At 67.6% G+C, this 55,695-nt stretch carries 56 protein-coding genes and 2 tRNA genes (2 of these 58 running past the window's edge); 23 read left to right on the top strand and 35 right to left on the bottom strand.

Translation table 11 applies throughout. The annotated features are described in order from the left end of the window. Together ACFVBH_RS08315 and ACFVBH_RS08310 are read left to right on the top strand one after the other, a co-directional pair. On the top strand, positions 1 to 308 hold the 3' portion of the coding sequence (locus tag ACFVBH_RS08315; protein ID WP_354987096.1) for a hypothetical protein. The gene continues 226 nt to the left of window position 1, outside the view; 308 of the gene's 534 nt are visible here — the last part of the coding sequence; its start codon lies beyond the left edge, outside the window; it ends in the stop codon at positions 306 to 308. Positions 309 to 442: 134 nt separating this feature from the next. Further along, positions 443 to 1,447, top strand: a complete 1,005-nt coding sequence (locus tag ACFVBH_RS08310) for an AraC family transcriptional regulator ligand-binding domain-containing protein (protein WP_354987097.1) — start codon at positions 443 to 445, stop codon at positions 1,445 to 1,447. Here the strand turns inward: ACFVBH_RS08310 and ACFVBH_RS08305 are convergent. Next, on the bottom strand, positions 1,444 to 1,635 hold the full coding sequence (locus ACFVBH_RS08305) for a hypothetical protein (protein ID WP_354987098.1): 192 nt from the start codon (positions 1,633 to 1,635) through the stop codon (positions 1,444 to 1,446). The two genes, ACFVBH_RS08310 and ACFVBH_RS08305, sit on opposite strands and share 4 nt — an antisense overlap. Before the next feature lie 287 nt (positions 1,636 to 1,922). On the opposite strand from ACFVBH_RS08305, the gene ACFVBH_RS08300 reads away from it, so the two are divergent. The 3 genes from ACFVBH_RS08300 (at position 1,923) to ACFVBH_RS08290 (ending at position 4,170) form a co-directional block, all read left to right on the top strand. Beyond that, complete coding sequence (locus ACFVBH_RS08300; RefSeq protein ID WP_379000874.1) at positions 1,923 to 2,498, top strand: hypothetical protein; 576 nt, start codon at positions 1,923 to 1,925, stop codon at positions 2,496 to 2,498. Between the two features lie 344 nt (positions 2,499 to 2,842). Further along, positions 2,843 to 3,751, top strand: coding sequence for an SGNH/GDSL hydrolase family protein (locus ACFVBH_RS08295; protein ID WP_379000873.1), 909 nt, complete (start codon positions 2,843 to 2,845; stop codon positions 3,749 to 3,751). 56 nt (positions 3,752 to 3,807) lie between these two features. Further along, the gene (locus tag ACFVBH_RS08290) at positions 3,808 to 4,170 is read left to right on the top strand and encodes a DUF397 domain-containing protein (protein WP_354987101.1); all 363 of its coding nucleotides are present in this window, start codon (positions 3,808 to 3,810) and stop codon (positions 4,168 to 4,170) included. Between the two features lie 86 nt (positions 4,171 to 4,256). On the opposite strand, the gene ACFVBH_RS08285 is transcribed toward ACFVBH_RS08290, so the two are convergent. The 5 genes from ACFVBH_RS08285 to ACFVBH_RS08265 form a co-directional block, all read right to left on the bottom strand. Then, positions 4,257 to 5,174 (bottom strand): helix-turn-helix domain-containing protein, encoded by a 918-nt coding sequence (locus tag ACFVBH_RS08285; protein WP_379000872.1) that lies wholly within the window; start codon positions 5,172 to 5,174, stop codon positions 4,257 to 4,259. Between the two features lie 218 nt (positions 5,175 to 5,392). Next, positions 5,393 to 6,118, bottom strand: a complete 726-nt coding sequence (locus ACFVBH_RS08280) for a cupin domain-containing protein (protein ID WP_379000871.1) — start codon at positions 6,116 to 6,118, stop codon at positions 5,393 to 5,395. 23 nt (positions 6,119 to 6,141) lie between these two features. After that, positions 6,142 to 6,212: transfer RNA gene (locus ACFVBH_RS08275), tRNA-Gln, on the bottom strand. Between the two features lie 11 nt (positions 6,213 to 6,223). Then, a tRNA-Arg gene (locus tag ACFVBH_RS08270) sits at positions 6,224 to 6,297 on the bottom strand. Positions 6,298 to 6,652: 355 nt separating this feature from the next. After that, positions 6,653 to 7,705 (bottom strand): LLM class flavin-dependent oxidoreductase, encoded by a 1,053-nt coding sequence (locus tag ACFVBH_RS08265; RefSeq protein ID WP_379000870.1) that lies wholly within the window; start codon positions 7,703 to 7,705, stop codon positions 6,653 to 6,655. Positions 7,706 to 7,760: 55 nt separating this feature from the next. On the opposite strand from ACFVBH_RS08265, the gene ACFVBH_RS08260 reads away from it, so the two are divergent. The 4 genes from ACFVBH_RS08260 to ACFVBH_RS08245 all read left to right on the top strand — a co-directional run bounded on the left by ACFVBH_RS08260 (position 7,761) and on the right by ACFVBH_RS08245 (position 10,463). Further along, the gene (locus tag ACFVBH_RS08260) at positions 7,761 to 8,258 is read left to right on the top strand and encodes an SRPBCC family protein (protein WP_379000869.1); all 498 of its coding nucleotides are present in this window, start codon (positions 7,761 to 7,763) and stop codon (positions 8,256 to 8,258) included. 2 nt (positions 8,259 to 8,260) lie between these two features. After that, positions 8,261 to 8,845: a TetR/AcrR family transcriptional regulator gene (locus tag ACFVBH_RS08255; protein ID WP_354987106.1), complete on the top strand. Its 585-nt coding sequence runs from the start codon at positions 8,261 to 8,263 to the stop codon at positions 8,843 to 8,845. A 228-nt stretch (positions 8,846 to 9,073) separates the two neighbouring features. After that, positions 9,074 to 9,535, top strand: a complete 462-nt coding sequence (locus ACFVBH_RS08250; protein WP_354987107.1) for a hypothetical protein — start codon at positions 9,074 to 9,076, stop codon at positions 9,533 to 9,535. A 199-nt stretch (positions 9,536 to 9,734) separates the two neighbouring features. After that, positions 9,735 to 10,463: a hypothetical protein gene (locus ACFVBH_RS08245; protein ID WP_354987108.1), complete on the top strand. Its 729-nt coding sequence runs from the start codon at positions 9,735 to 9,737 to the stop codon at positions 10,461 to 10,463. A gap of 24 nt (positions 10,464 to 10,487) precedes the next feature. Here the strand turns inward: ACFVBH_RS08245 and ACFVBH_RS08240 are convergent, their stop codons facing one another. Then, the gene (locus ACFVBH_RS08240; RefSeq protein ID WP_354987109.1) at positions 10,488 to 12,734 is read right to left on the bottom strand and encodes an MMPL family transporter; all 2,247 of its coding nucleotides are present in this window, start codon (positions 12,732 to 12,734) and stop codon (positions 10,488 to 10,490) included. Positions 12,735 to 12,908: 174 nt separating this feature from the next. On the opposite strand from ACFVBH_RS08240, the gene ACFVBH_RS08235 reads away from it, so the two are divergent. Further along, a complete protein-coding gene (locus tag ACFVBH_RS08235; RefSeq protein ID WP_379000867.1) occupies positions 12,909 to 13,406 on the top strand; it encodes a hypothetical protein in 498 nt (165 codons plus the stop codon). Between the two features lie 31 nt (positions 13,407 to 13,437). Here the strand turns inward: ACFVBH_RS08235 and ACFVBH_RS08230 are convergent, their stop codons facing one another. Continuing rightward, entirely contained in the window at positions 13,438 to 14,022 is a 585-nt protein-coding gene (locus ACFVBH_RS08230) for an MspA family porin (protein WP_379000866.1), read from the bottom strand. 744 nt (positions 14,023 to 14,766) lie between these two features. Between ACFVBH_RS08230 and ACFVBH_RS08225 the strand changes: the two genes are divergently transcribed. Then, a complete protein-coding gene (locus ACFVBH_RS08225) occupies positions 14,767 to 15,426 on the top strand; it encodes a TetR/AcrR family transcriptional regulator (protein ID WP_379000865.1) in 660 nt (219 codons plus the stop codon). A gap of 325 nt (positions 15,427 to 15,751) precedes the next feature. After that, positions 15,752 to 15,967, top strand: coding sequence for a hypothetical protein (locus ACFVBH_RS08220; RefSeq protein WP_379000864.1), 216 nt, complete (start codon positions 15,752 to 15,754; stop codon positions 15,965 to 15,967). Positions 15,968 to 16,078: 111 nt separating this feature from the next. Here ACFVBH_RS08220 and ACFVBH_RS08215 read toward each other — a convergent pair whose 3' ends face one another. From ACFVBH_RS08215 to ACFVBH_RS08175, 9 genes are all read right to left on the bottom strand, one after another. Further along, positions 16,079 to 16,678, bottom strand: coding sequence for an alkaline shock response membrane anchor protein AmaP (locus ACFVBH_RS08215; protein ID WP_379000863.1), 600 nt, complete (start codon positions 16,676 to 16,678; stop codon positions 16,079 to 16,081). A gap of 14 nt (positions 16,679 to 16,692) precedes the next feature. Next, complete coding sequence (locus ACFVBH_RS08210; RefSeq protein WP_379000862.1) at positions 16,693 to 17,145, bottom strand: DUF6286 domain-containing protein; 453 nt, start codon at positions 17,143 to 17,145, stop codon at positions 16,693 to 16,695. A gap of 65 nt (positions 17,146 to 17,210) precedes the next feature. Next, complete coding sequence (locus tag ACFVBH_RS08205) at positions 17,211 to 17,339, bottom strand: hypothetical protein (protein WP_379000860.1); 129 nt, start codon at positions 17,337 to 17,339, stop codon at positions 17,211 to 17,213. 194 nt (positions 17,340 to 17,533) lie between these two features. Then, positions 17,534 to 17,722, bottom strand: coding sequence for a hypothetical protein (locus ACFVBH_RS08200; RefSeq protein ID WP_379000858.1), 189 nt, complete (start codon positions 17,720 to 17,722; stop codon positions 17,534 to 17,536). A gap of 1 nt (position 17,723) precedes the next feature. Further along, positions 17,724 to 18,224 carry an Asp23/Gls24 family envelope stress response protein gene (locus tag ACFVBH_RS08195; protein WP_379001652.1) on the bottom strand — a complete coding sequence of 167 codons (501 nt, stop codon included), beginning with the start codon at positions 18,222 to 18,224 and terminating at the stop codon, positions 17,724 to 17,726. Positions 18,225 to 18,324: 100 nt separating this feature from the next. After that, the gene (locus ACFVBH_RS08190) at positions 18,325 to 18,642 is read right to left on the bottom strand and encodes a hypothetical protein (protein ID WP_379000856.1); all 318 of its coding nucleotides are present in this window, start codon (positions 18,640 to 18,642) and stop codon (positions 18,325 to 18,327) included. Then, positions 18,639 to 18,983, bottom strand: a complete 345-nt coding sequence (locus ACFVBH_RS08185) for an Asp23/Gls24 family envelope stress response protein (protein ID WP_379000854.1) — start codon at positions 18,981 to 18,983, stop codon at positions 18,639 to 18,641. Before ACFVBH_RS08185 ends, ACFVBH_RS08190 begins: the two co-directional genes overlap by 4 nt. A gap of 23 nt (positions 18,984 to 19,006) precedes the next feature. Then, positions 19,007 to 19,606: an Asp23/Gls24 family envelope stress response protein gene (locus tag ACFVBH_RS08180; RefSeq protein ID WP_379000852.1), complete on the bottom strand. Its 600-nt coding sequence runs from the start codon at positions 19,604 to 19,606 to the stop codon at positions 19,007 to 19,009. Continuing rightward, positions 19,597 to 20,160, bottom strand: coding sequence for an RNA polymerase sigma factor (locus ACFVBH_RS08175; protein ID WP_379000850.1), 564 nt, complete (start codon positions 20,158 to 20,160; stop codon positions 19,597 to 19,599). Before ACFVBH_RS08175 ends, ACFVBH_RS08180 begins: the two co-directional genes overlap by 10 nt. 678 nt (positions 20,161 to 20,838) lie before the next feature. On the opposite strand from ACFVBH_RS08175, the gene ACFVBH_RS08170 reads away from it, so the two are divergent. Together ACFVBH_RS08170 and ACFVBH_RS08165 are read left to right on the top strand one after the other, a co-directional pair. Continuing rightward, complete coding sequence (locus ACFVBH_RS08170; RefSeq protein ID WP_379000848.1) at positions 20,839 to 21,654, top strand: alpha/beta hydrolase; 816 nt, start codon at positions 20,839 to 20,841, stop codon at positions 21,652 to 21,654. Then, positions 21,651 to 23,081 carry a serine hydrolase domain-containing protein gene (locus tag ACFVBH_RS08165; protein WP_379000846.1) on the top strand — a complete coding sequence of 477 codons (1,431 nt, stop codon included), beginning with the start codon at positions 21,651 to 21,653 and terminating at the stop codon, positions 23,079 to 23,081. Before ACFVBH_RS08170 ends, ACFVBH_RS08165 begins: the two co-directional genes overlap by 4 nt. Before the next feature lie 150 nt (positions 23,082 to 23,231). On the opposite strand, the gene ACFVBH_RS08160 is transcribed toward ACFVBH_RS08165, so the two are convergent. After that, entirely contained in the window at positions 23,232 to 24,800 is a 1,569-nt protein-coding gene (locus ACFVBH_RS08160; protein WP_379000844.1) for a glucose-6-phosphate dehydrogenase, read from the bottom strand. A gap of 251 nt (positions 24,801 to 25,051) precedes the next feature. Next, positions 25,052 to 26,413 (bottom strand): DUF1254 domain-containing protein, encoded by a 1,362-nt coding sequence (locus tag ACFVBH_RS08155; RefSeq protein ID WP_379000842.1) that lies wholly within the window; start codon positions 26,411 to 26,413, stop codon positions 25,052 to 25,054. Positions 26,414 to 26,833: 420 nt separating this feature from the next. Here ACFVBH_RS08155 and ACFVBH_RS08150 point away from each other — a divergent pair, with 420 nt between their 5' ends. Then, the gene (locus ACFVBH_RS08150) at positions 26,834 to 28,237 is read left to right on the top strand and encodes a lipase family protein (protein WP_379000839.1); all 1,404 of its coding nucleotides are present in this window, start codon (positions 26,834 to 26,836) and stop codon (positions 28,235 to 28,237) included. Positions 28,238 to 28,261: 24 nt separating this feature from the next. Here ACFVBH_RS08150 and ACFVBH_RS08145 read toward each other — a convergent pair whose 3' ends face one another. Continuing rightward, the gene (locus ACFVBH_RS08145; RefSeq protein ID WP_379000837.1) at positions 28,262 to 29,539 is read right to left on the bottom strand and encodes a hypothetical protein; all 1,278 of its coding nucleotides are present in this window, start codon (positions 29,537 to 29,539) and stop codon (positions 28,262 to 28,264) included. A gap of 312 nt (positions 29,540 to 29,851) precedes the next feature. On the opposite strand from ACFVBH_RS08145, the gene ACFVBH_RS08140 reads away from it, so the two are divergent. From ACFVBH_RS08140 to ACFVBH_RS08125, 4 genes are all read left to right on the top strand, one after another. After that, positions 29,852 to 29,983 carry a hypothetical protein gene (locus ACFVBH_RS08140; RefSeq protein ID WP_379000835.1) on the top strand — a complete coding sequence of 44 codons (132 nt, stop codon included), beginning with the start codon at positions 29,852 to 29,854 and terminating at the stop codon, positions 29,981 to 29,983. Positions 29,984 to 30,265: 282 nt separating this feature from the next. Further along, positions 30,266 to 30,790 (top strand): hypothetical protein, encoded by a 525-nt coding sequence (locus ACFVBH_RS08135; protein WP_379000833.1) that lies wholly within the window; start codon positions 30,266 to 30,268, stop codon positions 30,788 to 30,790. Between the two features lie 61 nt (positions 30,791 to 30,851). Continuing rightward, on the top strand, positions 30,852 to 31,400 hold the full coding sequence (locus ACFVBH_RS08130) for a MerR family transcriptional regulator (protein ID WP_379000830.1): 549 nt from the start codon (positions 30,852 to 30,854) through the stop codon (positions 31,398 to 31,400). Next, positions 31,397 to 33,853 carry a VIT domain-containing protein gene (locus ACFVBH_RS08125; RefSeq protein WP_379000828.1) on the top strand — a complete coding sequence of 819 codons (2,457 nt, stop codon included), beginning with the start codon at positions 31,397 to 31,399 and terminating at the stop codon, positions 33,851 to 33,853. The genes ACFVBH_RS08130 and ACFVBH_RS08125 overlap by 4 nt, the downstream gene beginning before the upstream one ends. Before the next feature lie 173 nt (positions 33,854 to 34,026). On the opposite strand, the gene ACFVBH_RS08120 is transcribed toward ACFVBH_RS08125, so the two are convergent. The 5 genes from ACFVBH_RS08120 to ACFVBH_RS08100 form a co-directional block, all read right to left on the bottom strand. Continuing rightward, positions 34,027 to 34,758, bottom strand: coding sequence for an alpha/beta hydrolase (locus ACFVBH_RS08120; protein WP_379000826.1), 732 nt, complete (start codon positions 34,756 to 34,758; stop codon positions 34,027 to 34,029). An 86-nt stretch (positions 34,759 to 34,844) separates the two neighbouring features. Beyond that, entirely contained in the window at positions 34,845 to 35,486 is a 642-nt protein-coding gene (locus ACFVBH_RS08115) for a TetR/AcrR family transcriptional regulator (protein ID WP_354987116.1), read from the bottom strand. Continuing rightward, positions 35,476 to 36,339: an alpha/beta hydrolase gene (locus tag ACFVBH_RS08110; RefSeq protein ID WP_354987117.1), complete on the bottom strand. Its 864-nt coding sequence runs from the start codon at positions 36,337 to 36,339 to the stop codon at positions 35,476 to 35,478. Before ACFVBH_RS08110 ends, ACFVBH_RS08115 begins: the two co-directional genes overlap by 11 nt. Positions 36,340 to 36,367: 28 nt before the next feature. Further along, complete coding sequence (locus ACFVBH_RS08105) at positions 36,368 to 37,639, bottom strand: acyltransferase family protein (protein WP_379000823.1); 1,272 nt, start codon at positions 37,637 to 37,639, stop codon at positions 36,368 to 36,370. Positions 37,640 to 37,641: 2 nt separating this feature from the next. Continuing rightward, positions 37,642 to 38,574, bottom strand: coding sequence for an SGNH/GDSL hydrolase family protein (locus tag ACFVBH_RS08100; protein ID WP_354987119.1), 933 nt, complete (start codon positions 38,572 to 38,574; stop codon positions 37,642 to 37,644). A 229-nt stretch (positions 38,575 to 38,803) separates the two neighbouring features. Here ACFVBH_RS08100 and ACFVBH_RS08095 point away from each other — a divergent pair, with 229 nt between their 5' ends. After that, complete coding sequence (locus tag ACFVBH_RS08095) at positions 38,804 to 38,983, top strand: hypothetical protein (RefSeq protein ID WP_379000821.1); 180 nt, start codon at positions 38,804 to 38,806, stop codon at positions 38,981 to 38,983. A 43-nt stretch (positions 38,984 to 39,026) separates the two neighbouring features. Here ACFVBH_RS08095 and ACFVBH_RS08090 read toward each other — a convergent pair whose 3' ends face one another. From ACFVBH_RS08090 to ACFVBH_RS08050, 9 genes are read right to left on the bottom strand one after another with little or no spacing between them, the layout of a single operon-like run. Further along, positions 39,027 to 39,596 (bottom strand): cupin domain-containing protein, encoded by a 570-nt coding sequence (locus ACFVBH_RS08090; RefSeq protein ID WP_354987121.1) that lies wholly within the window; start codon positions 39,594 to 39,596, stop codon positions 39,027 to 39,029. Continuing rightward, a complete protein-coding gene (gene mtnA / locus ACFVBH_RS08085) occupies positions 39,593 to 41,173 on the bottom strand; it encodes an S-methyl-5-thioribose-1-phosphate isomerase (RefSeq protein WP_379000817.1) in 1,581 nt (526 codons plus the stop codon). Before mtnA ends, ACFVBH_RS08090 begins: the two co-directional genes overlap by 4 nt. A 10-nt stretch (positions 41,174 to 41,183) precedes the next feature. Next, entirely contained in the window at positions 41,184 to 42,290 is a 1,107-nt protein-coding gene (locus ACFVBH_RS08080; RefSeq protein WP_379000815.1) for a DUF3419 family protein, read from the bottom strand. 31 nt (positions 42,291 to 42,321) lie between these two features. Then, positions 42,322 to 43,887 (bottom strand): MFS transporter, encoded by a 1,566-nt coding sequence (locus ACFVBH_RS08075; protein ID WP_379000813.1) that lies wholly within the window; start codon positions 43,885 to 43,887, stop codon positions 42,322 to 42,324. Next, the gene (locus tag ACFVBH_RS08070; protein WP_379000811.1) at positions 43,884 to 45,362 is read right to left on the bottom strand and encodes an FAD/NAD(P)-binding protein; all 1,479 of its coding nucleotides are present in this window, start codon (positions 45,360 to 45,362) and stop codon (positions 43,884 to 43,886) included. The genes ACFVBH_RS08075 and ACFVBH_RS08070 overlap by 4 nt, the downstream gene beginning before the upstream one ends. Positions 45,363 to 45,401: 39 nt before the next feature. Continuing rightward, positions 45,402 to 46,514 (bottom strand): acyl-CoA dehydrogenase family protein, encoded by a 1,113-nt coding sequence (locus ACFVBH_RS08065; RefSeq protein ID WP_354987126.1) that lies wholly within the window; start codon positions 46,512 to 46,514, stop codon positions 45,402 to 45,404. A gap of 43 nt (positions 46,515 to 46,557) precedes the next feature. After that, positions 46,558 to 49,176: an aminotransferase class III-fold pyridoxal phosphate-dependent enzyme gene (locus tag ACFVBH_RS08060; protein WP_379000809.1), complete on the bottom strand. Its 2,619-nt coding sequence runs from the start codon at positions 49,174 to 49,176 to the stop codon at positions 46,558 to 46,560. 26 nt (positions 49,177 to 49,202) lie between these two features. Beyond that, positions 49,203 to 50,243, bottom strand: a complete 1,041-nt coding sequence (locus ACFVBH_RS08055; protein ID WP_379000807.1) for a 3-oxoacyl-[acyl-carrier-protein] synthase III C-terminal domain-containing protein — start codon at positions 50,241 to 50,243, stop codon at positions 49,203 to 49,205. A gap of 1 nt (position 50,244) precedes the next feature. Further along, the gene (locus ACFVBH_RS08050; RefSeq protein WP_379000805.1) at positions 50,245 to 52,311 is read right to left on the bottom strand and encodes an AMP-binding protein; all 2,067 of its coding nucleotides are present in this window, start codon (positions 52,309 to 52,311) and stop codon (positions 50,245 to 50,247) included. A 301-nt stretch (positions 52,312 to 52,612) separates the two neighbouring features. On the opposite strand from ACFVBH_RS08050, the gene ACFVBH_RS08045 reads away from it, so the two are divergent. Beyond that, positions 52,613 to 54,148: an amidase gene (locus ACFVBH_RS08045; protein WP_379000803.1), complete on the top strand. Its 1,536-nt coding sequence runs from the start codon at positions 52,613 to 52,615 to the stop codon at positions 54,146 to 54,148. A 363-nt stretch (positions 54,149 to 54,511) separates the two neighbouring features. Here the strand turns inward: ACFVBH_RS08045 and ACFVBH_RS08040 are convergent, their stop codons facing one another. Further along, entirely contained in the window at positions 54,512 to 54,793 is a 282-nt protein-coding gene (locus ACFVBH_RS08040) for a hypothetical protein (protein WP_379000801.1), read from the bottom strand. A 25-nt stretch (positions 54,794 to 54,818) separates the two neighbouring features. Here ACFVBH_RS08040 and ACFVBH_RS08035 point away from each other — a divergent pair, with 25 nt between their 5' ends. Next, on the top strand, positions 54,819 to 55,316 hold the full coding sequence (locus ACFVBH_RS08035) for a CGNR zinc finger domain-containing protein (protein WP_379000799.1): 498 nt from the start codon (positions 54,819 to 54,821) through the stop codon (positions 55,314 to 55,316). Between the two features lie 114 nt (positions 55,317 to 55,430). Next, positions 55,431 to 55,695, top strand: the 5' end (the start) of a protein-coding gene (locus tag ACFVBH_RS08030; protein ID WP_379000797.1) for an NAD-dependent epimerase/dehydratase family protein. 632 nt of this gene lie beyond the right edge of the window; the window shows 265 of its 897 coding nt (coding positions 1-265); it begins with the start codon at positions 55,431 to 55,433; its stop codon lies off the right edge, out of view.

Raw genomic sequence — 55,695 nt, 5'->3', positions numbered from 1 at the left:
CGGCTACGCCCGTGGCGGATACCTTCGGAAAGGTGACGGCCACGCTCCCGTGGAATCCGTCCGCGTCCGGCCTGTATCAGGTGGAAGTCCGCCAGAACGGCACCGACACCTCCATGTCGTACTACGTGAGCCCGGGCGAGAACGGCTGCTGGGCCGTGCCCGGTTCGAGCGGCACCGGGTCCGCCGGCTCGGGTTCGGGCGGCAGCGGTTCCTTCGGATCCGGTTCGGCCGGTTCGGGTTCGGCCGGTAGCGGTTCGGCGGGTTCGGGCTCCGGGGGGAGCGGATCGAGCACCGGATCGCTCTGCTGATCGGATGCCGGTGAGCCGGGCGCACCCGTGGGCCCGGCTCTTCCCCCGCACTGTGCGATCAACCTCACTTGCGACCCCGACGCACCGGGCGGTATAGCCTTTGGCTATCCGAGTGATGATGCGCAGGAGGGGCGTTGGGTACAGATCAGACATTGCTGCATCGGTTCGTGATCTCCCAGATGACGGCGATGGGCTTGGATCGCGCTCGGCTGATTCGCGAATGCCGGGTGCCGGACTGGACTTTGACCGGCAACGGCGTTCACGTCGCGAGTGAGACCTTCTGGCGGCTGTGGGAGATCGGGGCGCGCTGGCTCGACGACCCGGATGTCGCGCTGCACGTGGCCAGTCGTTACGAGCTCAAGGCGACCGGACTGTACGACTACCTGTTCACCAGCGCGCCCACGCTCGGCGCGGGCCTGGCCACCTGCGGCCCGTACGTCAGCGCGGTGACCACCAACCATCGATTCGATCTGGTCGACGGCGGTGGGGGACCGATGCTGCGGCTCGACATGGTCGACGGGGGTGACGCGACGCGCGACTACACCCAGCTGTGGGGGCTCATCGCCGTGCTGACCCGCGCGCGGCACGTCGTCTCCGCGCCGCTGAACCCGGTGCGGGTCGCGCTGCGCCGTCCCGCACCGCGCCGGCTCGACACCTATCGGGAGGTGTTCGGCACCACCGCAATCGAATTCGGCGCCGACATCGACGCGATGACCTTCCGCCCCGCCGATATGGAGCGCCCGCTCACCACCGCCGATCCGGTGCTGGCGGCCGTGCTGCGCCCCCTGGCCGAGGCGCTGCCGCCGCCCCCGCCGCTGGAATCCGCGTGGCCCGAGCGCGTGGCCGTGGCGGTCGCACAGGCTTTGGACGAGGGCGAGGTCTCGCTGGACGTGGTGGCGCGCAGACTGGCGACCAGCCCGCGCACGCTGCAGCGCCGGCTGGCCGACGCGGGCACGACCTGGCGACAGGAGCTGGATCGGGCGCGTTCGGCCCGGCTGGTGGCGGCCTCCACCGCGGGCCCGGTGAGCCGGGGCAGACAGGCGCAGCTGCTCGGCTACGCCGACGCGGCGTCCATGCGCCGGGCCTCGCTGCGCTGGGCCGTGGTGGCCCATGCGCACGCTCCCGCGCCGCCGCGCTAGGTCCGCAGGTGGCTGGCGGCGATGCGCCAGAAGGTGGCGTGTTCCATCGTCGCGAAATCCCAATCCTCGATGAGCGCGTGTGAGGTGGCGACGATTCCGTGCACGTCGAAGTCTTCCCGGGTCGCCGTGCCCTTGGCTTCCAACGCCGCCACCACATAGGCAAGAGCACGTTCTCGGGAGTGTTGCACGGGGGATCTCCTCGCAAGCGGTTCGACTCGGGTGTGCGTCCTGGACCGGCGGGCGGAAACATGCGGTGGCGGATGCCGATTCGCACCGCGTGGCGCGCCGTGGACATTCAGTGTTGCCCCGCAGTCGCTGCACGACCAGTCCAGAACGCGTCAGCATCGGGGCAAACGCGTCACGGTCCGCCGAGACCGCCCGCGGGATGCGCCGGCGGCACGGTCGCCGCGCGCGAAATGCCGGTCCGCGCGGGAGCGCGCGGGCGGATCCGCCCCGGGGCAGTAGTGTGCCCTGCGTGGAAATCGAAAGCCGTTATTACGCATACGAAACCGATCTGTGGGAACGGCTGGCGGCCCTGCTGCCCACGGACCAGGACGCGGCGCGCTTTCGCGACTGCCGCGCGGCCGGTGAACAGGAAGCCGGTCTGACGCTGCTGACCAAGCGCCTGCTCGAAGATCAGGTGCCGGTCGCCGATATGGTGCGCGCCGAACTGGAGGTGCTCGCCGAGGAATGGGGTGAGCGCACGGCGCTGCATGCCGAGATCGCCTCGTGCGTCCGCGATTCCGGTGAGGCGGGCGCGGTGCGCCTGGTGGCGGACGAGTGCGCGGCCCCGATCGATGCCGCCGCGCTCGGCCTCGGCGCGACGCCGCTGGCCGGCCTGCTGGTGATTCCGTGGATCCAGTGCAACCGCTGCGCCAGCCTGCTGTGCCGCGTCCACGACCGCGATCCCCGAGGCGGCCTGCGCCAGCTGGCCTCGCACTACATCATCGGCCATCGCCGCCAGGTGCCCACCGACGAGACGGAGATCTACGCGGAGAACGACCTCTACAGCGCGTTCGAGTCGCTGCGGAACTGCACCCACCCCCGCTAGCGCGGCCCGCCGAAATTCGGTCGCGCCCGGTTCCCGGGCTCACCTAACGTCCCGGTATGAACGAAATGGACCGGGCGCACGGCGTCTCCCGGGTGGCGGTGCTGACCGGCGCCGGGATCTCGACCGGCCCTACGACGCCCTCGCCACCGCGGTGATCCGGGAGCCGATCGGGACCGCACTGCCGCGGATCTGCCGGGAGGTGGCGGCGCGCCGCACGGCGGCGGAGACGGCCGGCGCCTGAGGGTGGACGGTGTGGAACACCGAGTTTTCGATCTTGGCTCGGCGTGTGCCGTGCGCGGCTACAGTTTGGCGGTTCGCTACGGATCGACAAGAGGTGCACGGCAGTGAAGAGTTCGGCTCGGGTGCGGGTGCTCACGGCGGCGTGCGGCGCGGCCGCGGTGCTCACCGCGGTGACGCCGCCGGCAACGGCGCAGGCTCCGGACGGCAAGACCCTGGTGGTGATCGGCGATTCCTTCGCGGCCAATGGGGAGATCCTCGACCTGGTGAACACCGGGGCGGACACCGGCTGTGCGCACGTGCCGACCTCGTGGCCGACCCAGCTCACCCGGCGGCTGGAGCTGGCCCCGGACGACGTCCAGGACACCTCGTGTCAGGGCGGCACCATCGACACCTCGGGCTGGACGCTGGCGCATCAGGTGAAGCGGGCCATGGCCGACAACGCGTTCGGGGCGCGCACCCGCACGGTGGCGATTCAACTCGGCATGAACGACGCCTGGGGCGCGGAGAAACCGGTCGCGCTGTCGATGGCCTGCCTGAGTGATGTGCTCGCCGGTTGCGGTCGCGAGGCCGCCGCGCAGGGCCGCGCCCCGGACCTCGACGCGGTCACCGGCCGGGCCTACGCCGACCGGGTCCGCCAGGCGGTGACCTACATTCGCTACTACGCGCCGAACGCGCGGGTGGTTTTCGTGGGCTACCCCGAAATACATTCCCCCGGGCAAGAATCCGCTTGCGCGAGTGTGCTGGGTGTCGATGTGGTGCAGCCCCGAGCCGGGGCGGTCACCGGTTTTCTGGATCGGATCGACGCCGCCCAGCGCGAAGCGGCGGCGCTGCTGCAGGCGGATTTTCTCGATAGCCGATCGGTAACCACCGGTCACGGAGCGTGCACCCCCGAGCCCTGGGTGGACGGCATCTTCGACCCGGGGACCGAACTGTTCGGATTCCCCTGGCACCCGACCGCGCAGGGCGATTCCGCGGTGGCCGGAGCCATGCAGGAGTTGATCTCCGAGGGCTGACCCGGGGCCCGCGCGGACGCCCGGAATTGTCGGTGGGTCGCCGTAGAGTTGCGGTTATGAGCAATTCGATGTGGCGGCGCGCCGAGAGCGATGAATTCAGTTGCGCGGCCGGTGGTTCGGATAGCACTGTGTTCGTCGTAAGAGATTCGCGCGCAGGGTCATGGGGAGTGACCCTCCGGGGGGAAGGAAGTAATGTCATGAACTGCAAAACGATTCGCGGAGACCATCGTGGGCCGAGGTTCGCCAAGGCCAGTTTCAGCTACGGTGGCGGCGACTGCGTCGAGGTCGCCTACCACGAAGGACAGATCGCGGTTCGCGATTCCAAGGACAGGCACAGCCCGACGCTGTGGTTCACGAAATCCGAATGGCGGGCGTTCACCTCGGGTGTCCGCGCCGGCGAATTCGATTTCGGCGACTGATGTGTGTTGGTGGTGTCGCAGCGAAATTCGCTGCGACACCACCACCCCCACATGCGGCCGACCCCTCGACGGCCGCTGGAAAATGGTCATTGGGTTGCGATGCGGTGGATTTCGTCCCGGAGTCCGGTGAGAAATTCGCGGGCATCATTGTCGAACAAAGCCATTCCCGTCAGCGCCGTCCAGCGGCGGCGATGGGCGTCGACCAGTTCGGGGCCACGGGTCACCAGGTTGCCCGCGATCGGCTCCGCGGAGGCGATCGCGTGGTCCTCGTTCTCGTAGATGACGAAACCGTGCGGGATCGTGGTGCTCGCCTCGATATCCTGCGGAATCACCCCGATCTCGACGGTATCGAGGGTTTCGATCGAGATGGTCCGGTCCAGCTGGGCGAGCAGCATGCGGTACGGTCCGGGCCTAAAACGCAGGGCCGCTTCGGTGATCAGGAATTCGAAGCGCTTGGCGGGGTCGTACAGCACCTGCTGGCGCTCGAGACGCGCGGCCAGCGCGGACGCCAGGGCGTCGGGCGCGTAGGGCGGATCGAAGGTGGCGAACACCCGGCGGGCGTAGTCGGCGGTCTGCAGCAGACCCGGCATGAGCGCGGGCTGAAAGTTGCGCACCACCCGCGCGTCCTGTTCGAAGGCCCGCACGTCGTCCTGCAGGTGCGGGCGGTTCGCGAGCGACGCCGCCCAATCCTGCATCTCGGGCGTATGCGCGGCTTCGGTGAGCGCGCGTAGCGAATGCCGGCAATCATCCTGCGCGCCAACCGCTTCGGCCCAGTCGAGTACCTGGGGTAGCGGCGGCACCACCTGTCCCGCCTCGATCCGGGACAGTGTCGACTGGCTGATGCCGACGCGCTTGGCCAGCTCCCGCCCGGAAATCCCGGCCATGTCCCGCAGCCGCCGCAGCTCCGCCGCCAATTGCTGGCGCGGGCGCGACTGGTACGCAACCGAGTTCGCGGCGGATGCCGCGTCGGTCGCGCCCGGTGGCGGCTGATTCTCTGGGTTCATGATGATTCAGATCGAATCATCTCGATTCAGCCGCGTCAAGCCGGGGTGGGCAAATCGTGAATCATAGCGGAATCGCATGTCCACCAAGGGGATTGCTGGTCCTTCCGAAAAATCCCCGGACCAGCTGAAATGTGACAATCTGCGCAATTGCACCGGTGATTCGGGTCATCGCCGACTTCGCCCGGGTCAGCGTGCATCACGTCGCCCGGGGCGTCGCGCTAGCCCGCCGATTCCGGTGATTCGAAGTCCGCGAAGTCGAATCCCGGCGACACGACGCAACTGACCAGAACCTCGTCCGCCGTTCCCGGCAGTGGTTCCGCGCTCTGCCACCACCCGGCCGGAACCAGCACCTGCGGTCGCTGCCCCGCCAGTACGTCACCTCCGAGCACGTGGTCCCGGAAGTCGTCCGGCCGGGAACCGTTGCCGCCGAGGGTGAGACGCAGCGGCAGGCCGGTGTGCCACAGCCACAGCTCGTCCGAGCGCACCCGATGCCACACCGATCGCTCGCCGGGGCCGAGCACGTAGTAGATGCCGGTGCCGGCGGCACGCGCACCCGGATAGCCGGACGGGGTGAACGAGTGTGCGCTGCGCCAGGTTTCCCGGAACCAGCCGCCCTCGGGGTGCGGCAGCAGATCCAGGGCATCGACCAGGGGCGAACGGCGGTCCAGGCCGACATACGCGCCGGTGACATCGCGCCGGGCATAGCGAATTTCGGTGATCGCGGCACGTTCGACGGATCCGTCGGCGCGGACGAGCGCCGGATCGAGGACGGCGGCCACCATGGGTTCGCTCGCGTCCCGATGGGAGCCGTTCGCGATAGCCAGCAGGGTGGCTTCGTCCGGGGCGGTCCGCGGCCGGCCCGCGGATTCCCGCACGGTGATCGGTCCGTCGGACGCCCGCAGTTCCGGCAGGCTCAGCAGCAGGAAGATCTGATCGCTCGGCATTGCCGCCAATTTACGCCGCGGAGCTGAAGCGCCAGGATTCGAACCTGGACCGGCGAGGTCAGAGCTCGCCATGCTGCCGTTACACCACGCTTCATCGACAATCGGTATGCCCGGGAGGATTCGAACCTCCAACATCTTGCTTCGTAGACAAGCGCTCTATCCGTTTGAGCTACGGGCATGGGACCCCGGGCGAATGTCGTCGTTGACATCTACTCGGCACTGAGGTGCTCGGGGTGGGGGTGGGATGATTCCCGCTCGGCCGGGGCGGGTCTCGGAAAACGCAAGGGCCGCTTCGAGAATCCTCGAAGCGGCCCTGAGATGAGTCCGTGCACGGACCTCAGGTGCCACTCCGGATTCGGCGGCAGCCGGCTACGAAGAGCGTGCGCCCACGGACGCCGTCGAGCCGGATGTGCTGATTCCGCTGCTGTCGTGCCATTGCCTCACCCTCCTCGGAGGTCTCGTCGGTGCGTTGCCATCACGGTAGCAAGCGCGTATTCGGTTGGTAAACCGATTAATTGGGAGCTGCCGCTCCGGTCAGGCGCGGGCCAGCTCGAGCAGGCGCCGCAGCGTGGTCAGCTGTTCCTCGAACGGGGTCTCCATCTTGGCCAGCAGGGTCGAGATCCCGGCCGCGCGATACCGCTCGATCCGCTCTGCGATCGCCTCGGGCGTCCCGACCAGATTGGTGTGACTGCCCAGCTCCAGCGGTACCGCCCGCCGGGCCTCGTCGCGATTGCCCGAGGCCCAGAGCTCGGCGACCCGCTGCACGGCGGGACCGAAACCCATGCGGCCGAACGCCTCGTTGTAGAAGTTCCGCCCGCCCGCGCCCATCGCCCCGATGGTGAACGCGTAGCCCTGGGCGTGACGTCGAATCCGTTGCGCGGCATCGGCGTCGGAGTCGGCGAACTCGACGGCGACCGGCGCGACGAGATCCAGATCGGCCAGGGTGCGCCCGGCGGATTCCGCGCCGGCGCGCAGCGGATCCAGGAACACCTCGCCCGCTTCGGGAATGAACGCGTTGCCCAGCCAGCCGTCCGCGGCCGCGCCGGTGAGATGCAGGTTCGCCGGGCCCATGGCCGCCACGTAGATCGGCACCTCGCGCGGTGCGATCATCGGCCGCAGGGCGCGACCTGCGCTGTCGGGCAGCGGCAGGGTGTAGATCTCGCCGTCGTAGGCGAGCGGTTCGCCGCGGCTGATCAGGCGCACGATCTCGATGGTTTCGCGGGTGGTGCGCACCGGTTTGCGGAAGCGCACCCCGTGCCAGCCCTCCATGACCCGCGGCCCGGAGACGCCGATGCCGAGCCGGAACCGGCCCCCCGACAGCTCCTGCAGGCTCAGCGCCGAGGTGGCCAGCAGTGCGGGGGAGCGGGATCCGAGCTGAACCACGAAGGTGCCCAGCTCGATCGAATCGGTCTTGGCGGCGAGATAGGCCAGCCCGGTGAGCGCGTCGTAGCCCCAGACCTCCGGCACCCACAGCGAGGTGACGCCGAGCCGTTCGGCGTCCCGTGCGAAGTCCGCGGCGCCGGGCAGGCGGGGCTCGATGACGACGCCGACCCGAAGTGATTTCCGTATGGGATCCGATTCGACCATGGACTATGTTATAGATCATAGAAACTGTTGTTGGGAACCCCCGAGAGGCCGCAGCGTGCGCTACCGCGATCAACCGACCGTCGAAGTCTCCGAACGCGTCGCCTGTACGCCCGCCCGGGCCTGGGAGCTGCTCACCGACATCACGCTGTCGTCCCGGGTGTCCGAGGAACTGGCCACCGTGGAATGGCTCGGCGATGCGGACGCGGTGGCGCTGGGCGCGCGTTTTCGCGGTACGAACCGGCACGATGCCCTGGGCGCGTGGAGCACCGAGTGCGAGGTGATCGAGCTGGAGCCCGAACGGCGCTGGGTGTGGGCGGTGCACGGCCCCGAAGGCGTCAGCGCCACCTGGGGTTTCGAGGTGGACCCGGCCAATTCCGGTGTGATCGTGCGGCAGTGGGGCCGCATGGGCCCGGGTCCGTCCGGTCTGAACGTGGCCATCACCGCCATGCCGGACAAGGAGGCCCGGATCGTCGCCAATCGCCTGACCGAGTGGGAGCGCAACATGCGCGCCAACCTGGCGGCCGTGAAGGCGGCGGCGGAGGCGCGGGGGTAGTCATGGCCGAACGCGGCGCCACCAAACGCAGAATGCTGATCGGCGGTGTGGAACTGCTGCGCGAACGCGGCTCCGCCGGAGTCACGATCGACGCCGTCCTGTCCCGCACCGGCGCGCCCCGCGGGTCGGTCTACCACCACTTCCCGGGCGGCCGCCGCCAGCTCCTGAGCGAGAGTCTGGGCCTGTCGGGTGACGCGATCACCGCCCTGATCGAGTCGTCCGCGGCTGCCGGTCCCGGCGAGGCGTTGCGGGTGCTCCTGGAGTTCTGGCGAAAACTGCTCCGGGACAGCGACTTCCAAGCGGTCTGTCCCGCGGTGGCGGTGGCGGTCGGCGGCACCGAGGACGACCGCGCCCTGCACCCCGAGGTGGCCGCGATCCTGACCCGCTGGCGCACCGCCCTGGCCGCCTCGCTCCTGGCCGCCGGCGTCCCCGCCGCGCGAGCCGAAACCCTTGCGACCCTGACCCTCTCCGCTGTGGAGGGTGCGATAGTCCTGTCCCGGGTGGATCGCTCCCTGCGGCCCCTCGAACAGGTGGCCGCCGAACTGGAACCCCTGCTGCTCGCCGCGGTCCCGCACTCGGACCGGTGACGGCCACCCGAACTCGCCACGCTTTCCGGGTGTTAGATCGGGATTCGAATGCCCATGAATGTGATGTCTGTCCGATCGAAAGCCATTTTGGTAGAGCATGATTCGACATTCGTGCTTGTTGGCGCGCTTTCCCGAGTCTCGCTAGGCTGGTGTCGGTTGCCGGTCGGTATTTCGCAGCGAGGCAACACTCTTCATCCAGTACATCTCGATATTCGATGGGACGGTTCGATGAATTCAAGCACGCGCTCGGCCCTGTCACTGATAGCCGCTGTCGCCGGCGTCGCACTTACCGCCGCGGGTGCGCCCGCGGCGTCCGCCGCCCCGAACGACCCGGGGGCCGCGGTATGCACGATGAGTTACCCCGTTCCGGTGGAACCCTTCCAGACCCCGGCGTCCAGCGAGGTTTTCGCGACTTCCGGCAATGGTTCCGTCGACCTGAAGCTGCACACCGATGCGGGGACCGATTTCGCCTACGACCAGCAGTTCTCCGTCAACTGGGCGAACCTCGACACCGGCAGGAGCGGGGTGGCGAACACCTCCGCCCAGGTGAAAGGCCCCGACAACACGCTGACCATCTCCGGCGTGGAGACCAAGCCCGGCCGAATTCTGCTGAACCTGAACGTCTTCAATCACGGTGAGGGGCAGAACTACACCAACGGCGAATGCAGCGCCGAATACCAGGTGAGCTGAATCCTCGCCGGTCGCCGTTTCGGTCGTAGCGATCCGCGATATTCCATTCGACCCGATGCGCCCGCGCACGATCCCGCGATTCGATCGGCCGCGCCGAGAATCGAGGGTGTGCGCGGCGCGCGGGGCGGGGGCCGGAGTCGTATGCTTCGGCTCTGCCCGCGGGGCGAAGAATTGCGGTGCGATGGAAGGAGTTCGGCCGGTGTCCGGAGGTTTGAGCACACTGACCGAGGATGCGAACGCGCGCTCGGCTCGGCTCGCCGCTGAAGCGGTATTCCGTCCCGTCTCGATCACCCCGCGGTCCCTGCCGGTGCGGCTGGTCGCGCGGGCGGATCCGCGCGACGCGGCTACCTCGACGCTGTCCACGGTGCGTCGGTGGCGGACCCCGCTCCTGCGAAGCCAGTGGGTAACCGTTGTGCCGGAATACGTTTCGGTCGATCCGGAGGTCTACGCCGACCTCGGCGCACCGGGGCGCGACGCACTGCTGGCGGTGGAGCTGTCCCGCGCGGAGCTGGGTTCCCGGTACCTCGAGGACTATCCGTCGCGGACCGCGACGTGGGATCGCTGGTTCGAACGCGCCGCCACCGGCCGCCCCGCGCTCGCGTTCTTCGCGGTGCTGGCCGGGGCGGCGCTGTGCATCCTCTTCGCGCCCGCCTCGTTCTCCGTGGTGGGGCTGCCCGGGTTCGTGCTGCTGGTCGCCGGGTACTGGGCGATGTCGGCGAGCGAGTCGCGTCGCGAGTACTTCCAGGCCGACGCGAACGCGGCCCGGTGGGTGGGTGGTGACGCGGTGCGCACGATGCTGCTGGCCCTGCACGCGGGCGAGCGGCCGCGGTCGCGGGCCGCGGCCGTCCATCGCCGGTGGTGGGGATTTCGCCCCACCGCCGCGCACCGGCTCGAATTGCTGGGCAGGAGTGTTCTTTCCGGCCGGTGAGGCCGTGACTCCCGGGTGGTTCGCTCAGCGATTCGATCCCGAGGCCGGTACGGTCCGGTCGGCATCGGCGGGCCGCGCCGCGTCCGGGTCGGAAGCGGCGCGCAGGTTCTCGCCCTCCACATCGATGCGCGGCAGGATCCGTTCGAGCCAGGCCGGCATCCACCACGCCTTGTCGCCGAGCAGCGCCATGGTGGTGGGCATGATGATCATGCGAACCAGGAAGGCGTCGAAGACGATGGCGACGGCCATCGACAGTCCCATCAGCTTCAGGAACGTCTCGGCCGAGAGCGTGAACCCGGCGAACACGGAGATCATGATCAGCGCGGCGGCCGTGATCACGCGTGCGCCGGCGCTGTATCCGGTGCGGATGGCGTCGATCGGGGTCGCGCCGTGGTGGTATTCCTCGCGCATGCGGCTCACCAGGAACACCTGGTAGTCCATGGCGAGCCCGAAGACGATGCCGATGAGGAAGATCGGCATGAACACCAGGATCGGCCCCCGGTCCTCGGGTTTGATCCAGCCCAGCCAGCCGTCCTGGAAGATCCCGACCGTGACGCCGAAGGTCGCCGCGATCGACAGCAGGAATCCGAGCGAGGCGATGAGCGGGATGATCACGGACCGGAAGACGATCATCAACAGGATGAACGCCAGGCCGACGACCACGAGTACGTACAGCGGCAGCTTGTCGGTGAGGGTCGAGGCGAAATCCGCGTTGATCGCGGCGGCGCCGCCGATCCCGACAAAGGTCCCGGTCGACTGCCCCACGTCCTTCGCCGCGGAACGCAGATCTTCCAGCAGCGCTTTGGTTTCCGGCGTCGACGGACCGCTCTGCGGGACGACGATGAACTGGGCCGCGTCCTGCGCGGCGTTCGGAATCGGGCCAACGACGCCGCGATCGGCGATGTGCCCGAGGGTGGGGATGCGCTCACCGATGAGCTGGGTGGCCCGGGTCGCGTCGGCCGGGTTGTCCGCGCTCACCACGACGACCAGGGGTGAGGATTTGCCCGCGCCGAACGCGTCGCGCTCGATCTTGACCGCGGCCTTGTCCGACTGCGGCGTGATGTCCAGGCCGAGTTGGAGGCCGGTGATCGGCACCGCCGCCAGGGCGAGTGCCGCCACAGCGGCGATCAGGTAGGGGAGCGGCCGTTTGGTCAGTTCCACGCCCACGCGGTGCCCGACCGTGTGATCCGTGCTCTTCTCCGGTGTCCACAGCAGCGGGATTCGCGGTTTGAACACCGCCGACTTGAACAGCCCGAGCAGGGCGGGCAGGACGGTGAGCGCGACCAGCACCGCCAGCACCACCGTGATCGCGGCGCCCAGACCCATCTGGGTCAGGAAGGACATGCCCGTCAAGCCCAGCGCGACCAGGGCGATCACGACGGTGGTGCCGGCGAAGACGACGGCCGAGCCCGCGGTGCCGACCGCGACGCCGGCCGCGTGCGCTCGATCGGAGGTCCCGGTCGTCTCCTGGCGGTATCGCGAGATCACGAACAGCGAGTAGTCGATTCCCACGGCGAGCCCGATCATCGTGGCCAGGCCGGTCGTCGATGTGCCGAGCGTCAGGAACGAGGTGCCGATCGAGATGATCGCGGTCGACAGGGCGATGCCGATCATCGCGGAGCCCAGCGGCATGGCCGCGGCGAGCAGGGACGCGAACGTGATGATCATGACCACGATCGCGACGCAGATGCCGATCAACTCGGCGGGCGGCTCGGCGATGGGTTCGTTGGCGGCGCCGGCACTCTCGACGGTCAGGCCCGCGGCGCGGCCGATCTCCTTCGCCGCGGCCACGGTGTCGATCGATTCCTGGGTGACACCGCTGTCCGCGCCGTGCCGGACGGCGTCGAGGTCGAGTTTGATCAATGCCACGGTGCCGTCGGGGCTCAGGCCCGTGGCGGCCGCCTCACCGGTGGTCGGGTCGACGATCGCGGCGCGGGCCTGCGGGGTGAGCTGCGGTACCTCCCGCAGCTTCGCGACCATCTGCTCGATTGCGGCGTGATTGCCGCCGTCGTCCAGGCGCGCACCGTCGCTCGACCGAACGACGACGGTGGCCGGCTGCGCGGTCTCCTTCGCGGCGTCGGGGAACTTCTTCAGCAGCTCTTCCTGCGCGGCGACCGCCCGGCTGTTCGGCAGCTCGAAATTGTCCTCGAACGGCTTCGACACCGCCGAGCTCACGATGCTCAGGGTGATCGCGGCGAGGATCCAGACGGCGAGAACCGCCCACCATCGCCGATAGGAGAACTTTCCCAGCCGATACAGCAGCGACGCCATCCGGTTCCTCCTGAGCACTGTCTCGCATTGCTGCGAGTGGTTAGCGGAAGTCAGTAGAAGAGCCTTCGGGTGACCCTACCCTTGGGTTCGCTGAATGTTCGCTGATGGGTGAGTCGGCTGTAGTCCGCGGCTGACCGTTGACATATGCAGGTAAATGCCTGCATTATTTGGCAGATGTTGGACACCACGGTGTTGCGCACCGCCTATGACCTGCTCCTGGAAGCCGCCTCCACCGCGGCAGAAGCGCCGCACCTCCGCACGCCCCCGCCGGGCGAATGGGATGCCGGCCGGATCCTGGCCCACGTCTGCCTCGTCACCGCGGGCACCATCGCGACGGTGGCGACCGTGGCGTCGGGGGAACACGCCACCTACGACAATCGACATGCCCTCGACGCCTGGAGCATCGACCGCGTGGTCGACAGGGCGGGCGGCCTCTCTGGCCTACGCGATCGTCTGCGCTCCCAGGCCGAAATCCTGTGTGCCTTCGGCGGATCCGCCCTGTCGGCCCCCGAGCTCGACACCCCTGTCCCGTTGCTCGGCCTCTCTGCGGGCGCTCTGCTCGCTGACACGGTCGTGCCGTTGCGCGGTTTGTTCGGAGGCTTGTCCGACGTCGAAATCCCCACGCACACAAGCCAATTGCTGGCTCTGATACCCGACCGAACGGCCGTGTGACGGCGTCGGCGGCGCCCGGCCGCGGGTATCGCTACATCCAGGTGCTGTCGCCGTAGACGACCGCGCTGGCCAGCCGCCCGGTGGTTTTGGAGACAACGGCCGTGTACTGGCGCAAGGTCGCGGGCCCCGCGCAGGCATTGACCACGATGTGGAAGTCGTCGATCTGCATTTCCGCCACCTGCCCCGGCTCCATATCGATCTCGGCGATCTTGATGGTCTCCACCGTGCCCGGAACCAGGGTCAATTCCGCGACGGGACCGAAGTTCGTCGGGTTTGCGTCGCCACCCGGGCTGATCGCGTAGATGTCCGGCTCCGCGCCGAAGGAATCGCCGGTGAACGCGACCGCACACCCCACGTGGTAGCCGATCCGCAGCTTCGCCGGGGAATCGGTGTCGTTGCGGCCGTAGGCGACGCTGCCGACGAACACCTCGCGGGTGGTGCCGACCATGTTCAGCGGTGCGACCCGGGTGATGCGCTCCTCCCGGTTGCCGACCATGAGCGCACCGAGCGTCTTCTCGTGCGGGGCCATGCCGATGGTCTCCGCGCCGGCGGGGGAGACGGTGAGCGCCGCGGCGGCTCCCACTACGAGTACGGCCTTCACGAGAGTCGTTGTCATGCTTGGCAGGTTAATAGCAGGGAGCTATGTTGCCCGGCAGCGACATCGACTCCGAAGCGGGCGGCCGGCTCTCGCGGCGGGATCTGTGGCTACTTCTCGCTGAACCGGCATGAACGACGCCGTCCTCGACCCTGCTGCCCCGATCGTTCCTCGTGTCGGTCCGTATCCGCGTGCGGGCTCGTGCGATTGGCGTCGCGCCGTACCCGGCCGCGGCTGGTCCGGCCCGTTCCGTTCTGTGGGTCGGGACACGAGTTTTCGACCACGAGCACAAATGCCCGGTCAGCAGCGGGCATTTGCGTTGTGGATTTGTACGTTCCCCCGGCGGGATTCGAACAGCATCCAAACGAGATGTGCCCGCGATGGTTTGGTTGTCTCCGCAGACGTTGAAGTCTCGTACCGTTGCCTATCTCGGAGGCCTTAGAATCGAATCCCGTCCGCAATGGTTCTGGTGGGCTGTGGTCGCCACAATCTCGACTGGCGTCAGATCATCTATTTCAGCTATGTCCGAACTGCTCGTCGGGCGTGCGCCCGATGTCCGTTTCGGGCAAGCGCTTGTTTGTCACTCCGGCGATGGGCAACCCTCTGAAGGGTGGTCGATCTGGGCAATATTTCGCGAGATTTCTCCCGTCTTCTGTGAGGCAGTTCCTTGGTGATGGCTCATTTCGCTTCGGGTTCCACTTTGGGAGGAGTTCAGCCGACGTCGAAGAGGTCGTGATCAGTGGGGGTGATCGCTAAGGTTGGGCAATGGACATTGTGTCTCGTGTGTCACCAGGGCCGCTGCCGCCAGGGCCGACCGGTTTGACTCGGGAGCAGGTGCTTGCCTCGCAGTGGGGGAGGTTGGGATGGTCGGCGTTGTATGTGGTCTCTGAGCAGGGTTATCAGGCGACGACGGTCAGCGATATCGTCAAGCGCGCGCAGGTATCTCGCCGCACTTTCTACCAGTTCTTCGCTGACAAGCAGGAGTGCTACGTCGCTGCGTTCGAGCTAACGGTCGAGGTGGTCGAGAATCTGTTGCGCACGGCGCTGGAGCCCTATCGTGGTCTGAATTGGAAAGTGCTGCTTCGTAAGTCGCTCGAGGAGTACCTTGCGATTCTGACTATCGAACCCGCGCTTGCGCGAGCTCTGCATGTGGAGGCGCTTGCGGCCGGACAGGCATTAGCGGTTCACCGAGGCCATATGAAGAAGGTCTTCGTGGACCGAATGACCGCAGTTCACGCCCTGGGGGTGACTCAGGGCGAGCTGGGTGAGCTGCCGATCGAGGGGATGCTTGATCTACTCATCGGTGGAATCGACGATCGGATCCGCGACTGTCTCAATGACGCCGGCCCGAGCGGGCTCGGCGAATTGGCGGCCGTGTTCTACGAGACCTCGGTCGCTGTGCTCGGGTCGAAGGGGCTGAACTGAGGTCGATGCGCGGGAGTGCGTCGAGCGGATCCTGAGCCGTACGGGCAGCGTGGCTGCCGGTCCTGCGGGACTCGGATACTTGCCTGCCCGAGATGGGAACGGTACTGTACCAATCTTGAGGTGTTAGGTACGTCATGTTCTACATCTATGGTCATGTAGGACACGGCGTGCGATCGAATAGCTCGACGGCAACTGGCCGCGAGCCATGAGGGTCGTTATTTGTCCGCATGAATCAGGCGCCCGAGCCGCACTCCAGAGTTGTGCCAATACTGAACCTCGACCCCGGGCCTGCATTGTTTGTAATATCTGATCGGAAGCCGCAGCCATGGCGAAAGAAACCTCATGCCGTGTCGATCCAGATGTGCATATTTCAGTTCAATTCCATGGCATTCAACTGGACTTCGCCGCGCGCCTGTCAGCTGCGCTGGTGCTCATTCAAGAGTCACTGGCACGCCACTACTTCGACCACGTGGTGATCGTGGGCGGTAGCACTGTTGGCCTCCCACGGCTACCGAATGAGCGTCTCTACATCGCTGGATAGTTCTCTGAGATCGACCACGCCGAATTCCTCTCGACGACGTGGCCTCGATCTCGGAGCTCGCCAAACCCGGGTCCGCCGACGCCCTCAAAACCATCCGGCGAACTGGATCGATCAAGACTTGCTCGCTGCGGACACTCGGTCGACTCGAGCGGGCTCTCGATCCTCAGCGAAGTCGACCTCCAGCGATACTGGGATGACCTTCACTTGGAGTGCTTCGCGCAATCGGGCTATTGCATGACCAAGTATTCGGCGGCGCACATCGACGATGTCGGCATGCGTCTCGATGGTCACGACCAGATACAGCTCCGGGGCGCTGTGGGCTCCTGTCAACCACGCCGAGGCGGACCGCACTCCGCCGTAACTCTCGATGTCCCGGACCACCGGTGCCGCAGCGACCGAAGACTCGAGTGCGGTCTTACCCGCAGACTCCACACCGTCGATGCGCCACGTGCACGACCTCGGTGTTCGGAAGAGCTGAGCCAGCAACCACCACACGCACAGCGTCGTGATCAACACGCAGCCCGCTACCGCAGTCCACATCACCCACAAGGGTGGCGGCTCGACACCCGGGACGATGGTCGCATCCGGGCGCAACCAGCCCAGTCTCCCGTAATGCGCGGCCACAGCGAGTGCTCCTGCACCGATTCCGAGCACGCCGAGCACGCCCGATGTACTGCGATTCAGTATCGCGGGTCGATTGATTCGACTCATCGCGGCTCTCCTGTCTAGAACCCGCGTACGCCGGCATGCACCGTGCGTACACGTCGTGGACCGATCTCTCGTACGCGGCGGGCCACCGCCTGATTGATCGCCTCCGGAAGGCCCGTGGTGTCGCGTCGAGTGGTCCGGGCGGACACGTAAACCTTTCGTCTTCCCAATCGAATTCGCGCGGAATCGATCCCGTCGACCCGGGTCGCGGTGCTGCGCAGCGCGGTACGAAGGCCGCTGCGGCGCACCCCCGCGACCATGCCGTCCTCGGTATCGAGGGGCATGACCACCGCCCTCCCCGGCCACAGCGCCAGTCCGAACACGATGAGACCGAGCGCCACGGCACTCGAACCGGCGACCAGCACCGACCAGTCGCTCCAGGTTGTCGCATGCAGGCGGCGTGCCAGCGCATCGTAAGAGACCAGCTCGCGCCGACCGAGCAGCCGCTGAATCAGCGATACGGCCGACACGGTGGACAGTGCTCCCAGTAGCAGGGCGAGAACCGTAGCCGACATCGTTCTGCGTGGCCTTCGGATCATCGAATGCTCTTTCCTGCCGCCGTTTCGGCGCGCAGCTCGGTCACCTCGATATCGATCGTGGTGACCGCCTGTCCGGTCAGCGCCGCGGTGCGGTGCGCGAGTAGGGCGCGACAGGCTTCGGTCACCGCACCTACCGGTGCTGGATACAGAATCGTCATCCGTACACGCAGTGTGGTCCGATCGGCGGAAACTACGGCCTCGACCTGAACATTCGGGCCGATATGCTCGACTTCCCTCGCGATTCGGGCGGCGATTCGGCTAATTGCCCGGGGCGCGACCGTCGTACGTCCCCGGGACTTCTCGGTGGTGAGGGCGAGCGTCATCGACGACCCCGCTGCTGCGCAGCCTGGAGCAAGCCTTTCAGGTCAATTTCACCATCGAGCCAGCGACCGACTGCCACGCTGAGCACGGCGAACAACAGAACGATGGCGAATGCGCCGAACCCGCCGAAGGCGGCCGCGAAGCCGAATGCGATGCCGACCGAGAGACAGATCGACGTTGCGCTCATTCTAGTGCACCCGGCTGATCGGGGCGGGTTCGTCGTCACCGGCAATGTAGACGTCGTTGACGTTGATATTCACTTCCACGACGATCAGGCCTGTCATCTGCTCGATTGCACTGATCACGTTGCGGCGCACCGCCCGTGCGACCTCGGCGATGGCGACACCGTATTCGACCACGATCTCGAGATCGACCGCGGCCTGTGTCTCGCCCACCTCGACCGAAACACCTTGGCCGATACTCGCCGACGCACCGGGGATGCGGTCACGAAGAGCACTGAAGGCCCTTGCGGCGCCGCCACCGAGCGCGTGAACTCCCGGAACTTCCCGGGCCGCAAGTCCGGCGACTTTCTGGACCACGATGTCCGCGATAGTGGTCGTGCCCTGTTCGCTGGCGAGCCTGCTGTTGATCTTGTCGACGCTGGCGCCGACCCGTGACACCGGGGGATCGATACGGGCGGGTACTTCGCTGTCGGCGCGCTTTTCGGTTGCGGTCGTTGTCGTGGTCATGATGGGACTCCCGTCTTGTACTGAGCTAGAGCAGATTTCGGGAACTTCTTCTTGGATGGACCCCAACGACGGGCAGACGTCACGCACAGCAGAATGTGAGCTAGGTAACGTCCGAATCGGACAGGGCGACGGCGTCGAGGTCGGTGACCACCAAGCGGATTGCTGCGTCGCTGTACTCCGATTGCGCCAATGCGGTGCGAATCGCGGTGGCCGCGGCAGCCATCGGAGGTCCCAAGGGCAGCCGGGTGGCCACGACTCGGATTTCGATTCTGTCGGCCGCTACATCGATCGCGTAACCGGCTGTGCCCCAAAGCCACCAGCTCGGAGCCTCCACGCCGAGGAGCGCGGCGGGACGCAGGCCCTCGATGGCCGCCACAGCCGCCAGCACAGTCGTTATGACATCGTTGGAGCGGGTCATCGCCAACCCGGTTCGATATCGAGAATGAGGACTGTGATCTCGTCTACTCGCTGACCGGTCTGCTCACGGACGAGCCGCCCGACTCGCTGCTGGACGGCCTGGCCGGTCACGGCGGCAGCGGGTTCGGCCGAGATCGCCACATCCACGTGCACGCTCAGCGCGCCGAGAGAGTTCCGGCGTACGCGAACCCCGTCCGAGCGTGCGAGGGCGGCGTTGGTCGGCCTGCTTGCTCGCAGAACGGACGAGACCAGCCCTCGCGCACCGGGTTCCAGTCGCAGGACGCCGGGGGTTGTACGTGCGGCGTGCGCGGCGACTGCGGCGACGACCGCGAGCTCTACCACTATCTCTGGAAACTCCTCGCCCGTCATCGCCCGCTTTCGTTCTCGTGATATATGTCGGCGACCGTAATGGTCAGGCTCGCCAGCTCCAGGCCGAGCTGCGCGTCTAGTGCCGAGCTCACCCGCGCGCGCACCAGAGGCGTTGCCTCGGCGGTGGTGGTCCGCCCGATACCGATGGCAACGTAGAGCTCGATGGTCAATAGATTCGCGCTGTCGGCCGGATTGCGGGTGGCGCGGATCCGACAGCCTCGAGCACGCACTCCCGGTACAGAATCCGCGACGTAGCGAACAACGGCGGCGACTGCCTGGGTGCTGATTTCGACCCCTCCGGGCTGCGCGGAAGGCAGCGGCAGGGTTCGCGTTCGCCGGGCCTCGGCACGTACCGCGGACATGATGCGTCTCGACAGATCGGGTGGAGCCGGATCCGGCTCTTCGGTCAGGGCTTTCGTCGCCGCCCGCAATTTGAGCAGGCTCTCACCCGCCACAACGCAATGGGGACAACCAGTGTCGTGCTCGTCTCCCGAACCGTTCATGATGAGGTCGAGCCGTTCCCAGACCAGGTCGAGATCGCGCCCGCAGGGCAGTCGATGGCCCTGATCGTGTCCTGTGGTGCTGTTCACTGCCATGGTTTCATCACTTCCGACAAGTAGGCGCGCGCTCGTGCAATCCGACCACGCACCGCTGTCGTGTTCACTTCGACGATGTCGCCGATTTCTTCGTAGGAGAGCCCGTGTACTTCACGAAGCAGCCAGCAGGCGCGTTGCTCGGGTGTGAGTAGTTGCAGCGCGGAATTCAACGCTGCGAGTTGGGTTCTCACCTGCACCGCGTGCTCAGGGTGGGTGCATCGGGGTGATTGGGCGATCTCTGAGTCGATCTCGATAGTGGGCTTGCGTGCTCGGATCGCGTTCAGACAGTGATTGGTCGTCATGCGGTACAGCCATGCGACGAACGCGGAATCGTTGTGTAGCTGCGGCAGTCGCCGCCAGGCGCAGAGGAAGACATCCTGTACTACGTCCTCGGCATCGGCGCGGTTGTTCAGCATCCTGAGGGCCAGCCGATACATTGCCCCTTGGTAGCGCAGGACCAAGGTTTCGAACGAACGTAGATCGCCGTCACGCGCTCTGTACACCAGCGTCACATCGTCGGGTCCGGTTTCGGCGGCCGGTCCTGTCGCGGTCACAACACTCAACCTCCTAGTGGCTTCAACCGCTTCGACACCGCGATCGTTGAAGTCGTCACGATCGCGGCCGAGTGGTGTACGTCTCATCGATACGAATCAGTGCAACGGTTCTGGTTCGCATCCGCAGTCCGGCATTGCCCCCGATGGGGGCTCGGCCCGGGTGGTTGCCAAGTGCGCGAGCTGGCGCTCGGCGCTATGAGTTCGCATCGGAAATCCTGCGTACGCCAGCAACGGAGGAGCGGAAGCGGCTGTCCAACAGTGCATTTCACACTCGTAGATTCCAATTCGCGAGGTTGTGAACCGCGGCGTACAAGCAGGGCCTCGCGCACCTGACACTCGGTCTCGAACTGGTACCCGCTGCAAATTTGCCGGTTGTGTTGGAAGTCACCATCAGGCTATCGTCCCTATCTGAAACCAGATAGTCCCAGTTTTCATCTGCCGGATGCAGCCCGGTCAGAGACACAGGAGACCTCAATGACGAGGCGTAGGACCTTCCGGCCGGGGATCTTTGCAATTGCCCTGGCTGCCACAGCCGTCAGCCTGCCGGCGGCCCCGACTCCAGCGCATGCCGACGAAATAGCTTCTGAGACAACTGCGCAGAGTGCCTTCGACAGCATCGGGCCACATCCGGTGGCGACTCCGACGGTGACCAACCCGTGTCAGGAATCTGTGGCCGGGATGGTCGCACACCTCACCGTTCATCTTTTCGGCAATCGTGACGACGCCCGATGCACTCAGGCGTTTCCCTATGGGCTGCAGTCTCCAATCGGTGTAAACACTTACTACCCGGCCGATATCGAGAACATGGACGACGCACCGGTGATCGTGTTCGTGGGCGGGATCCTGTCGAACCCGGGCAACTACGACACGCTTGCGCGGCAGTGGACCAGCCATGGTTTCGTGGTGGTGGTCGCCTACGACTTCTTCAATTCGACCGCGGATATGCCCGCGCTCGGGTTGGCGGTCGCACTGATCCAGAGCCGCGACCCGAGTTCCCCGCTGTTCGGCAAGATCGACTTTGGGCGGACGGTCCTCGCCGGGCATTCCGGCGGGGGCCAAGCCACCCTGCAGGCCGCGGCGCTCTTCCCACCGCTCGCCGGAATGGTCGATCCCCGGCTGCGGATCATCGGCGCCCTGGCCATCGAGCCCGGTCCGCTGGCGGTCGGGGCGCTGGTCGGCGTGCCCACCCTCTACCTCACCGGCTACAACGACTTCGTCGTCCCCGACTTCGCCTGGGTGCGATGGTGGCAGTACAACATGAGCTTCAACGCTCCCGCCTGGATCGCGAATGCCCGTGGCGTGAGCCACTTCTCGCCGGTCGACGGGCCGGGCGCGTACGCGTCCTCCGGCACCGCCATGGCCTGGCTCGAGTACATCGCCTTCGTCGACGACACCGCGCGGCAGTACTTCGTCGGGCCGGATTGGAAGCTCGAGACTGACAAGACCTACTACAGCGTCGACCGTAACGCGCTCGCCGACGCGCTCACCCGATGATCGTTTTCGCCTCGCTCGCAAGGAGATTCATCATGCCTGACCGTCGAGTTCATTGGTTCACCGGACTCGCAGCAGCGGTGATCACCACGCTCCCGCTCATCGCACCGATCGCTGCGGCCGAACCTGGAGTTCGCAACTGCGCCGAACCAATGCAGGGTCAGCCGCTACCGCGTACGAATCCCGAAGACGTCGAGATGGACTCGGCCGCTTTGACAGCCGCGCTGGACTTCGCCACGCGCGCCGGCGGTGTGGCCGTGCAGATCTACCGCCACGGGTGTCTGGTCGGTGATCGCACACCCACTGGAAACCTGCCGATACCGCTGGCCAGCGCCACGAAGGGGGTCACTTCGACGATCGTGGGCCGGGCGGTGACCATGGGGTACTTCGGTGTGGACGATCCGCTGTCGAAGTTCTTCCCGCAGGCCGATTCCGCCCATGCGAATCTGACCGTTCGGCAAGTACTCACGCAGACCACCGGGCTGCACTTCAGCTGGCCTGCTGACATAGCCGGGCTCTACACCGACTCGGTGAGCCAGACGTTGGCCGCACCCGCCGACTACCCGCCCGATAGCACCTTTCAGTACGCGCAGAACGTCCTCGCCCTGCTGCCCAAGATCATCGAACTCACCACCGGCAGCGATTTTCAAGAGTTCGCGCAACGAGAAGTGTTTCAGCCCTTGGGTATCGCTCGCGGCAACTGGGTCTGGTTGCGCGACCGAAGTGCCAACACCGCCGTCAACGGCGGGCTCGCCATGCGGCCCGATGATCTCGCGCGCCTGGGCAGACTCATGCTGCAACAGGGCCGCTGGGACGACCGGCAGCTCATCGACCCCGAGTATCTTCAGCAAGCCACCACCGGCACCGGCGCGAACCCTGGCTACGGCTTCCTGACCTGGCTCAATGCCGGCGATACCTACAAAGGTGTCGAAGTGCCCACCGCGGTGCAGTTCAACCGGCCACAGTTCCCCGGCTCACCCCGCGATCTCTATTCGTTCGAAGGCGCACTCGGGCAGTTCTTGACCGTTGTCCCCAGTCGCGACCTGGTCATCGTCCGCATGGGCATTCCGTTGCGCATCGACCTGAGCAACCCCGTCGGAATGCTCACCGGGAGCGGTAATCCCGACAACAAGGAGCTCTACCAACGCATCACCGCCGCGGTCACCGACATCCCGGCCGAGCCGTACGTCGATCCGTACACGCTCGAGAATCCTCCGCTACCCATCGACTCTCTCGACGATATAGGCAGACTGATCGATCCGATCACCGCGGCGAGCGTGCTGTTGGGAGTCGGCCCCTACGCATCGACGGCCTGCAACATTCTGTGGTGCAACGGCAAAATCGTTCCCATCGACGTGTTCCGGCTGATTCTCGATGTCGGCGGCCAGGTGGCAGGCGCCCTGCTGGCGCTGGGCAACACGCCACGGTGATTCCGCTCTCGGTGGTTCGGCACGAGCCCCGGGCGCGGCAGCATCCGCAGCGGGACCAGCTGCCGAGCTGAGCCCCTCGATTGGAGCGAACGTGCACCGCCGCAGCGCGCTTCAGCGATGCGGCGGGCACCCGCCGAATGAGCGCACGAGTTACGTCGGGGTTGGGAATGCCCGACCCGAGTAACTTGGGCTCGGCAGCCACGGACGCTGCCAGCTGTGGTGACCGTGCGCTAGTCGCGCTGTCCCAGGTGGCCCCCATGACCCCTTCGGATAGAGCGTCGGGGCCGGGGGAGAATCGAACACCGGCTGGAGGATTCGCCAGCTCTCTTCCACTAGTTCTGCGCGCGGGAACAGCCAGGTCTTGCCGCTCAGCGCATCGCGCAGCATTCGCTCGTCGGGGTCGGCGGGCTCGCCGGGCTCGGCCGCGAACGGCAAGTCCACATGAACAGGTCGCGCGGTCGCGTCAGTTGCGCGTCGCGATGCCAGTTGAAGTCGTAGGCCGGGGTCCGGGTCCAGGCGCATGATCAATTGGTTGGCCTCGACATGCGGTATCGGGCGCAGGAATGCGAGTGGTGGTGGCCGGCGGAAGATGACGCGTACTTCGGTTGTGTGGGCGAACAGTGCCTTACCTGCCCGGACCAACCAGGGCACGCCCGACCAGCGTGGTGTGTCCACCTGCAGGCGCAACGCCGCAAAGGTCTCGGTCGTCGAGTTCTCGCGCACACCGAGCACCTTCCGGTAGCCGAGGTATTGTCCGGCCACCATGTGGGCGGAGTCGACATCTGCGGTCGCCCGCGCGGCTTCGGCCATTGCCGACCAGAGTTCGTGCGGTCCCCGGTCGGCCGGTTCTTCCATTGCCAGGAATGCCAAGACTTGCAGGAGCCGGGTTTGCACCATGTCACGGAGCGCCCCGACCGAGTCGTAGTGCGCGTCACCGCTCTCCACGCGTGAGTTCTCGGCCATGGTGATCTGTACGGCGGCGATGTGATCGCTATTCCAGACCGGTCCGAACATCGCGTGGTCGAAGCGCAGGCAGGCGAGGTCGAGGACCGACTGTCCGTTCAGAAAGCGGTCGACTCGCAGGAGCTGGTCGGGGCCGAGCTCGCGGCGCAGTTCCGCGTCTATGGATCGGGCCGCGGTGGCGTCGCGCCCGAACGATTTCTCGATCAGTACCGAGGCACCCCGAATGAGTTCGGCCTGCCGCAGCCGTGCGATCACCGTAGCGAACAGAGTGGGAGCCGTCGCGAGGTAGAACAATGGGGCACAAGCGTTCCCGAGCAATGTGGCGAGTTCGCGGTAGGTAGCAGGATTGGTGAAATCGCCGCGCAGATAGGTCATTCGCCGCGCGAGCCGATCGAGTACCTCCGGTTCCACGTTGTCCCCGGCGGCGGTGAGTGCGGAGCGAACGGCGGCGATAAGCCGATAGTGTGACCAATCCTCTGGCGCTATGCCGATGACCGGGCACACAAGCCGTCCGGCGCCTTCCAGCTTGTACAAGGCGCGGAAGGTACGCGCTGCCAACAGGTCTCCGGTTACCCCGAAGATCACCAGTGCATCGTGTGCTGCCGCACCGGGGCGGTCTGTGATCTTTCTGGCGGACAGCTCACCCGGGGAAGCTGGTTCCGGGGATGGCGTGTTGTCGGGCAGCCCGAGCTCACCCCAAGCCGGAGTATGGCTTGGGCGTTGGATGTTGCAGGCGGTGGGAATGGGGTCGCCCATCGAGAACCTCACTGTCTTGATAACTGCGGGCGGCAGAGGCCGAACGGCCACTGCTCGAACTCGCCATCCGGCGGAAGGGGTGAATAGCGGCCTCAAACCGCTCTGCTGCCGGTCCGTTGCGCTCGAACTCGCACGGCAGCACATCGAAAACATTTGTGGCACTTGAGATGTAGGGTGTAATTTCCTGCGCACCGCACGTCCGGCTATACAGTCGATCCGCGATGTCGGCGTAGGTCGGTCCTATGGCTCGGTCACACAACCCGGTTCCGGTTGTCGATGCGTTCGGCATCGCGCAATGACCATCGCTTGCTGAGCACATCCGGCCCGACGCCGTAGAACCGGAACATCAACTCGAAGCCCGCGGAATTGCCCGTCTCGATGAAGTTCGCTTCGTGACCGGGCAGCGCCTGCGGACCGAAGTAGACATCGACCGTGCCGTCGTCGTTGATAGTCAGCCCGGGTGTCTGGGACGATACCGAATACTTGGTGTTGCCGCGGATGAATCCATGGGTCTCGGCGTCGTACATCGTGACCGACCAGTACTGCGACACTGGCACGCCGGCCGGTACCGGCATGCGATAGGTTTCGGCCGAGTTGAAGCGCGAGCCGTCCTTGTCCCGCAGGTTGACGAGATAGAACTGTCCTACCCCCAGGTGTTTGAGGCCGATGAAGGCCATGTGGTAAACCACGCCGCGACTGGTGTACGGGTACAGCTGATCGTGCGCGTCGAATCCGTCGCGCTGGGCTTCGATGAAGTCCTGGCTTGCCGGAAAGAACCATTGGCTGTCAGCGAAGAATGGTTCAAAACTCTCCTGGTACGTTGCGCGCACCCATTCGTGCGCCTCCGCGATTGCCTCTTCCAGAACGGCGATACGCTGCGGGGTCGGATCGAAGTCCTTCCCTTTCTCGATGCCGATGCCGGCGAGGATTTCCGCGAAGACGCGATCGCGAGCCAGCCACGGCTCGTCCTGGATGATGCGGTGGAGCAGCCGATAGAACCTGATGTCATACGGAATCGTGGTATCGACGAGTTCGTCGGCGAGGTCCCGTGCTCTGGTTTGTGGCGGATTGGTGGCCTGCGCGAGCGGATATACCCGGATCCGCCGGCACAGTTCCAGTCCCCGGTCCAGAGCCCGTTGGGTTCCTTCGCTGAGTACCGAGCGCAGCAGCGCGTAGCTGCGGTAGGTCTCCGAAGGTAGGGCGATGTAGCCGTCGGGAACCGCGGCATCCCACCCTGGCGGGAGGATTAGGTACTTCGCCCCCTTGCCCTGGTCGACGCCGAAGTGACCCACATCCGCCAGAGGTACCTGCCACAGATTGCAGAGGGTGCCGTTGAGAGCCTGATCCTCGCTCTCGGCGGGGATCTCCACCACGACTGGGCCATCGTGGGTGTCGAAGAATGCCATGTAGTAGATCAGATCGGGATTCGGCGTGAGGGTCTGGTTGCGCCAATCCAGCAAACGGGACCAGTACACGAATGTATTCGATTCGCCGCCCGCAAGCACTTCGCGCATCAATTCGAAGTTGACCGCGGGCATGGCCCACACGGCCGACTCCACCGCTCGTCGATGTACACCGCGGTCGAGCGTGTTCCGAGCTGAATCGGCATTCATCTGTGCTCCTCTATCGGTCCGCGTTGGTCACGTTGTCGATGTCGTTGCCGTGTCGATCCTCTGACGGTTAGTCGCAACGCCGGGCGGTGTCCGGCTTGCCCCGGCACCCGTCTCATTGCCGAGCGTTCGAGATCGGGCTGTGCGCGCAACCCGACGCTATTGGCTATGCGAAGTACTCGCCCTCGCCCGATGTAGGTGAAGTTCGGACTGTCATCGTGCTCGCCGAACATGGGGCGGATCTTTGCGGTGTCTTCAGTGGGTCGGGACTGCGCCTTCCTCTCGGTTGGTCGCGTGTTGTGTGACTGTATGAGTCTTTGTGCCAACTGTCTCGGACACTATTGCTAGACGTGAGTGTACAAGATACCGTCATCGGCAATGTGAACCAAAGTGGTCTCACTTGAATACAATTGGAGTTGATTCATGGCGCTGCGTGCGTCTGTCGTCGGCCGTTCGGCTGTGGCGGCCTTGGCGATCACCGCATCGGTTACGACGTTCTCTACCGCGATCGCGATGGGCGAGCCGGATGGAAGCGCTCCCGTCACCGTTCAGCCCGCGCCCCCGATCGCGGTACCCCCGGAACTAGATCCGGGGTTCTATAGCCCATCCTCCGGGGTGGTCGCGTCCAAGGCTCCGGGCGAGATCATCGCCGCTCGACAGGTCAATGTCGCGAACGCGGGACTGATTCCGCTCAATGTCGATGCCTGGCAGGTGTCGTACCGCTCCAACAACACCCGTGACGAGCCGATCGCCGCTGTGGCAACGGTGTTGAAGCCCCGCGGGTCCGCGCCGGACAAGCTGGTTTCGATGCAGATCGCCGAGGACTCCCTAGCGCGCTATTGCGCGCCGTCCTACGCGGTACAGCAGTGGTCGGCCTCGGCGCTGGTCGGGCAGATCGTGGTGCCACTGGAATTCCTGATCTCACAGGGAGCGCTCCAGCAAGGTTGGGGTGTAGTTATTCCGGACCACGGAGGCCCCGAGAGTGCTTTCGGTGCGGGCCCGCTGGCCGGGCGGATCACCCTCGACGGCATCCGGGCCGCTCGTGACTTCGAACCGATGCGCCTGGCGCCGGAGACTCGTATCGGGTTGTACGGCTATTCCGGTGGTGCCATCGCGACCGGCCATGCCGCAGAACTGAAGTCGAGCTACGCCCCTGAACTCAATATCGTCGGCGCGGCCGAGGGCGGCGTGCCCGCGGACTTCGGTCCGCTGCTCGATAACGGCAATGGTCAGGTCTGGGCCGGCATGATCATGGCCGCGGTCCTCGGATTGGGCCGGGAGTACACCGAATTCGGAGACCTGCTGGACCGCGATCTGGATCCGTTGGGCAGGGGCCTGGCGGCAATCAAGGGCGCACTGTGCGTGCAGTACAACACCGGGCTGTTCCCCTTCGCCAATTTGAAGGGCATGTTGCGGGTGCCCGAAGGTGATCCGATGCGCAATCCGGTTGTGCTCGACGTCCTGGAAAAGACGCGGATGGGCAAGTCCACACCGGATATGCCGATGTTCATCTGGCAGGCCAATCCCGATGAGCTGATACCGGTCGGGCCGGTCAACACCCTGGTCGATACCTATTGCCGCGACCCGAAAGCCCAGGTCCAATACACCCGTGAACACCTCGGCGAACACATCACCACCGAAGTCTCCGGTGTCGCGACCGCGCTGCTCTGGATGCGTGACCGCCTCGACGGCGTCCCAGCGAAGGCGGGATGCTCAACCGCCGACGCCGGCCTGATCGCACTGAACCCCGACGGCCTCGCCCTGCTCGCGAACATCTTCGGTGAAACCATCGCCTCGGCGTTCGGCAAGCAGATTGGGGTCCGGTAGCTCGCGCGGGATGATCGGTCTGGCCTATCTAGCCGGCCGCCCCGAGTCGAGGGCTCTCGGGCCGCGTACGCGCTGAAGCGCCAATGCGATTACTGTGGCGGCGGCGGTAACCAGAACGACGACCCATTCCGGCGCCCATAACCGCCGAGGTGGACTGTGAAACCAGACCCTAGATTCGGCGAGTCCAGCGCAATGCCGGTAGACCATCGCCGCGACGACCGAAGGGGCCACGAAAGCAATCAAGGCAATCGCGAGAGTAGCCGGGTTCTGGGGGATGATCACGGTGATGCAATAGCCGCCAATCGCCGTGACAGCAACCGCTATGGTCGCTGATTGGGCTTGATGTTCGATCTCGATGATTGTCGCCACGAGCACCAGCACAACGATGGCGGTCACTGCGACGCCGAGGCTTGGACGCCATCCACCGACTATTACGCCGAGCGCACCGGCTGTGACCATCAATGCGATCGTCCAGCCGGGCAACGGCGCAGACACGACCAACGCGGTCGTGGCAATGGCGAACGCCGTTGCCACCGCCAGCAAGACCCCATCGCGCCCCGGCAGGAGTAGTGCGGCCGCGCCGGTGGCGAGCATCGTCACTGTGATTCCGACCAGTATCAGGAGCAACCAATTGTCTTGCCTAGAAAGATAATCGGTACGGAACAAGGAGGACGAAACCAGAGTCAGCGCGGCGGCGATCGGACGCAGTGGAACCTCCCTGGTCGGTAATTCCACCACGCGGGGGTGCGTCCACGCGCACCAACCCACCATTCCCAAGGCGAGTGCGATCAACACAATCGGCGGCGGATCCAGCAGCAGCCACTCCGTCAGCGGCGGCTCATGTGCCGACCCGACGACAGAAAAACGGCTGGCGAGCAGGATCCCCGACAGCGCGCCGACCAGCAAGGCTCCCCGCGCCAACCGGAGCTGTCCAGCGAGTGTGGGCAACACGCCCAGCAATGTTCCGGCAATAACGGTGTTGTGAAAGTCGAGTGAATACATCTGCGGACCGATAACGCGCGAGAACAGCTGACCGCCCGCAAGCAGCGCTGTGCTCGCTCCCGCCATCAGCCAGGCCGTGCGCACGCTCATCGACTCGCATATCGCCGCCACCAACACAGCTGCCATCGCCGCGCACGCAGCTGTGCCCGGAACGCTGGCCAGCATCCATTGCCGACTGGGTGTCGATCGGTGTGCGGCCCAGTCTGCATCGATCGAGGTGGTCACCGCCATGCCCGCGACCACAGCGGCGACAAGAACTGCCGAAACCTCGGCCCATGTTTCCGCCGGATGACCCTTCACGGGCGGCCGCCGACTTCTCGAGCCGGTGGTCGCGGTGGGGGCTACACGGCTGTCCAACTGATCACCGCCATGGCTGATTCGCCGATGCTGCACATGATCGTTGGCCTTTCGTTCGCTGTAACCGCTGTTGGCCGGACGCGGGAAATGCGCGTCCGCGAAACCCGATGCTCGCAGCCTTTTAGGAGTGCACGGTTCACCTAGCCGGGGTGAACTATCGGTCGCGGCCTGGGGACAGGGTGTCGGAGTCGGCTGGTGGCGATGACGGCGGGGATTCGATGGGTGCCGTCCAGGACCATGATTTGCGGTCCGTACATGAGTAAGGCGAGCGTGAGCGCCGCGGTGCGAGCCATGGCCGCAGCGGCGTGGTCGGTGGCGGGATTCGAACTCGCGCTGGAACAGGTCCGGCCGGCTTCCTCTTGCCAATTGGGATACGAGGGATCATGAAGGGAGGGCCGTTTCGTTGCGAATTCGCGGGGGCGGCCCGAGGGGTCTATGGGGGTAGACGTCAGGTGCCGCGGCCAGGGAAGCGCGAGTGGAGGGTGCGCAACCGGCCGAGGTCTGCGAGTCGACGAGTCGATAGTTGGTTGATCATGGTTTCCCCTTCCGGAGTTGTTGGTGCGGTTGCTGTTTCGGCGAGTGCGCCGGCACCGGGGCGGAGACCGATTCGGGTGGTGCGAAGTGTTGTTTCTTGTTGCGGGGGAGGGCGGGGATTGCGATGGTGAGGATATGGGTGGAGTGGGGCGGCATTTCGACGAGCGGCGGCATCTGCTGGGGTTCACCGAGCGAATTCTGGTGGTGTGCGCGGGGTGTGGCGGACGGGCGGTGAGCTCGCGGTGGCCGGGGACCGAGGCGGCGGGGACGTGGGCCGCGCATGAACCGCGGCGGCTCGCGTGTGCGCGGTGCGCGGTGATGGGGGAGTGGGACAAGGAGCGGGACGGGACCCGGCATTGGGGGCGGATGTGGGGGAACGCGCCCGTGGATATGCATTTCGGGCGGCCGCTGTGGTTGCAGACGCGGTGCGCGGGGCGGGTGCTCTGGGCGCTCAACCTCGCGCATGTCGAGGAGTTGGGTGCCTTCGTCGGGGCGCGGCTGCGGGAGCACGGGGCCGGGGGTTCCACCACCGCGATGCTCGCGAGCCTGCCGGGGTGGATGAAGGCGGCGGGCAATCGTGACAGTGTCCTGAAGGGGCTCGAGCGGCTGCGGGCGCTGGCGGAGGTCACCGCGCCGGAAGGTCGGCCCAGCGTCGGCTGAGCAGGAAACCTCTCTTCGAATTCTTGTTGACACTGTTTCATCGGTATGTGACAGTGTCATCATGCAGTGGACGATCGCGGAACTGGCCTCCGAAGCTGCGGCGGCGGTGGAACGCCTCGGCATCGAGGCGCCCAACGGCAAGGTGGGGGAGGTGCCGGACGTGCGCATGCTGCGCTACTACGGGTCGCTCGGACTACTCGATCGGCCCGCCGATGTACGGGGAAGGACGGCTTACTACGAGCGGAGGCATCTACTACAGGTAATCGCGGTCAAACGGTTGCAGGCCGACGGGGAGACGCTGGCTCAGGCGCAGCGCCGGCTCCTCGGACGCACCGACGCCGAGCTCGAGACGATCGCTCGTCTCGATGAAGTCAAGCAGCGCAAGCGGTTCTGGGCACAGGCCCCGGACCTGCACAGCGCCCCGGTCAGCGCCCCGGCGCCGGCCGAGATGTCCGTCGGCGTGCACCTGGCACCGGGTTGCACGGTCCTGTTCACTCCCGAACGCACCCTCGATGCGGCCGATCTGGCCGCCATCCGGGCCGCGGGCCGGGAACTTCTCCACACGCTCGAACGCCGCGGAATCGTTGCCGCAGAACGGAACACGCCATGACCGCCATTCCCACCGTCATCGACGAAGAACTGACCCGCATCGCCGGACCGCGCACCGGCGACGAACTCGTGACCGGCGTTCTGCGCGCCGCCGACGGCGTGCACGGCGGGCTGCCGCTGGTGGCCATGGACGTGCACGCGGCCGTCACCGGCCTGGTGGCCACGACGACCGTGCGCCAGGTGTTCCGCAATACGCTCGGCACCGGCATCGAGGCGGTGTACATCTTCCCGCTACCGGACCGCGCCGCGGTCACCTCGTTCACCGCGGATCTGGCCGGCCGTCGCATCGAGGGCGAGCTCCAGGAGCGGCAGGCCGCGCGTGACGCGTACGACGCGGCGGTCGCCGTGGGCCACCGCGCCGCGCTCGCGGAGGAGGAGCGCCCCGGCGTCTTCACCACCACCGTCGGCAATCTGCAGCCGGGCGAGGAAGCCACGCTCACCCTGGTCCTGACCGGTCCGCTGCCGGTGGACGGCGGCGAAGCCACCCTGCGCTTCCCGCTGGTGGTCGCGCCCCGCTACATCCCCGGCACGCCGCTGGACGGCGCTCAGGCCGGTGCCGGCACCGCACTGGACACCGGTGCGGTGCCCGATGCCAGCCGCATCTCGCCACCGGTGCTGCTGCCGGGCCAATCCTCGCCCGTCGCACTGTCTTTGACCGCCACCATCGATCCGGCGGGCCTGGGTCCGGTGACGGTGCGCTCGAGCCTGCACGCCGTGGCCACCGAGTCCGAGGGCGGCACGACCGTCGTCCGCCTGCACCCCGGCGAGCGGCTGAACCGCGACGTGGTGCTGCGGCTGGCCCTCGCCGCCGAATCCGAACTCACCTGCGCGGCGGTGATCGCCGAGGACATCGTTCAGGTCACCCTGGTGCCCGAGCTGACCGCCACCCGCCGCGATCGCGACGTGGTCGTGCTGCTCGACCGCTCCGGCTCCATGGACGGCTGGAAGATGGTCGCCGCGCGCCGGGCCGCGGCCCGCGTGGTCGATACCCTCACCGACCGGGATCGCTTCGCGGTCCTGGCCTTCGACCACTACGTCGAGCGCCCGACCGGCCTGGCAACGGGACTCGTTCCGGCCCTGGACCGCAACCGATTCGCGGCCGTCGGCTGGCTGTCGGGACTCGAGGCCCGCGGCGGCACCGAGCTCGCCGGACCGCTCGAGCAATCGGCCGATCTCCTGCACGCGGACGAAGGCCGCGACCGCGTTCTCGTGCTGGTCACCGACGGCCAGATCGGCGACGAGGACCGCGTCCTGGCCCGAATCACGCCGCGCCTGAACGGAACTCGCGTCTTCACCCTCGGCATCGATCGCGCCGTCAACGCGGGATTCCTGCAGCGCCTGGCCGCCACCGGCGCCGGCCGCTGCGAACTCGTGGAAACCGAGGATCGCCTCGACGAGGTGCTCACCGGGATTCACCGCCGCATCGCCCCGCCCGTCCTGACCGATGTCGTCGTGGAGATCGACGGCCGCCCCGTCACCGATCCGGCCCCCGCGCACAGCGATCTGTTCGAAGGCTCCCCGCTACTGCTCGGCGGCAGCGTCGGCGACGCGACCGGGGATGTCATCGTCCGCGCGAAAACGGCTACGGGCGAGCCCTTCTCGACGAAGATCACCCCCGTCCGCACGGACGACAAGGCCGTCCGCGCGGTCTGGGCCCGAGCCCGCCTGCGCGACCTGGAAGACGCCTACGCGGCCGGAACCGGCGAGGTGACCCCGACGAACATCGTCGAGTTCTCGCTCGCCCACGGCGTATTGAGCCGCTTCACCGCGTTCATCGCCGTCGATCACAGCCGAAAGACGACCGGCGATCACCATACTGTCGTACAGCCGGTCGAGGCCCCAGACGGCTGGGTCGAGTCAGACGCGGACGTATCGGTGCCAAGCTTCATGCTTCGCGGTGGCGCTCCCATGCCCGCCCACGCATACGAGGCGGCTTCCGATTCCGCCTACGGCGGGGCGCCCGCCTTCGCTCCCGGCTCCCCGGCTCCGGCGGGCCCCCCGCCGCCGATCCCCGCCCCCATGTCCGCGCCGCGCCCCATGAACCCGGCCGGTGCTCCGCCGCCCCCGCAGCCCTCCGCCCCGTGGGGGTCCCCGGCCGGAATGCCCCGCCCGGCACCGGGCTCGGCCCCGATGTTCGCCCGCCGCCGCGCCCGCAAGAGCTTCGCCCCGGCGTCCTCGGAAGCCACGCCCCAGCTCGACGTCGTCCTCCCGTTCCTGGATCGCCTGCGCGCCCTCCTGGAAACTCCGGACGCCACGGCCGCGACGAACCTGGCCGATGAGCTGGCCTCCGCCGGTGCCTCCGCCGACCTGGTGAGCGCCCTGCACCGCCTGGCAGCGGCGATCACCGACACCGATGCCAAAGCAGTGACCGCGGCGATCGGCGAAATCCGAACCCTGCGAACGGAACTGGCCGCACCCCCGGTGCCCAAACCCCGCCGGGGCTTCTGGCACTGACCACGTCGCGAGTGCCCGCACCCACGGGGATGCGGGCACTTGCGACGAGTCATGAACGACCTGGCGACCGGACATGCACTCCGCACGAGCCGAAGATCGCGCTGCGCACGCGGTCGCGGTTGGCCTCCGCGGCCGTCGCCCCGCGCGGGCGACGACGAGACCCGCTACCCGGGTCAGCGCGGTTGGCGGCTGCCCGGTGTCGTCAGCGGAACGGTCAACTCGGTGTGGGGCGGCGGGCGGAGGCCCGGGGCGGCCGTCAGCGGCCGGGGTCGCCGTCGCTGGAGGTCGATCAGCCGCTGGTGCACGAACTCGGTTATCAGCGACTGGATCTCGCGATGTACCGGTTCGTGCAGCAGGTCGTGGCCCGCGTCGGGGAACTCGTGGAACCGGGTGCCGTGCGAGCGGGAGGCCCAGCGGCGCACCGGCTCCATGGGGGCGATGCGGTCGTCCGCTCCGTGTAGCAGCAGCGTGGGCACGCGTGGCGCGGGTAGTTCCATGATCACGTCGCGAGACGGTGTGCCGGTGAGTGCGAGGGCGCACAGCTGCCGGGCCGCATCCCCGCCCGCGTGCGTGGCGAGCAGCGCCACCCCCGCCCCGAGGGAGTGCCCGGCCAGCACCAGCGGCGTGTCCGGACGAGCCGTATGCGCCATGCCCAGAAACAGTTCGGCATTGGCGACCAGCACCGGGATCGGCGGCATCGTGTTCGGTTCGCCCTCGCTCAGCCCGTGCCCGGGATGGTCGAGCCCCCAGACCTCGATGCCGCCGCGGTTCATCGCCCGCGCGTATCGGTGGTACAGGGCGCTCGACTGCCCGATGCCGTGCAGGAAGACCATCACCGCGGCGGGATCGCCGTCGCAACGCCAGATTCGGTAGTTCATGCGGCCGCCCGCGCCGTCGAAAAACACTGTGAAACCTCCGCAGCGGAAAACTCATATGCCGGAATGCAGTCGAAATACGTTGGCGGGCGGCGCATTCCGGCATACGCCGGGCGCTACCGCATCGGCTCCGCCGCGCCGTTGGCTCCGCGGGACTCACTCGCCCCGCCGACGACCCCGGACACGATCGCCATCAGCGCGTGCAGCGCGCGGTCGGCGGCCGGGACCGGATCGGGGGCGCTCGCCACGATCAGTCCCGCTTCGGTGATCGCGCTGAGCAGCAGTTGTGCCAGGACGGGGATGTCGATATCGGTCAGGCTCCCCGCCGCCCGTGCGGCTTCCAGTGGCGGAACCACCAGGCCGAGGCCGTGCCGGATCTCGAACTCCCGCCACGCCTGCCTGCCCAGCACCGCCGGCCCGTCCGCGAGCGCGATCCGCACCATCTCCGGCCGCAGGCAGATGGTCAGGAACGTCCGCAGGGCGACCTCGATCAGGACGATCGGATCTTCCGAGTTCGCGGCGGCGGTCGCCGCGCCTATCTCCTCGCTGTTCTCCCGTTCCAACTGTTCGAGTACCACCAGGAACAATCCGCGCTTGTCGCCGTACTGGTATTGCAGCGCGCCGCGGGTGACGCCGGCCAGGGCGACGATCTGATCCGCGGACACGGCGGAGAAGCCGTGTTCCGCGAACAGCTGACGAGCGGCCCGTTCCAATGCGAGTCGTGTAGTGAGCGAACGCTTTTCGTGGCTACTGGTCATGCAGTCGAGTGAACTCCAAGATCATCCGGGTCAGCAACTCGGGCTGATCCTCCGGACTGGCGGTATAGGAGTCGTCGATCAGTTTCAGCGTCGCATTCGGCAGGTCCGCGGCCAGGCGCTCGGCCAGCCGCACCGGGAACAACTTGTCCTCGCGCGCCCACGCCAGCAGCACCGGGATGTCGATCTTGTCGTACCGGGTGGCCGCGTCGAGGGTGTACTTGCGGTCGGCGGTCCGCAGGAATCGCCGCAGGTCGGCCCGGATGGCCGCCGAATTGCGGCTGGGCAGCAGGTAGCTGTCGACGATCTCGTAGGGCACCTGGTGTTTGGCCACCCAGCCCAGCGCCACCGGCAGCGGATGCAGCGCGCGGATGCGCAGCAGCTCGGTCAGCGGCCGGATGGAGCCCGGGATCCGAGCCAGCGGCGGCAGCACGTTGAACGGCGGCGGCAGGAACCGTTCGTAGCAGTCCACCGAGGCGAGCACGACCCGCCCGATCCGCTCGGTGCTGCGGCTGAGCAGCACCTGCGTGATCGCGCCGCCGGTGTCGTTGGCCACCAGCGTGACGTCGTCGAGGTCGAGCCGCTCGAGGAAGGCCGCCATCAGATCGGCCAGTCCGGTCGGGGTCAGGTCGGCCTCGGGGACCGGAATCGAATGCGCGCCGAGCGGCCAATCCGGGGTCAGGCAGCGATATCCGGCCGCCACGATGTCCGGCACCACTTTTCGCCAGAGATTGGCGTTGACCAGCAGCCCGTGGACGAACACCACGGGTGCGCCGGATCCTGCGTCGTAGTAGCGAACGCGGGCGCCGGGCAGGGCGATTTCCTCGGGGCGACCGAGCGATGCACTGAGCGTCATGGTTTCTCCGAACTGTCGGTGGGCGCGTTCATGGAAGTGTCGCTTGGGTTTTCACCGCGGCCGGTGCGCCGCGTGCGCGGGTGCGCCGGCCGGCGAAGGCGCGCATGAGGGGCTCGTCGAGCCAGTGGAAGATCAGGGCCGCCGCGGCCGTCGAGGCAGCCAGACTCAGCGCGGCGAATCCCAGCCACCCCAGGACGCCGAATTGCTTTCCGCCGATGAACCATCGGGTGATCAGCACCATCACCGGGAATTGGATCAGATAGAAGGCGTAGGAGATCTTCCCGAACCACACCATGGTGCGCGTCGAGTTGAGCCCGCCGGCCCCGGCCAGATCCCGGGCGGCCAGCGTCGCCACGACCGCCACCATGGGCCCGATCAGCAGCGCCGACATCTTGTAGTTCACCGGCACCACCCAGGTCGCGAGGTACGCGATCACGAGCGCGACCAGCGGCAGCCGGATGTCGGTCAGCCGCCAGCGCCCTTCGAGCACCAGCCGGCCCGCCAGCACGCCGAGGAAGAACTCCGGCAGCCGCGACAGCGGGAAGTAGTAACTCAGCCAGTATGCCTGCGGCACCGGGATATCCGCCTGCCGGAACCAGGCCTGCGAGGCGTGCAGTTCGTAGTACGGCGAATCCTCGCCCGGCACCAGGCGCGGGGCGAAAGCGTTCTCGATGCCCTTGGGACCGGGCGTCCCGAGGTAGTAGACCGTGTGCAGCACGAGGATGAACGCCAGCAACCCGCCCACCCACCACCACAGCCGCGCGCTGCCGATCCGCAGAATCAGCGGCAGCAGCAGCGGAAAGCACAGGTAGAAAAGAATTTCCGAGCCCAGCGACCACGCCGGGACATTGAGCCCGCCGACGGTGGTCCACTTCGGTACCCAGGTGTGCACCAGCAGCAGGTTCGGCACCCAGACCACCGCGCGGTGCAGCGGCACGGACGCGGCGAGGATGAACACCGCGGCCGCGGCCAGATGCGTCGGATAGATCTTGAGCACGCGCCGCCAGTAGAACCTCGGCACCGAGCTGCCCGGCGTGAACGACCAGTAGATGATGAACCCGGACAGCACGAAGAAGAACGTGACCCCGGCCGCGCCCAGCTGCATCGGAATCACCTGGTGCAGCTGCCGGAACAGCTCGGACTTCTGGAAGGGGTACACCGGCAGGAACACCAGCGCGTGCAGGACGAACACCGCGAACGCCGCCCACCACCGTGCCCCGGTGAGCGACGGCAGCGACGGGCGCGCGCGGCCGGTCTCGGGCGGGGCGTGCGGCCGGGTGGCGGTGCTCTCGCCGCTCATGCTCAGCCCGCGATCATCTTCTGGAGCGCGGTCGCGACCACCGCGTCACCGCGCGTGGACGGATGCACCGGCGTGCCCATGAATTCGCTGGCGGGGTCGAGGATTCCGGCCAGCCAGGGTTCGGCCGTGCACAGGCCGTGGCCCGCGGTGACGGCTCGGGCGTCGAAGAATTCGACACCGAGCTGACGGGCGCCCTCGCGCTGGGCGGTGTCCACCCGATTCCACAGTTCGATCGCCGAACCCGCCCGCTGCTGCACGATCTGGCCGACGCCGAGCACGTTGATGCACCAGGTCTGCGAGCCCGGTGCGTTCATCTCCGGATAGCCGACGAAGATGATCCGGGCGTTGGGCGCGTAGTAGCGGACGTAGTCCACGACGGGCTTGACCCGCTTCACGTACTCGTCCGTGGTGAGTCCGCGGTAGTCGGTCGCGCGGCCTTCGGCGGCGGCTTCGGGCCCGCACCCGCGGATCACGTCGAGCACGCAGTTGAGCAGGGTCTGGCGCAGCTTCACCTGGTTGTCGCCCCAGGAGTCGTTGAGTCCGGTCTGGATCAGCACGGCCTCGGTACGCGGCCCGAACGCGCCCTGCGCGTCGACCGTGCGCGCCTCGTGCACCAGGGTGTAGCCGGGTCCGCTCACCAGCGTCGCGCCGCGGCAGGACGCGTCGATGAAATCGTTTGTGCCCCAAAGCCCCATGCCCTGCGCCAGCTGGGTGGGCCAGGACGTGGGACCGTGCGAGCAGTCGGGCTGCGCGCCGGGCGCGGTGTTCTCCAGCGCGGCGGCGATATCGCCGTTCGCGGTGAACGAATCACCGAGGACCACAACGGATTTCCCGCCGTCAGCGGGCGCCGCCGTGGCGAGCGGCGCGGGTGCGGACAGCAGGGCCAGGGTGAGGGCGGTGGCGGTCAGCACACCGGGGAGGGTCGAATTCGTCATGCTCTTCCTTGTCGAGTGCACCGGAACAGGACCTCCGGTCGATCAGTAGCCGGCCCGCGGTTCGAACCCCGGATCGGGCAGGGCGGGCGGTTCGGCCTTGGGCGGCTGTGGCGCGGGCTTTTCCGGGGTCGCGGGTTGGTTCCGCGGCGCCGGCGCGACGGTCGGAACCTGGGGCGCGACCGTCTGTGGTTCGGGCGCCGGGGGGATCGGCTCGGACTCCGTCGCCGGGATGGAGGACGGCGGCGTCACGGGCGCGGCCGACGATGTGGTCGTGGTCGTCGGCGCGGCCGTGCTGCTGACGGTCGTGGTCGCGGGACTTTCTGTGGTGTCCGACCCGCACCCGGTGATCCCGGCGGCGATTCCGCCGACGACGGCGGCGGCCAGGGTGATCCGCCCCGCCCGTGAATGAATGACGTGCTGTGGCATGGCGACTCCTGCGGTTAGAGTGCGGATTACGCGAGCAGTTCGTCCAAATTCGGCATGCGGCTGCCGATCTCGTCCCCGGTGAAGTCCCCGATCCAGCCGTCTTCGCGCTCGAAGAAGCGAATGGCGCAGAACTCCGGGCTCGCACCCATGTCGAACCAGTGCGTGGTGCCGGCGGGCACGGAGATCAGGTCACCGCGCTCGCAGACGACGGCGTAGACCTTGTCGCCGAGATGGAGGTAGAAACAGCCGCGACCTTCGACGAAGAAGCGCACCTCGTCCTCGGCGTGGCGGTGCTCGTTCAGGAATTTCGCCCGCGCCGCGACCGCCTGCTCGCGCCACTGCGCACTGTCCGGGTCGGGCACCATCCGCACCACGTCGACGAGCCGATAGCCGCCCGCGGCGCAGACCTCGTCGATTTCGGTGCGATAGGCGGCGATGACTTCTTCCTGCCCGGCGTCCGCCGCGAGTTCGCGGGTCTGCCACTGCCGCAGCGTGATTCCGTACGGCGCGAGCAGTCCGGCGATCACCGCCGGGTCGGTGGTCCGTTCGAGCACGGAGTCGCGGTCGTCCTCCGGCATCACCTGCACGATCGTCATGGCCTTCGCTCCCTCGTCCGTAGGTGTAGTTCGCACAGCAATTCCAGGCACTCCATCCGGTTGCGGGCCGTCTCCAGATCCGGACCCCACACGGTCGCGCCGTGCCGCCGGATCAGGAAGGCGGGCGGGGCGTCCGGGTGCAGGGTCCCGGCCAGATCGGCGGCGATGCGCGGCACGTCGTCGTGATTGGTGAGGATGGGGACTTCGAACGGTCCCGGGCGGCGGGGCCCGAAACCCTTGATGATCTCGAAGTTCTCGAAGTCCACCCGCGGCCCGTACGACAGCCCGGCCACCAGGGTCGCGTGCGGCGGATGCGCGTGCACTACCGCGCCGCAGTCGGGCAGCGCCCGGTACAGCGCGGCGTGCAGGGATGCCTCTGCCGAGGGCCGCGGACCCCGATCCGAGACCGCGGCGGCGGTCTCGATATCGATGTGGACCAGGTCCCGGGCGGTGAGCGCGCCCTTGCTCAGTCCGCTGCCGGTGATGACGGCCCGGCCCGCCGCGCCCGGCAGGCGCACCGAGAGATTGCCGGAGGTGCCGTCCATCCACCCGCGCCGGTACAGCTCGCCCGCGGCTCGTGGCAGTCCGAAACCCAGTGCGGGCCACAGTGTTCTGTTCTCGGTCACCACGGCGGTGACCAGATCGCGCGGGGTGACGTCGAAGGCCGGGTTGAAGGCGTCGGTGCCCGCCGGGGCGATCTGGCGGCCCGCCAGGGACGTGACCTCCGCGGCGGCCCGCTCCTCGATCACGATGTCGCCGCCGTCGCTGAGGGTTTCATCGACGGTGGACTCCGGCGCGACCACCAGGAACGGAATCCCGGCGCGTGCGGCGGCCAGGGCGAGCGGGTAGGTGCCGATCTTGTTGGCGACGTCGCCGTGCGCGGTGATCCGATCGGCGCCGACCAGCACACAGTCGATCATGCCCGCGGCGACGGCGGTGGGGCCCGCCGAATCCACGCAGACGCGGTGCGGGATATCGGCTTCGGCGAGCTCCCACGCGGTGAGCCGCGAACCCTGCAGTAGCGGCCGGGTCTCGCCGGCCAGCACCGATTCGAGCCGGCCGCGCTGGGCGAGTTCTATGATCGTGCCGAGCGCGGTTCCGCCCGCCACGGTCGCCAGGCGTCCGGTGTTGCAGTGCGTCAGCACCCGAAGCCGTTGCCCGCGAGTCAGTTTCAGTACTTCATCGGCCGCGCGCACGGCCATGGTCCGGTTCACGCGCTCGTCCTCGTCGAGCAGTGCCAGGGCCTCCTGTAGCACCGCGCCGGGCCCCCGCTCCAGGTGCTCCGCCACCCGCCGCACGGCCCACGCCAGATTCACGGCCGTGGGCCGGGCGGCGGCGATGCGCCGGGCATCGGCGGCCACCGCCGCCACGTCGGAGCCGTGGGCGCGTGCGGACAGCGCCACCGCGAGCGCCCCGGCGGCCCCGATCGCCGGGGCGCCGCGAATGGTGAGCGTGCGGACCGCGGCGATCACCTCGTCGACCGTGCGCAGCTGCACGATCCGGTATTCGCCGGGCAGCGCCCGCTGGTCGACGGCGTGCACGACGCCGTCGATCCAGTCCAGTGACCGCTTCATCATCGTCCCGCCGCTACCGGTGATCCGCGCCGACGGTGAAGATCTCGAACTGGTACACGAAGGCGTAGTCGTCGAAGTACAGCTGCGCGCACAACTCGTCCTCGCGGTGCAGCGACTGGAGCAGATCCGGCGCCGGGGTGTGCCGGGACAGGAAGTTGCGGTAGCAGATTCGTGCACCCGGCCGTGCCACCCGCACCACCTCCTTCATCAGGGTGGCGAACTGCTCGCGGTCGATGCAGCTGGTCACATCCGAGAGCGAGAACTTGTCGATCGACCCGTCCGGCAGTGCGCGCAGCCGGTCCATGAGATCGCCGCGCACGACGTTCACCTTGGTGGTGGCCGTCCGGATGGCCTCGACGTTCTCACGAAGCAGGTAGTGCGGCAGCACATCCCGGCGCGGATAGCGACCGTGGAACATGAACGACACCCAATCGTTCTCGCCGGCGAGATGGTTCTCGAAGGTGTGGTTGAGCCGCTCCAATACATAGTCGCCGCACGACTTCTCGTCGGTGACGACGTTGTAGGAGTCGTCGTTGAGGACCGCCTTGAGCGTGCGCTCGGTGAAGCCGTGGCGAATCATGTTGCGCCACAGCACCCCGTCGACCCGCTTGCGATAGATGCGGCGCTGGGTCTCGAGGTCGGGGGCGGCGAACAGATCCCGCATGGCCCGCCCGTACAGCACCCGCATCGCCGGGGCCACCAGGCGCACGTAGAGCTGTTCGTGCCGGCCCGCCAGCAGCACCCCGCCCACGATGGCCTTGCGGTAGCGCGTGAAGTAGGCGACCGCCTCGGGGGACAGGTCCGGCTCGAGTTCCTTGAAAAGCCGCCACCGGCTGGTGGATTCGTCCACCCCGAGGAATTCCAGCAGGGTGTCGTAGGAGAAGTGCCGGATGGCGGCCAGTTTGAGTTCGAGCAGATAGGTCTGCCCGGGCGAGCTGTCGATGGAGGTGACGGTGTGCGGATTGTTCACCACCAGGCTCAGGGCCCGGCAGCCGCTGCCGGTCACCGCGAGCACATCGTCGTTCGCGGTGATGTCCAGCGCCCGCATCTCGGAGCGGGAGTCCTCGTCACAGGTGCTGTAGAGCAGCCAGCGGTCGTCTGTCTTCTCGGCGGTAGTCACAGTCGTTCACCCTTCGCGGAGTGTGTGCGGCTCATGGCCGGTTGGCATCCGTCAGATCGATTTCGGGGTCGTCGGAGGTCACCGGCGTTGGCGGTGGTGTGGCGGGCAGCAGCGCGGCGGCGATCACCGCGGCCACGGCGCACACCGCGGTCACCACCAGGCAGGTGATCTGGAAGCCGTGCACGAACGCGTCCTGCACGGCGGTGCGCAGTGCCGAGGCTGCTTCGGTCCCGCCCAGCCCGGCGGCCTGTTGCAGGGCCGCGCCGACGGAATCCCGCACGGCCTCCAGCACAGTTGCGGGAACACCGTTCACGCTCCCGTCGGGCAGTTGGCCGGTGTAGAGCGAGTGGTGCACGCTGCCGACCACGGCGATGCCCAGCGCGCCGCCGAGCAGCCGGGTGGCGTCGTTCATGGCGGAACCGACGCCGGCCTTGGCGGCCGGCACCACGCCCATGATCGATTCGGTGGCCGGGATGGCCACCGCGCCGATGCCGAGCCCGATCACCACCATCTGCGCCGCGATGATCGGGTAGCCGGTCGCCGCGTCGTCGAAGGAGAACCAGGCGTAGGCGATTCCCATCAGGATCAGTCCGGCCGTGACCACGGCGCGGGTACCGAGCTTGACGGTCAGCTTGCCGCCGAGCACCGAGCCGATGATGATCGCCACGGCCACCGGGATGAGCCGTACGCCCGCACCCAGCGGGGTGTACGACTTGAGGAACTGGAAGTACTGCGTCACCAGGAAGGTGAAGCCGTTCAGCGTGAAGAACGTGATGGTGATGATGCCGCAGGCCGCCGAGAACCGGAGATTGCCGAACAGTCGCACGTCGAGCATCGGCGCGCGGGCCGTCAGTTCGCGCCAGACCAGTCCGGTCAGCAACAGCACCGCGGCGGCGAAACCGAGCAGCGTGCGCCCGGAGAGCCAACCCTGTTCCGGCGCTTCGATGATCGTGTAGACGAGCACGCCGAGTCCGGCCGTGGACAGCGCCAGACCGGGCAGATCGAGCCCGCGGCCCTGCGGATCCCGGGAATCGGGCACCAGCAGCGCGACCAGCACCAGGCACACCACGCCGACGGGCACCACGACGACGAACACACTGCCCCACCAGAAGTGGTCCAGCAGCAGCCCGCCCACGATCGGGCCGAGCACCACGCCGATGCCCGATACCGCGCCCCACACCCCGATCGCCGCCGCGCGCTCCTTGCGCTCGACGAACACGGTGGTGAGGATCGACAGCGTCGACGGGTAGATCATGGCCGCGCCGACGCCCATCACCGTGCGCGCCGCGATCAACTGCGCGGTGCTGTCGCACAGCGCGCCCGCCCCGGTCGCGACGGTGAACACCACCAGCCCGGCGAGCAGGATGCCGCGGCGGCCGAACCGGTCGCCCAGGCTGCCCGCCACCAGCACCAGGGCCGCGAACGTGAGCGCGTAGGCGTCCACGATCCACTGCAATCCGCTGGTGCTGGAACCCAATTCGCGCACCAGGCTGGGCAGGGCGAGATTGACGATCATCGCGTCCATGTAGATCGCGATGACGCACAGGCAGAGCACCGCGAGAACCGGGCCCTTGGCCCGCGCCGGCGTCGTGGTCATGACAGTCGCACTCCTTCTTCGTCGTTCGTGCGCAGGGCGGTGGCGAGCAGCACAGCTTGGAAGGACAGCGCGATGACGTCGTTGGTCACGAGTACCGCGCCCCGGATCAGGTCGCCGAGGATGTGCAGGCCGGGTACCGGGTCCCCGGCGGCGTCGAGCGCTTCGAAGGTCGAGACGTTCACGTGCACGCCGCCCAGCGGGTGCGCGCTGAGCAGTCCGGCGTCGAGCAGCCCGGCCAGCAGCGGCTGGGTCCGCAGCGCCGCGACGTCGGTGCCCGCGCCGGTCGCGTTGATCACCACGTCGGCGAATTCGATTGTGCCGCCGTGGTGTATCGCGAAGCCGTCATCGGTGTGCCGGACCTCGCACAGCCCGTCGGCCACCCGCAGCCGCCCGGCGTCCATGGCCGCGACCAGCCGGCGGGCGGTCTCGGCCGGAATGGGCGCGCCGTGCACCAGCAGCGGCGTGAGCCATTTCTCGAAGAACTCCGCCCGATCCGGTTCGACCAGGAGCTGCCAGGCGGGCAGCAGCGTGGGGGAGGCCCCGTTCACGATCCGCTGCCAGCCGCGTTCGATGCCGGCGTCGACCTCGGCCAGTTCCCGGGCCAGCAGTTCGCGGGTGGTCGGGCCGCCGTCGCGTACCTCGTTCCAGTCCACCGGTTCGGCGGATGCGGCCTCGATGTCGGCCATCAGCGCGCGCCCGAAATCCTCGAGCCGCAACGCGCCCGCCGCCGCGGCCCGGCCCAGGCACGCTTCGATATGCGGAATGGGCGCGGTGCTCTCCGAACCGCGCAACCGGGGCAGGCGGCCCGATCGCGAGGCGAGCAGCACCGGGCCGGTGTGCCCGCGCGCGGCCAGGGTCAGCGCGGTGTCGACCGCCGTGAGCCGGGTGCCCAGCACCGCGACCCGGGCATCGGGCGCGATCTCCGGAAGCTGCCATGGATCGGTGAAATATCCGGCCGCACCGATGATCTCGGGGTAAGGGTCCGGCTGCGGCAGCATGCCGATCCCGACGACCACCCGGTCGGCCGGGAAGACCTGCCCGCCCGCGCATTCCACCTGCCAGCGCACGCCCGCGCCCGGGCGCACGCCGATCACCTCGTCGGTGACGACGTCGACCGTGACCCCGGCCGCCGTCGCCTCCTTCACGGCCTGGTCGAACATGTCGCGCACATAGCGCCCGAACCAGTACCTGGCCGGGAACTCGGTGACCGATTCGCCCGCCGCCGCGGCCTGTTCGGTGACCCAGCGCTCGTACTCGTCCGGATCTCCCAGGCTCAAACTGGATTTCGCGGCGCGCGTGTTGATCAGATGCGTCGGCTCCGGCGAACCGAACGCCAGGCGCGGCGACGCCGGATCCCGATCGATGACGACATAGCGGGATCCGGGCGGCATTCCCGGCAGCAGCTGCCGGGCCAGTGCGGTGCCGGTGGGGCCGCGCCCGATCTGGACGACCGCGTTCCCGACGTCGATGGTCATGGGGTGTGAACCTCGAATCCTGTGCTGCGGCACTGCCGGTCAGGCGACGATCAGCGGCTCGCCGGCCACGAACCGGTCCAGCGGCTCGGCGATGTTCAGGCGCGACGGCGGATGGAAGGCCAGCGCCCGGCATCCGGTGTAGAGCTGCGCGGAGTCACCGGTCATGAAGGCGATGCCGCCGAGCAGTTCGGTCGCCAGCCCGGAGGTGCGCTCGATGACCCGCTGGGTGGCGAAGCGCAGGTGCAGCGCCCGCGCCACCGTGACGGGATCGACGGCGCCCCCGGCGATTTCGGCCGCGATGGCTTCGACGGCCGCCATGGCGGTGTCCAGATCGCCGACCATGGTCATGCGCTCGGCCGCGGTGCCCTTGCGGCCGTCGAGCACCCGCTCCACCAGGCCGCTGGCCATGCCCAGGTAGCAGGCCGAGACGAGCACGCTGAAGGTCAGCCAGGCCGCGCCGAGTGCGTCGTTGAGGGTGTCGTCGGAGGTGCCGAAGAACGAGATCGCCTCGTCGGCGACCTCGACGTCGGTGAGCAGCACCTCGTGGGTCTCCGAGCCGGGGAAGATCGCGGTGCCGGGCAGCGGTCGCACCTCGAGGCCGGGGGAGGCCGCGGGAATGACGGCCAGCGCGAGCTGATCCGCGTCTTCGCCGTCCGGTCGCAGCCGCACGCTCGCGGTCAGGATGTCCATCGACTTGGACAGGCTGCACGGCTTCTTGCTGCCGCTGATCTTCCAGCCGCCCGCGACGCGCTCGCCGTGCAGCTTCGGGGTGACGACGCTCGCGCCCGGAATCCCCTCGGCGAAGGCCGAAGCCAGGTACAGCCGGGCCTGGGCGACCATGTCCAGCATCATGTCGCCGGCCGGTCCCGGCGGCATGGCGGCGACCGTGCACGAGTGCATGTTCACCGCGATGGCCAGCGAGGGCGACCGTGCGCCGAGCGCCCGGTGCACCCGGACGGCGTCGACCAGATTCGCGCCGCTGCCGCCGCGTTCGGCGGCGATGAGCAGTCCGGTGCCGCCCGCGTCGCGGAACAGCGCCAGGGTCGGGGTGTCGGCGGACTCCAGCAGCTCCAGCGGCATGCCGGCGAGCTTGGCGTCGAGCCCGGGTAGGAAACGCTCCGTCGTCTCGCGTTCTCTGACCATGAAGTTCATTGCGTTCCTTCGAAATTCGGGTGAAGAAGGGCGGTGCTGCGGGTCAGACCACGAAGAGCTGGTCGGCGAGCATCTCGTCGAGGCTCTTCTCGAACGCGTGCGCCACCTGGTCGAGGTCTTCGATGGTGTGCGCGGCGCTGATCAGGAAGCTGTGCAGTTCCGGCAGATAGACCTGGTGCTTGCGCATGTAGTACGCCAGCGCGATCGTGGCCTTGAAGTTGCTGCCCGCCATGCGTTCCCGGTACAGCCCCGCCTCGCGGTGACTGAAATTGAGCGAGAAGATGGAGTTGCGGGCGTTGATCCGGCACGCGACCTCACGCTGACCGGCCGCCTCGCGCATCATGTCCGCCAGCCGCTGCGTGTTCTCCTCCAGCGTGGTGTAGATGTGCTGGTTGTCGCGCAGGTACCGCAGCGCGCCGAGACCGGCCGCGCAGGTGAGCGAGTTCCCGCTGAGCGTGCCGCCCGCGAAAACCTTGTTCTCGTAGTCGTAGTACGGATCCTGCGAGCTCTTGGCCATGTCGATGAAGCGGGCCTCGCCGATCACCGCGCCACACGGCAGCCCGCCGCCGATGACCTTGCCCAGACAGGTGATGTCGGGGTGGATGTCGGCCATGACCTGCACCCCGCCGTAGGCGACGCGGAACCCGGAGACCACCTCGTCGAAGATCAGCGGAATGCCGAGTTCGGTGCACAGCCGCCGCAATTCGACCAGGAAGTCCCGGTGCAGGGCGACCACCGAGGTGGGCATGGGCTCGAGCAGGACGCAGGCCAGCTCGTCCGCGTGCTCGCGCAGCCGCGCCAGCCCGGCGATGTCGCCGTATTGCAGCACAACGGTATTGGCCACCGCGCCGGGATCGACGCCCTGCGATCCGGCCACCGGGTCGGGCCGGTCCTTGTCGCCGGCGAACCGGAACCAGGAGCTCACCATGCCCTGATCGGAGAAGCCGTGATAGTGGCCCTCGAACTTGGCGACCACGGTCTTGCGCCGGTACCCGCGGGCCATGCGGATGGCGAACTGGATGGCCTCGGTGCCCGAATTGCACAGCAGCGCTTTGTCCGCCGCCGGGAACGCGTCCACGAGCAGTTCGGCCAGTTCGATCTCCGCGCGATTGCCGATGCCGTTGACCAGCCCGCGGGCCGTGCCCTCGGTGATGGCCGTGTTGATCGCCGGGTGCGCGTAGCCGAGCAGATGCGGGCCGTAGCCGCCGGACAGATCGATGTACTGGTTGCCGTCGTAGTCGGTGACACTGCCGCCGGCGGCCTCGGACACGAATACCGGGAAACCGCTGGGGAAGAAGTACCGGTCGATATGGGTCGGCGCGACGAGCGTATCGCGAGCGCGGTCACGCAGTTCCAGCGAAGCCGGCATCTGCCGCCCGAAGTCGACCGCGAAGCGCCGCTCCACCTCCGCGTTCATGTAGGGCGAATAGCGGTCGGTGAACTTGCGGGCGTTGGCCCAGATGTCGATCGTCGGATCGATCTGGGTCGCGAAGCCCTCGCACGACAGGAAGACCAGCTCGACCTTCGTGAAGTTCGTCGTGTACCGCGAATCATACTGGCGCAGAATCGCGTTCACGTCGTTGAAGTACGAGATGGTGGACCACTGGCTGGAGCTGACGTCGAAGTGGAACTTGAGCACCTCGGCCATCTGCGCGTCGTAGGCCGCGCGTTCGCGTTCCAGCTTGTCCCCGGCGATCACGAAGTACCGCGTGAAGCGGTCGATCGCGATGTCCCATTCCTTGCGGGTGCAGGCGTAGTAGAACGACGACAGCCCCCACTTCTCGTCCTCGGTCAGCTCGACGGTGACGCCGTAGTCCAGCAGCACCAGCTTGCCGTCGGGGGTGAACAGCACATTGCCCGGATGCGGGTCGCCGTGGCAGACGCCGTGCATGTAGAGCATGGTGTAGATGACGTCCTGCAGCCGGCGCGCGAGTTGATCTCCGGGGAAATCGACCGTGCGCGAGAGCTTTCCGGGGATGCCCTCCATGAATTCCATCACCAGCATGCGCCGGGTGACCAGCTCCGGAATCACCGACGGCACCAGCACGTAGGGATGGGACTTGAAGTTCTTGTGGATGCGCTGCTGCTGGCGGGCCTCGTAGGTCATGTCGGCCTGGGGGCGCAGCAGCCGCGCCACCTCGGCGAAGCGATCGGGCAGGCCGAGGTCGCGCACCTGCGGGGTGGCCCGGTCCACCAGCTTCACCAGCGAGCCGATGGCGGTCAGGCTCTGGTCGATCTGCTCGGGCACGGTGTTCTTGACCAGCTTCACCGCGACCTTGCGCCCGTCGGGCAGCTCGCCGATGTGCACCTGCGCCACCGAGGCGCTGGCGATCGGGACGAGATCGATGGAGCGGAAGGTGGATTCGAGCGGTCCGCCCAACTCCCGCTCCAGCGCCGCGCGTGATTCGGCCGGGCCCATGTGCGGGGCCTGATCCTGCAGCACCCGCAGGGTGTCGACCCAGGACGGCGGCAGCAGATCCGACCGGGTGGCGGCGATCTGGCCCATCTTGATGTAGATGGGGCCCATGCGGAGCAGGAACGCCAGGATGGCGTCGGCCCGCCGCTGCTCGGCGCCGGTGCTCTTGCGCAGGATCGATCCCACCGAGTACTCGGCCGCCCCCAGCGCGGTGTACGCGGTGGCCTTGGCTAGATGTCTGAACACTGGAAACCACCTGATCCGATCGCGCGTCAGAAAACGAAAGTGAAAGCGCCGAAAGACATTCCGGCGCTGCCGACCCAGCCGACGGCCCGGTCGCCGGGGCGCACCAGGTCCTGCTCGAGCGCGGAGGCGATGGCGGCGGGCACGGACGCGGACACCACGTTCCCGGTCTTGTCGAAGACATGGTGGATGGCCGAGCCCAGCCCGACCTTGTCCGCCATGCCCTGCCAGTAGCGCTTGCTGGAGGCGTGCGTGAACAGTGCCTTCACCTCGTCGACCGGCGGGTCGAGCCGCTCGAACACAGTGAACCCGTCCTCGGCGTGCTCGTGCATCTCGAAGCCGTAGGAGGTGAAGAACCCGACGCCGTTCGCGGCCAGCTTGTCCGACGGATCGCAGAAGCCCTCGTAACCCTCGAGGGTCACGTTGCACAGCGGCGCCAGATCGGGCCGCGAGGCGAAGCGGAACTCCCACGGCTCGTGGTCCTCGGCGGTGAGCACGGTGGCGGTCGCCGCCTCGCCCAGGGTGTAGGCGGGGAAGATCGACTCCAGCGCCTCCACCTTCGGGATGTGGAACAGGTGCGGGAACACCACCCCGCCCGAGCGCAGGTTGAACTCCGCGTTGACGATCAGCGCGGTGCGGTACTGCCCGGTGCGGAACAGGGATTCGGTGACCTGTACCGCCCGCGTCCAGCTCATACAGGCGTCGAGGATGTCGAAGCAGTGCGCGTTGTCCAGGCCGATGGCCGCGGCCGAGTGGTAGGCCCCGCCCGGTTCGATGAAGCCGCGCCCGATGCCGGTGTAGATCAGCAGATCCACATCCTGATGCCGGACACCGGCCTGTTCCAGGGCCTTGTTCGTGGCCGTGCGCAGCAGGTCGATGGGACGCTCGCCCTCGTCCAGCCACTGGCGCGATTCCGAGCCCGCGTACTTGAGGTAGTAGTCCACCTTGCGCAGCGCGTCGTCGAGATCGCCGGTGAATCCGGCCGCGCTGTGCTCGGCGATGAGGGCGGTGATGTCGGCATTGGTGACCGTGCGCGAGGGTAGGCCGGCGACGGCGGATTTGAGCCTCATGTCAGCGTGCCCCCACCGAGGTGTCCGCGGCGGTGATGTGCCCGGCGATCGCCTCGATCATCGTCGCGATCGAGGTCGCGTCCCACATGAGTTCCGGCGGGAAACGCTTGCCGGACCAGGACTCCAGGTGTTCGTGCAGGGTCATCTGGTCCAGGGAGGCCAGCCCGAGTTCGGAGAGCGAACGGGACTCGTCGAGTTCGCGGTCGCCCGGGTGTTCGGCGAACCAGTCCCGGGTCGCGGAGAGCAGGCCCTGCTGCACGAGCGCGCGCATCGAGGGCATCCCCGACGAGCCGGATTCGGTTGTGGCGGTATTTGTTTCGGCGACAGTGTTGGTTTCCGAAGCCATGTCGGCCTCCCATCGGTAGACCTCGCTGAGCGCACCCGCGAGGTAATCGGTTCGACATTGCTGCCGGCGGAGCTTGCCGCTGGTGGTCCGGGGCACCGTGCCCTCGGTGATGAGCACGATCGCGCTCGGCGCGATGCCGTGCGTGCGTGCGACGGCGTCGTGGACGGTCGCGACCAGACGTTCGGGGTCGAGATCGCCGGCTCGTGGCTCGGCCGCCACCACCAGGCTCTCCTGGCCCGCGCGTTCGACCGCGAACGCGAGAACCGCCCCGGCGCGCAGGGATTCGTCGCAGTTCACCACCGTGGCCTCGAGATCCTCGAGGTAATAGTTGACGCCGTTGACGATCATCAGGTTCTTGATACGACCGCAGATGTAGAGCTCGCCCCGATGGAAGAAGCCCAGGTCTCCGGTGCGCAGGTACGTGCGGCCGTCGTCGGCCCCGGTGACACGAGCGCGGAAGACCGCGGCGCTCTCCTCGTCCCTGTTCCAGTAGCCCGGCGCGACGATCGGGCCGCTGGCCCAGATCTCACCGATCTCGCCGTCCGGCACCCGCACGCCGGATTCCGGTGTGACGATGGCGATTTCGGTGGGCAGCGTGGAGGTCCCGCAGGCGACGAGCTCGGTCGCGGGCGACATGCCGCCCGGAACCACCTTGCGCCGGCCCAGCGCCTCGTTGTCGAAACGGGTCGCGACGTAGGGCGCGGCCGAGGTGCCCGAGGCCAATTTCAGGGTGGCCTCGGCCAATCCGTAGCCCGGGGTCACCGCGGTGGGTGGCAGGCCGTGCGGCAGGAATGTCTCCTGGAAACGGTCGAGCGTCGCCCTGCGCACCGGCTCGGCGCCATTGCTGACCATGCGCCAGGAGCTCAGGTCGAGCGCGGCTCGTTGTTCGGGGGTGGTTTTGTCCGCGCACAGGTCGAACGCGAAATTCGGTGAGCCACTGTGCGTTCCGCGATAGGTGGTCACCGCGTCGAGCCAGCGGATCGGATTCTTGACGAAGGTGGCGGGTGCCATCAGTACGGCTCGGATGCCGCTGTACACGGGCAGCAGCACGCCGCTGACCTGGCCGAAGTCATGGAAATGCGGCAGCCAGGAGACCACCGTGCTGTCGGTGTCGATGCCCCAGGTGTACGCCAGTTCCGCGCACTGCTGGAGCATCATCCGATGGGTGATGATGACGCCCTTCGGGGCCGAGGTGGAACCCGATGTGTATTGCAGATAGGCGATGTCGAAAGCGTGTGGAGTGAATTCGGAAATTGAATCCGGGGCGGCCTCGAAAGAATCCGAGGCAATTCGTGGAAGACCTTCGAGATATGTCTCTCGCGGCGCTTCGCGCATTCCGGACAGTATTGCCGAGGTGCTGATGACCACGCTCGCCGCGCAGTCGCGAGCTACTTCGTCGATGTGATCCAAGCGTGCGCGTTGGGGTGGAAAGAGTGGTACTGCGATCACGCCGGCGTACAGGCAGGCGTAGAACGAGATGACATATTCGAGACCCGGCGGATGCAGCAGCAGCGCTCGATCTCCGGGTGAATATGTGCTGTTCAGATGGTGTGCCAGCGCCTTCGCGCGCTGGTCGAGTTCGCGATAGGTGAGTGCTTCGGACGCACGGCCCCCGTCGTCGAGAAATTCGAATGCTGCTTCCTCGCCATTCGTGGTGGCACGTTCGCCCAGCAGCTCGATCCAGTTTTCGAATGCGGCGGACTGAATTGACGCTGAATTCATCGACTACTACTCCCGTTGGTCCCCCCAAACGGAACTGAAGACTTCGCCACGAAACTGCACTGCTGCGTCGGAGATGCAATGTGGGGATTGAAATCCGAAGCCGACGTTAGACGAGGCGGAGAGGTCCGTCAACCGATGGAATTTAAATTCGAAAATATGACATCCATGTTAACTGGGCTCGGAAACCCCCCGCACGCTGCGGGTTTAGTGCATCCGAAGTGCTTGTGTTGCAACATATTCGACTAGTATTAACCTGAATACCCTTCATCTTCAGCATGTTTCAGAGATAGCGTGTGTGAGCATGTCCGATTTCTGTGACTCAGATCTGGTCCTGCTCCCCGCCGCCGAGCTCGCACAGCGGATCCGCGGCCGGCGCGTATCGCCGGTGGAGGTGGTCGAGGCGTACCTCGCGCGCATCGACGCGGTGAACCCCGAACTCAACGCCTACGTCAGCGTCTCGGCCGACACCGCGCGCGAGGAGGCGAAGACGGCCGAGCGCGAGCTGAGCGAAGGCCGGTTGCGCGGGCCGCTGCACGGCGTCCCGATCGCGATCAAGGATTTGTTCGACTTCCAGCAGGGCGTGCCGAACACCTTCGGCGTCAAGGAGTTCGCCGGCTATCTCCCCGAGGAGACCGCGCCGCACGTCCAGCGGCTGCAGCGGCTCGGGGCGATCATCCTCGGCAAGACGAACACCCCCGAGTTCGGGCACAAGGCCACCACCGACAACCGCCTGTTCGGGCCGACCGGCACCCCGTTCGCGGCCGATCACAACGCGGGCGGCTCCTCGGGCGGCAGCGCCGCAGCGGTCGCCGCCGGTCTGTGCGCACTGGCCCAGGGCTCAGACGGCGGCGGCTCGGTGCGCATCCCGGCCGCGCTGTGCGGCGTGGTCGGGCTCAAGCCCAGCTACGGACTGCTGGCCGGCGTGGTCCGGCCCGACGCGTTCTTCGCCTTCAATCCGTTCATGGGCAACGGCCCGCTGACGCGCACGGTCGAGGACTGCGTGCTCATGTTCGAGGCCATGGCCGGCTTCGACGCCCGCGACCCGGGCAGCGTGCCGCTCCCGGCGCGCTCCTACCGCGAGGCCCTGTTCACCCCGGCCGCGGGCCTGCGCGTCGCCTATCTGCCCACCCTCGGCGGGTTTCCGGTGGCCGCCGATGTCGCCGCCGTCATCGAGACCGCCGCTCGCACCCTCGAATCCGCGGGCGTCGTGGTCGAACAGCCCGAGTTCGCCCTGCCCGCCGCGCACACCGAGGTCACCGATCTCTGGCTGCGCTACACCGGCTCGGCGATGATCGGCCTCATCGAGACCTTCCGCGACTCCGGCCTCGACCTGCGCGCGGTGTCCTGGGAGAACCTGCCACCGCAGCTGCGGGCCGCCGCCGACCGCGCCGAGTCCTTCTCCGTCGCCGACACCCGGCGCGACCAGTTCCTGCGCACCGCGATCTTCGACGCACTCGCCGCGGTCCTCGAGAACTACGACGCGATCATCACCCCCACGACGGGCGTGGCCGCCGTGCCCAACGCCGCCGACGGCTGGACCGTCGGCCCGACCGAGATCGACGGCGACCCCGTGGACCCGGTCCTGGGCTGGTGCCTGACGCACCCCTTCAATTACACCGGCGGCCCGGCCATCTCGGTCCCCGCGGGCCTGACCCCCGACGGCTTCCCGGTCGGCCTTCAGATCGCGAGCCGCCGCTTCCGCGACGACACGGTCCTGACCCTGGCCGCCGCGTTCGAGCGCGTCGCCCCCTGGCACGACCGGCTGCGGTTCCCCCGCTGGGATTCGAACGACAAGGGCCTCACGGCGGCTCCGTCGCTACGTGCCGGTGCCGCATGAGGATTCGCGCGGGTTCGCCTCTCGGTGGTGCTGCGCACGGTCGCGAAGGTGCCGCCGATCGACCAAGGTGACGGTGCCTTTCGAGCTGCTCGCCCGTGCGGCCCGCCGGCTGGTCGTGCCGCACGTACCGGCCGCGGGTCGGCAGCGCCGCCTATCTCTCGGCGACGGTGCGACCACCCGACCCGGAGGCGCAGCCGCCGCGGCCGAGCTCGGTGCCGGCGATGGTGGTCGGCCCGGTGGTAGTGCGGATTGTCGAGTCGTCAGCAGCGTCGCCTGTCCCTCGGTGATGGTGTGGCTGCCCGGCCGGGTGCTGCCGCGGCAGCGGTCGGTGCCGGCGAGCGGTCGGCCCGGCTGCAGCGCGGCCTATCTCTCGGCGACGGTGCGACCACCCGACCCCGAGGCGCTGCCGCGGCCGGGGTCGGTGGCGGTGATCGTGGTCGGCTGGGTGGTAGCGCGGATTGTCGAGCGGGCGGGCGCGCCGTCGGACTCCGGCTCGGTGAGGGTGCTGCGGCCCGCGGTCGCGAGCACGGCGTCGTGCTCCTCTATCAACCACTTGCCGCAGACGCATCGCAGGTAGCGGACACTACCGTGCGTGGACACGAGGGCCGGGGCGGGCCAGGAGCAGGCGGGGCAGGTGGCGGTCATGTGGCCAGCCTGATGTAATGGGCTAGTGCATTTCAACCCTTACGGCGGCGCGGCGGTCGAGCTCGCCGTCCGGTTGGTCAACGCGCCGCAGGACCAGGACCTGACGCAGCTGCTGATCGAGTCCGACTACCGGCCCTTCGTGCCCGTCACCCCCGCGCAGGAGGTCGAACTCCGGCGCTGGATACGGGAACTCGACGCGGTGTTCCGCGCGCCCTCGGTCGAGCTGCTCAACGCGCTGCTGGCCAAAACCACCAGCCGCCCGTACATCTCGACCCATGACGGCAGGAGTCCGCATCTGCACTACTCGCAGGAGACCGCGCCCGTCGACGAGCGCGTCAAGGCGTACACCGCCTTCGGCCTGGCCGCCCTGTTCTGCGAGACGCCGACGCGGATCGGCTGCTGCGCCCGCGAGTCCTGCGACATCGTGTTCGTGGACACCTCCAGGAACGGCAGGCGCCGGTTCTGCTCCACCCGGTGCGCCACCCAGGTGCACGTCGCCGACCACCGCCGCCGCGCGTCCTGAGCCGGGTCGCGGCGACTCGCCCGCGCGGGCCGATGACGCGGCGCTGCCGATCCCGCAGCACCGCGACCCCCACCCGGCATCGGCGGGACCGTTCCCGCCTGCAAGGGTTGCGGCGTGCGAATACTGGTGACCGGCGCGGCGGGATACCTGGGGCGCGAGGTCGTGCGAAAGCTCGCCGTCGCCGGGCATACGCCGATAGCTATGGTCCGAGCGGGATCCGGGGAGATCGCCGGGGCGGGGGAGACCCGGTACGCGGACCTGGCCGATGCCGCAGCGCTGCGGGCGGCCGTCGATGGCGTCGACGCGGTGTGCCATCTGGCGGGACTGGCCCGCGCCCGGGAGTCGGTGACCGACCCGCTGCCGTTCTTCCGGGTCAACA

The sequence above is a fragment of the Nocardia sp. NPDC057668 genome (assembly GCF_042799795.1).
Lineage (GTDB): Bacteria > Actinomycetota > Actinomycetes > Mycobacteriales > Mycobacteriaceae > Nocardia.
This window is presented reverse-complemented; position numbering and strand designations above follow the sequence as displayed.

Coding starts and splice junctions, on each gene's coding strand:
- ACFVBH_RS08070 (WP_379000811.1), bottom strand. CDS start 45,362: ATGACCATCGACGTCGGGAACGCGGTCGTCCAGATCGGGCGCGGCCCC.
- ACFVBH_RS08040 (WP_379000801.1), bottom strand. CDS start 54,793: ATGACCGCCACCTGCCCCGCCTGCTCCTGGCCCGCCCCGGCCCTCGTG.
- ACFVBH_RS08045 (WP_379000803.1), top strand. CDS start 52,613: ATGTCCGATTTCTGTGACTCAGATCTGGTCCTGCTCCCCGCCGCCGAG.
- ACFVBH_RS08110 (WP_354987117.1), bottom strand. CDS start 36,339: ATGACGCTCAGTGCATCGCTCGGTCGCCCCGAGGAAATCGCCCTGCCC.
- ACFVBH_RS08200 (WP_379000858.1), bottom strand. CDS start 17,722: ATGAGCGCAACGTCGATCTGTCTCTCGGTCGGCATCGCATTCGGCTTC.
- ACFVBH_RS08180 (WP_379000852.1), bottom strand. CDS start 19,606: ATGGCAGTGAACAGCACCACAGGACACGATCAGGGCCATCGACTGCCC.
- ACFVBH_RS08290 (WP_354987101.1), top strand. CDS start 3,808: ATGAGCAATTCGATGTGGCGGCGCGCCGAGAGCGATGAATTCAGTTGC.
- ACFVBH_RS08220 (WP_379000864.1), top strand. CDS start 15,752: ATGGCGAAAGAAACCTCATGCCGTGTCGATCCAGATGTGCATATTTCA.
- ACFVBH_RS08235 (WP_379000867.1), top strand. CDS start 12,909: ATGTTGGACACCACGGTGTTGCGCACCGCCTATGACCTGCTCCTGGAA.
- ACFVBH_RS08170 (WP_379000848.1), top strand. CDS start 20,839: ATGGTCGCACACCTCACCGTTCATCTTTTCGGCAATCGTGACGACGCC.
- ACFVBH_RS08115 (WP_354987116.1), bottom strand. CDS start 35,486: ATGACCAGTAGCCACGAAAAGCGTTCGCTCACTACACGACTCGCATTG.
- ACFVBH_RS08095 (WP_379000821.1), top strand. CDS start 38,804: ATGGAGGACGGCGGCGTCACGGGCGCGGCCGACGATGTGGTCGTGGTC.
- ACFVBH_RS08100 (WP_354987119.1), bottom strand. CDS start 38,574: ATGACGAATTCGACCCTCCCCGGTGTGCTGACCGCCACCGCCCTCACC.
- ACFVBH_RS08160 (WP_379000844.1), bottom strand. CDS start 24,800: ATGGGCGACCCCATTCCCACCGCCTGCAACATCCAACGCCCAAGCCAT.
- ACFVBH_RS08125 (WP_379000828.1), top strand. CDS start 31,397: ATGACCGCCATTCCCACCGTCATCGACGAAGAACTGACCCGCATCGCC.
- ACFVBH_RS08090 (WP_354987121.1), bottom strand. CDS start 39,596: ATGACGATCGTGCAGGTGATGCCGGAGGACGACCGCGACTCCGTGCTC.
- ACFVBH_RS08155 (WP_379000842.1), bottom strand. CDS start 26,413: ATGAATGCCGATTCAGCTCGGAACACGCTCGACCGCGGTGTACATCGA.
- ACFVBH_RS08250 (WP_354987107.1), top strand. CDS start 9,074: ATGAATTCAAGCACGCGCTCGGCCCTGTCACTGATAGCCGCTGTCGCC.
- ACFVBH_RS08055 (WP_379000807.1), bottom strand. CDS start 50,243: ATGAGGCTCAAATCCGCCGTCGCCGGCCTACCCTCGCGCACGGTCACC.
- ACFVBH_RS08240 (WP_354987109.1), bottom strand. CDS start 12,734: ATGGCGTCGCTGCTGTATCGGCTGGGAAAGTTCTCCTATCGGCGATGG.
- ACFVBH_RS08195 (WP_379001652.1), bottom strand. CDS start 18,224: ATGACCACGACAACGACCGCAACCGAAAAGCGCGCCGACAGCGAAGTA.
- ACFVBH_RS08165 (WP_379000846.1), top strand. CDS start 21,651: ATGATCGTTTTCGCCTCGCTCGCAAGGAGATTCATCATGCCTGACCGT.
- ACFVBH_RS08225 (WP_379000865.1), top strand. CDS start 14,767: ATGGACATTGTGTCTCGTGTGTCACCAGGGCCGCTGCCGCCAGGGCCG.
- mtnA (WP_379000817.1), bottom strand. CDS start 41,173: ATGATGAAGCGGTCACTGGACTGGATCGACGGCGTCGTGCACGCCGTC.
- ACFVBH_RS08105 (WP_379000823.1), bottom strand. CDS start 37,639: ATGAGCGGCGAGAGCACCGCCACCCGGCCGCACGCCCCGCCCGAGACC.
- ACFVBH_RS08135 (WP_379000833.1), top strand. CDS start 30,266: ATGGGTGGAGTGGGGCGGCATTTCGACGAGCGGCGGCATCTGCTGGGG.
- ACFVBH_RS08230 (WP_379000866.1), bottom strand. CDS start 14,022: ATGACAACGACTCTCGTGAAGGCCGTACTCGTAGTGGGAGCCGCCGCG.
- ACFVBH_RS08075 (WP_379000813.1), bottom strand. CDS start 43,887: ATGACCACGACGCCGGCGCGGGCCAAGGGCCCGGTTCTCGCGGTGCTC.
- ACFVBH_RS08065 (WP_354987126.1), bottom strand. CDS start 46,514: ATGAACTTCATGGTCAGAGAACGCGAGACGACGGAGCGTTTCCTACCC.
- ACFVBH_RS08255 (WP_354987106.1), top strand. CDS start 8,261: ATGGCCGAACGCGGCGCCACCAAACGCAGAATGCTGATCGGCGGTGTG.
- ACFVBH_RS08285 (WP_379000872.1), bottom strand. CDS start 5,174: ATGAACCCAGAGAATCAGCCGCCACCGGGCGCGACCGACGCGGCATCC.
- ACFVBH_RS08140 (WP_379000835.1), top strand. CDS start 29,852: ATGAGTAAGGCGAGCGTGAGCGCCGCGGTGCGAGCCATGGCCGCAGCG.
- ACFVBH_RS08050 (WP_379000805.1), bottom strand. CDS start 52,311: ATGAATTCAGCGTCAATTCAGTCCGCCGCATTCGAAAACTGGATCGAG.
- ACFVBH_RS08265 (WP_379000870.1), bottom strand. CDS start 7,705: ATGGTCGAATCGGATCCCATACGGAAATCACTTCGGGTCGGCGTCGTC.
- ACFVBH_RS08280 (WP_379000871.1), bottom strand. CDS start 6,118: ATGCCGAGCGATCAGATCTTCCTGCTGCTGAGCCTGCCGGAACTGCGG.
- ACFVBH_RS08190 (WP_379000856.1), bottom strand. CDS start 18,642: ATGACCCGCTCCAACGATGTCATAACGACTGTGCTGGCGGCTGTGGCG.
- ACFVBH_RS08130 (WP_379000830.1), top strand. CDS start 30,852: ATGCAGTGGACGATCGCGGAACTGGCCTCCGAAGCTGCGGCGGCGGTG.
- ACFVBH_RS08150 (WP_379000839.1), top strand. CDS start 26,834: ATGGCGCTGCGTGCGTCTGTCGTCGGCCGTTCGGCTGTGGCGGCCTTG.
- ACFVBH_RS08215 (WP_379000863.1), bottom strand. CDS start 16,678: ATGAGTCGAATCAATCGACCCGCGATACTGAATCGCAGTACATCGGGC.